The sequence below is a fragment of the Pantoea brenneri genome (assembly GCF_038594305.1).
Taxonomy (GTDB): Bacteria; Pseudomonadota; Gammaproteobacteria; order Enterobacterales; family Enterobacteriaceae; genus Pantoea; species Pantoea brenneri.
The window spans coordinates 1,843,850-1,899,911 of sequence record NZ_JBCGBG010000001.1 but is presented as its reverse complement, the minus strand read 5'-3'; the positions used below and the strand labels follow the sequence as shown (position 1 = coordinate 1,899,911).

The window sequence follows — 56,062 nt, the reverse complement described above, 5'->3', positions numbered from 1 at the left end:
CTGCGCCACCAGCGCTTCGGCTAAAATCGCCTGCCGTGGGCCAATATGGGTCAGGGTACACTCTGCCAGCACCCCGATTTGCTGAATATAGTCAGGGATATCATCAAACCGGTTGAGCACCAGCACCAGGGTAAATTCGGGCTGCTGCAGGCTGCGTAAGGTTTCGGTCAGGCTGGCGCGTGACGCCACATCCAGCCCGTCAAACGGCTCATCCAGAATCAACAGATCCGGCTGCTGCATCAGCGCCTGACAGAGCAGAGTCTTGCGGCTTTCGCCGGTAGAGAGGTATTTAAAGCGGCGCGACAGCAGGTGATCGATGCCGAACTGGCTGGCCAGTTGCTCACAGCGTGCGGGCTGCTGCACCTCCGCCTGAATCACCTCTGCCACGGTCAGGCCGGTATCCTCTTCACCTTCGCTGAGCAGGTCAGTGTTGTTGCGCTGCCACTCATCGGCCACCAGCTTTTGCAACTGCTCAAGCGACAGCCGCGTCGGACGCTGAAAATCACTGCTGACCGAGCCGGCAAGCGGCGCAAGTTCGCCGGAGAGGGCGCGGGCCAGCGACGACTTGCCGCTACCGTTGGCACCGACAAAAGCCCAGTTTTCGCCACGCTGAAGCTCAACCTGATTCAGGGTCAGGACCCGGGTATCGCTAAGACGAAACGTGCCTTGCGAAATCTGCAATGAAGCCATGATCTGTTCCATTTTTTGCATCGTGTTACTGAGTTGTAACCACTGGACGCGATGAAGTCAAATCAGGCGGGGCAAATCACAATAAGGTCGCGACGATCGCCTGGTCAGCATTAAAACTGGCGATCACCACGTCGCCCGGCTGCAGCGCCTGCTGGTGTATCGCGTCGTTGCTCAGGGTGGCGCACAGGGTTTCACCGCTGGGCAACTGCATTAACAGTTCGCTGAACGTCTCGCCGGGTTCTATCGCGCTGACGGTGGCGGCCAGCTGATTATCGTGGTCTGCGGCGTCACGGCGCACCTGAATCCATGGCGCTTTGATTAACACCAGCACCTCTTTGCCGGCGGCCAGCTGCAGCCGATCGGCGCTGCGCTGCGTCAGCGCGACCTTAAGCTGGGTCACCCCGTCAGCCAGTAGCACCTGCAGGTGTTGCAGTACCGGCTGCGAATCGTTACTGATCACCGTACCAAACAGCTGGTTGCGGGCGCTGGTCTGTAAAGAAAAGCGGGCGATGGCGGCCAGCAGGCTGTCGAGCGGCAGAGCGTCCTGCTGCAGCGCATCAAACGCTTTTTGCTGGATTTGCTCCATCAGGTGAAACAGCTGAATCAGTCGCTCGCCGTATCGCGTCAGGGTGGCACCGCCGCCGCCTTTGCCGCCGGTCGCGCGCGCCACCAGCGTCTCATCAGCCAGCTGGTTCATCTCATTGATCGCATCCCAGGCGCTTTTGTAACTGATGCCCGCCAGCTTTGCGCCCTGACTGATAGAGCCGGTTTGCTGTACCCGTTTCAGCAGTTCGATACGACGTGGATCGGCAAACAGTTTTTGCTGTAAACGAATATGGAGGGAAAGTTCGGCTTGCATGGCGACTCCGGCAAAGGGTTAAGGCGTATCTGCGCGATGATAGCGGCGTTTCGGGGCCAAAGTAAAAGCACGAAAAGGGCTGCGCAAATTTTTGCTGACCCGTTACAATCACTTTTTTGTTCACAGAGTGAGACGCTCCATGCTGGAATTACTTAAAAGCCTCGCCGTGGCTATCATTATGGTCCCTATCGTGATGGCAATCATGCTGGGTCTGATCTATGGCCTGGGTGAAGTCTTTAACGTCATCTCAAAATTTGGCCATCGCGAAAAATCGTCAGCCCGTTCGCATAACTAATCCCCCCGACCACGCTCGCTAATCAGGCGGGCGTGGTGCTTTCTGCCGCTGCGCAAACTTCTGCTCATCCTTCTGCTAAAACTGCCGATAATTTTCTGACACTGCCGGAAAGGGCGTTGTATCATTCGCTACACAACGAATAACCGGAGAACATCATGTCTTTAACACACTATCGCTGGGGAATAGCTGCGCTGGTCACAGCTTCCCTGGCAGGCCAGGCGGTGGCAGCGGATAAAATTACGGTCTTTGCGGCGGCGTCACTGACCAACGCTCTGCAGGAAATCGGCAGCCGTTATCAGCAGGAAAAAGGGGTGACGGTAGTCGCTTCGTTCGCTTCTTCCTCGACGCTGGCACGGCAGATTGAGCAGGGCGCACCGGCCGACCTGTTTATCTCCGCCGATCAGCAGTGGATGGATGAGGCGGTGGCGAAAAAAAGCGTCATCGACCGCAGCCGTTATACCCTGCTGGGTAACGATTTGGTGCTGGTCGCGCCGCGCAGCGCATCGGCAAAGCGGGTCGAACTGAACCCGCAGACTGACTGGAAAACGCTGCTGCACGGTGAACGTCTGGCGGTTGGCGATCCGGATCACGTCCCGGCCGGCATTTACGCCAAAGAGGCGCTACAGAAGCTGGGCGCCTGGCAGACGGTTGAACCGTCGCTGGCTCCGGCAAATAATGTGCGGGCCGCGCTGGCGCTGGTGGAGCGCAACGAAACGCCGTATGGCATTGTTTACGGTTCAGATGCGGTCGCCAGTGAGCGGGTGCAGGTGGTGGGACGGTTCCCGGCCTCCAGCCACAAACCGGTGGAATATCCGATGGCGATCGTTAAAGATCGTGATAATGCCGCCGTTAACGCTTTTTATGATTACCTGAAAGGGCCGCAAGCGGCGGTCGTGTTTAAACATTACGGATTCACACCAACCAAATGATACTCAGCGATCCCGAATGGCAGGCGGTTCTGCTTAGCCTGAAAGTCTCTGGCATTGCCGTAGCTGGCAGTCTGCCTTTCGGCATCCTGATGGCCTGGATTCTGGTGCGCTGCCGCTTTCCTGGCAAAGCGCTGCTCGACAGCCTGATTCATCTGCCGCTGGTGCTGCCGCCGGTGGTGGTCGGCTATCTGCTGCTGATCGGCCTGGGACGGCGCGGCATCATCGGTGAAAAACTCTACGACTGGTTCGGCTTCAGCTTCGCTTTTAGCTGGCGCGGCGCGGCGCTGGCGTCGGCGGTGATCGCGTTTCCGCTGATGGTGCGCGCCATCCGGCTGGCGCTGGAGGCGGTTGATATCCGGCTGGAACAGGCCGCCCGCACTCTGGGGGCGGGTCGCTGGCGGGTATTCTTCACCATTACGCTGCCGCTGACTCTGCCGGGCGTGATCGTCGGTACCGTGCTGGCCTTCGCCCGCTCGCTGGGGGAGTTCGGTGCCACCATTACCTTTGTTTCTAATATTCCCGGCGAGACGCGTACCATTCCGCTGGCAATGTACAGCCTGATTGAAACGCCCGGTGCGGAAGGCGCGGCCGCCCGGCTGTGTGTGATTGCCATTGTGCTGGCGCTGGCGTCGCTGCTGGCGTCAGAATGGCTGGCCCGTCTCGGTCGTAAGCGAATGGGGGCCTGATGCTGTCACTCAATTTTGTCCAGCAACAGGGCGATCATCAGCTGGCGATCGACCTGCAGATACCGGCCAAAGGGATCACCGCTATTTTCGGCGTCTCCGGTGCCGGTAAAACCTCGCTGATCAACGCCATCAGTGGACTGACGCAGCCACAGCGTGGCCGGATTCAGTTGCACGATCGTCTGCTGTTTGACGCAGAGCAGCAGATTTCCCTGCCGCCTGAAAAGCGTCGGATTGGCTATGTCTTTCAGGATGCCCGGCTGTTCCCGCACTATCGGGTGCGCGGCAACCTGCAATATGGCATGGCGCCTGAGATGAAAACCCAGTTCGATACCCTGGTCTCCCTGCTGGGTCTTGAAGGATTGTTGTCGCGTTTTCCGCTGTCGCTGTCGGGCGGGGAAAAGCAGCGGGTGGCCATTGGCCGGGCATTACTGACCGCGCCGGATATGCTGTTGCTGGATGAGCCGCTGGCCTCGCTGGATTTACCGCGCAAACGCGAGCTGATGCCTTACCTGCAAAAGCTGGCGAAGCAGGTGGATATCCCGATGCTCTATGTTTCGCACAGCCTCGAGGAGATCCTGCATCTGGCGGATAACGTGCTGGTGCTGGATAGCGGTAAAGTCAAAGCGTTTGGTCCGCTGGAGCGGGTCTGGAGCAGCAGCGCGATGCGGCCGTGGCTGCCGGTCAGTGAGCTGAGCAGCGTGCTGCGGGTACAGGTGCTGGAGCAGCATCCCGACTATCCAATGACCGCGCTGTCGCTGGGTGACCAGCACATCTGGGTCAGCCGGGTTAATCAGCCGCTTAAAACGCCACTGCGGATCCGTATTGCTTCTGCCGATGTCTCGCTGGCGCTGCAACCGCCGCACAACACCTCTATCCGCAATATCCTGCCTGCGCAGGTGGTTGAGCTGGTGGAGGTCGGGGATCAGGTGGAAGTGAAGCTACGCATCGGCATCAGTGAACTGTGGGCGCGCATTACGCCGTGGGCGCGTGATGAGCTGGGCATTCGGCCGGATCAGTGGCTCTATGCCCAGATTAAAAGCGTCTCGGTCACGCCCTGATGACTAAAGGTCCTGATAATGCGTTATTTTTTAATGAAATTATTTAATGGGTCTCTTTTTTTCTGCCTTGTTTCGAATGTTTTATTGAGTAGGCTTCTGACACCTCTGAACAGAGAGCGTGGGTTCTTGCTTTCGTCACTGGTTGTCGTGAAGAGAAGAAGTGGAAAGCCGACATCAATAATCTGATGAGTATTGATATTCAATTCCCTGTCAGGAAGGGTGATATCTCCCGGAAGTTTAAGCAAAATTAAAATGTGAAGCCTTTTGGGGGCCCTGAACCGTTACCAGAGGGATTCTGCAACACTTTCTGTGGTTCAGGGCAACGCCCTATAAAATGGCTTTCACCGTGCTTCTGTTTAGCTGACCTGGATGACATCACTATGCATCAATCAAAGAAGCGTTTGATTCGGGTGGCAGAGCAGCGTGGTCAATAGCGCTATATGTTCCAGAATCGGCTATAACTTCAATCCATGTTCTTTGCAGTATTTAACACTATATACTTCTGATAAAAGATTTTCGACTTCAGGTACGGTCAGTGCAAATACGGCATCACGGAAGAAATATCCAAAATGACGCACGACTAAAAATACTGGCTCTTGTGTTTTCAGATCATTCTCTTCACCGTATTCCAGAATATCGTTGTAACGTCCACCAATGACCTTTTGCTTTGTTTCCTGACGCTGAATAAAGGGTTGTTTAGACCACTCCAGAAATTCATAAAAGGGGGCGGTGTTTTCCGTGATTCGACTATCTGTATAGATAAAGGGAAGCGCAACATAGTCGTAGCCCAGGTCAACGACAAATTGTACAAAGGAGAGGTCGTCCGGAACTTTCATGGGGTAAACTTTAGGTGCGTAGGGAGCAACGATTGAGCCATCCAGGAAAGAATAATAATGCACATCACTGGCATAGCGGGTTAAATGACCAACCTGTAACGATGTACAACCCGTGAGCATCAATGATAATAAAAGCAGAGCCTTGTTGAATATTTTTTTAAACATATCTCATACCTACAGATAAATAAGGGTTATCGGCAGGTGAAAGATAAGCTTTAGCGTTGTTTGATTGAAAATGGTGAGCGGCCTGATATCAAATAGCTTTATATCACTCTTATGGCAGCACTGTTTTTTTGATATCTTTTCCGTCATCAATGCTGGAGTCAGCTTTAATGATTGTTTATGTCATATTGGTTTATATCAATGCCAGGTTTTGAAAAGTTAAGAATGAATGATAAAGTGCAGCGCTCATTTTATAAAAGATTAAAAAAGGCTTTAATGTATACAGACCCTCCTCAGAGTCATGTTGCGTTATCTAGTGTTTTATCCCTGCGTTAAAATTTGTTTTTTGCTTCTCAACGCATTAAATGAAACAGACCCTCTATCGGGTCAATGCCGGGCGCGCATTACGCCGTGGGCGCGTGATGAACTGGGCATTCGGCCGGATCAGTGGCTCTATGCCCAGATTAAAAGCGTCTCGGTCACGCCCTGATTACAGCACGTACTGATAGAGCGTCTCAGCAATGCCGGTTTCGAGGTTGGTGCCGATCACTTTTTTGGCGCGCGCTTTAATCGCCTCATCGGCATTGCCCATCGCCACACCCAGACCGGCGGTTTCCAGCATGCTGAGGTCGTTGTAGTTATCCCCGAATGCGATCACATCTGACATGCTCAGTCCCAGCGAGTCGACCCACTGCGCCAGACGCTTGCCTTTGCTGTTGCCGCCTTTAGCGATATCGACCTGATCGTGCCACGACCATTCGCAGGCCAGGCCCAGTTCCGCCTCGACCCGGCTGGCAAACTGCTGCAACTCAGGAATGTTGGGATGCGACAGGGCGAATTTCCAGATGGCGCCCGCTTCGCGCGCTGCGTCGGCTAAATCAGGCACCTGTCTGAACAGCGGACGCTGGTGCGGTGGCAGCGATTCGGCCCAGTTGAGGGTGCGGGTAACATGGCCGGTCGGGGTTTGATACAGCATGGCATCATCGACATACAGCAGCCCATGAATCCCCTGCTGATCCAGCATCTCAATCACCTTCAGCGCCAGCTGGGTGTCGAGCGGATCGGCGGCCAGCACCTTTTTCGCCTGATAGTCATACAAATAACTAAGATATTATTACAAAAAAAATATGAGAGGCATTTATGAGAAGAGTATTTGTATATCATAGGGTTAGTTCTGATCAGCAGGCGGAGCGGGGCGGTGGCATGGAACGCCAAGCCAAACTTCTAGAAGACTATCTTGCACGTACAAAACTTTGTGAAGATATGGATGATCCAGAACCTGTTGTTCTCGGAGATCCGGGACTCAGTGCATTTAAAGGTCATAACCTTCAGCATGGAAAATTGGGCACGTGGGTAGACCAAGTTAAGGCGGGCATGTGGGATGGTTCAGTACTCGTTTTGGAATCCATCGACAGGTTTTCTAGGTTGAACCCGTTTGATGTACTGGACTATCTAAACTCTATCATTGAGAGAAATGTATCTATTCACGATGTATATGATAACAACATAATTAATAGAAAGGATATATCGGCTTTCACGCGAGCATTAAACCAGGCTGATAGGGCATTTAAGGAATCAAAATTTAAAAGCGATCGTATCAGTGCTGGATGGCGGCGTAAGCGGGAACAGGCATTTAACAATGGTACTATTGTAACAAAAAAACGTCCTGTGTGGATTGAGGTTGTGGATAACAAATATGTTCTTAATGAGAAAGCAGTAGTAGTTAAAGAAATTTATCGCTTGTATCAAACAGGTATTGGTTGTCCTACCATCGCTAAAATTCTACAAAAGAAAGAAGGTAGTGAATGGAAATTTGAACGTGCTTGGAGTTCCGAGCATGTGCATAAGATTTTACGTAATAAAAGAGTAACTGGTAAAATTCTTATCAGTGAAATTATTCGTGATTATGAAACTGAGGATAAAGAAAAACAATTCACACAGAATTTTTATGATATGGATGTTTATCCAGTCGTTATTGATGAAAAGGAATTTGAACTTGTTCAGGAGTTATAAAAAAGCCGTCGCCCAAATGCAGGTAGAGTAACTACAAAGAAAGATGGTGATCAAGAAGTTGTAGTTAAACACAATATATTCAGTGGTATCTTCCGTTGTGGTGATTGCGGTCAGGGTATGTTTCATAATGTTGTCAAAACGAAGAGAAACCCAAAGAAAGGTGAACCTCGTATAGAAGAATACAGGTACATACGTTGCATAGTTGAACGTGATGATCTTTGTCATAATAAAGCGATGGATTATACAATTGTTGAAAGATTCATTGTAGGACGTATAAAGAATTTGGATTTCTCCGAAATCATTAAAATTAATGAGGTGAATCCAGAAGTAGAATTAGTACGTTTACAGATTGAACAAGAAAAGGCACATATACAGGGTTATGAATTAGGTATTGAGCGTTTACTTAATACAGGTAAAAGAGTTTCATTTGGTATGCGTCAAGAATTGGATGAGGCGAAAGAGCGTTTAGAACTTCTCGAAGGTCGCCAGGCAGCATTTGAAACGGTTAGTGTAGATACTGATGTATTCACTAATTTTAATACGGAAGAACTACTTGATATTAAAAACGTAGGTTTACGTTCACGTTATGAACGTGAGTTAGCAAAAGTAGTTAATAGTATAGAACTACGCAGAAGGGAAAACTTGTACTTTGTATCAATCAACTATAAAAGTACTGATTTAATTAAACATTGGTTAGTTATTGAAAATGGTAAGAAGAAAGGTGCACATTTAAGAGGTGATTTCCGAATCGTGAAGGATGGGGACACCGTATACTATGGAACCGATTCGTTTGTACTATCATCAGTCAATGATGGTATGCCACGTATACACTTCTTAGAAGATGAACCGTTGAACATGATTGATTATGCAATGTTACTTAATTTCATTGACTACATTGATCAGAACCATACTGTAGCCGTATGGATGAGACACAATATGAACTTCTTATTCATGGATACATCTGATTGAACATTCAGCCCCGAAAGGGGCTTTTTTATATGAGCTTCCTATTTGGCTTTTGCGATAAATACTTACATAGAAACTAACTCAGAGAAGGAAACTCACAATGTTAGAATGGTTTGTATATGTACTGATAATCGCATTCTTCTTCGTACTTATGATCACTGGCTGGATAGTATATGCATACGTACTTTTCATGGTGTACTTAGTACTGGCATTTATCGCAGAAGTAGTACTGACTTACCAAAAGTATAAAGATAGCATCAGAAGCAAAGAAGACTAAATACTTATATAAAAAAATACGAAACGCTTAGGAGTGTTGTTCTATACTCGTTATAGATAAATGAAACGGCTGAAAAGCTTGTGGTATAATGTAGATACAGCACGCTAAAAAGAGTTCAATATGGAATCCTCCGATATTAAAATACCCTGTCGCAATGATGGGGGCTTTTTTGCATGGATTTTATATAAAAAAGAATTTAATTCAAGGAGCAATATGAAAGAAAAGAAGACCGAAAAAGTTACTGTAAAAGTTACACCTACACAAAAAGAATTTTTGGATTCATTGATAGAAACTGGTAAAGCAAAAAACCTTGCTGCAAGTGTTCAATACCTTATCAATATCGCAATGATACTAAAGTAAGTGAAGACAACACTATAAAATAAAAAACTAAATCGGTACTTCAGGATGAAGTACTTCAACCCTCATGGAAGAGATATATAATGAGAAAACTAAATGATCTAAAAGGACAGAACAAACCACTACAAGATTCAGCTTACCCTATCTGGTGTTCAATACATAACAGAGCAGGTAAAGCTAAAGGATATGAAGACGTAACGATATGCGATGATTGGTACATCTTCAGTAACTTCTATAAGTGGTATGAAGATAACTATGTAAAAGGTTGGCATGTAGATAAAGATATACTTCTTCAAGGTAATCGAGAATATAGCCCACAAAACTGTATCATGGTTCCAAGAGTTATCAACAATCTATTCAAACGTTCATCTTCTATGCATGGTATCAAAGGTGTATATCTCGATAAAAGAACTGATAAGTACTATGCACAGATTCGTGTAGATGGAAATACTAAGCAATCAGGTAGTAGTTTAGATATTCATGTAGCACATCAGTATTACGTAGAACTACGTAAGGATAGACTAAAAGAACTACTTGAACGTTTTAGCGATTGTACAAACCAGTACGCCTACAATCGATTAGTACAAGCAATGCAACAATACCTATAACATAAACATAAAAAAGGGCATGCCCGTTAGTATGCCCAATAAATTTGGAGTTCTATATAATGTATAACTATTTATCAAACGGAAAAATGAAGTTCATCAGTAGCGATTGTGGAAGTGGTAAGACTCATGCACTTATCAAACAAGTGAAACAGACTGATGATAGATACATCATCGTACAAGGCACACTACAGCTACTAAACCAGACAGCAGAAGAGTTAGGTACTATCTGTAAGGTTATCTCTTCTAAGAACTACGTAGAGAGCGTAGAGAAGGATATACACGCATTCTTACTCAATCCTACTCATAGAATATTAGTGATCACTGATAAAGCCTTCATGCGTGTTACAGACCTATCATTACTAGGGCAATGGAAAATCTACCTTGATGATGTTGTTAACTTTCATACCTACAACGTAATTAATACGGAAAAGAAGTATGAAGTAGAACAGCAATTATTCAAAGACTTTGAAGAACTATCTGATAAATACGTAACCGCGAAAGCCATAACCGATTTTGATGATGATTTAGTACTTTCAATGGCTAAGTGCTTTGGCTTCATCCAGGACTATGATCACTTCGTCATGAATAGTAACTTCTTCGATAAGATCGGCAAAGTAGGTAATCTTGATGTGTACTCAAACGAGAACAAGCAACTTACTATCCTTGCATGGGTAAACATAGCTAAGTACTCAAACCTTGATGTTACCTTCATGGCTAACAAGTTCGAAGAAAGCCTAATCTATAAGGGAATGCCAGCCTTGTTTGAAGAGGTGGAACTATCAGGTATGCGGGAACGTAAAGTATCAGTACAGGATCGCCTAAAGGTGTACTACTTCTCAGAGGAACGTTTCAGCCGTACATATCGCAATGCGAATCCAGAAGCATTAACTAAAGTAGCAGCATGGATAAACGCTAACCTCTCTAAATACTTTTACACTACAAACTCTGATAGTAAAGGCATTCTCAAAGGGCAGTACATTGACCCTGTTAGCCGAGGGATGAACACTTATCAGGACTACACAAAGTGCGTTTGGCTTGCGAGTATGAAGCCTTCACCAGTTGAAACCAAGCAGTTAGAACTAATGTTCAACTTAACGCGTGAAGAGGTAGTACAGGCCCGAGAACACGAGAACCTTTATCAGTTTATCAACCGTAGTAATTTACGTGCCTATGATAGTGAACAGGTTGTTGAAGTGTACGTTTTCGATAAGGAACAGGCTCTATCTTTGAGTACTAGCATTGAGCTGATAGACATAGGATTAGATAGTACCCAAGAAGCCTTCGTACCAATGAACCTTAGCGGTACTAAGAAACAAAGATTAAAACGAGTCACTAAAGAGAAGTATCCTACTACTGAAGATTTTGAAAAGTGGTTAGGTAAAAGTACTAATGTAGATCTAACTGAACGTGAGCGTGAACATTTTCGAAACAAGTACAATAAACTTTGATTTTTCACCATCACACCCCACTAAAAATGTACCCAAATTACTAAAGGATCTATAGGTAAAAAAGGTACAAAAACGAGTAAGACAAGTACAAGAGGACGGGCTTTGCTCGTTCGATTGTACGAAGGATTACGAGATAAGGCGGTTAGCTCGTCTAACTGCCTTCATAGAGATGTATAAAGAAGCACAAACGCTAGAGCGTTCGGCTTGAATTAATGAATTTCATGTACCTCGCAAGCGAGTTCCTTAAAATTAAACAATTCTTTTATTTCTAATAAATACTCAATGATTATCTGGTCGGCACTGCGTGCCTAAAGTATTCGTGAGTAACTACCGCACTTCGTTTTGCTCCGCTTGCTTAGGTCGTCGGCTGTTGAAGCCTCCTACAACTGGAACCATACATACTGTTAGGAAACCCGATAAAATTAGTTGGTTTAATATTGGTGAAATTTCAATTTAGTCTCGTGTGTATCGGAAGTAATTTTTCAAATGCCTACCATCTTGAAAATATTTTTCTATACCTCTGATTGTCCTTACATAAGGTGTATCAATTTCAGGATCACATAACTGCTTTTGAAAGAAAATGATCTTTTCTACTAATACGTCTACATCCTGATACCTCGGGGGGGAGGTTGGTTTAACTGGATCGTGACGTTGTATGAAATCATTATCAAATCGTGGGGAAAAGTCAGGAGCTTCTCGTTCAAGAATTTCTGATAAATAGATAGTTATACTATGGACGGTATTGAAAAGTACTTTGCCTATAAGAAATGCGTCAAACAGTTCTTGCTTTTTCTTTGGAACCATTTCCCAACCATAAATTTCTAGTGATTGTAATGTTTCTCTTATTTCTTTCTCAAGTCTTCGTCCTTCTTTAAATCTTGTCTCTAAATTCTTTAAATCTACTGGTAAGGTTTGAGGTAAATAACTTATTTCCTCTTCATCCTGAAACACGCCAACATCTCCATTTACATATGAAGGAACTTCGATGTCTAATACATTGAGAGACGAGAAATTAAGATTGTCTCTATATTTCGGTATAAGCTCAAGTTGAAGATTTTTTATTAATTCATAGCCATCTTTTTTTATAAAATCTGAGAAGTAATCTTTTGCAAATACAAAGGCTCTGTATGCTGCATATGCCATTACTATATTACAGGAAGCGGAAATCCAGTCAGAAAGATTACCTACATCTTTCTTTAAAGCTGCGGTGATAACCAGCCAAAGGGAAAGTACTAATAGCACCATCAAAGATAATTTAACAAAAAGGTTGTAGATCTTGCTTATCATGGTCTTATCCTAAAGCCGTGAAAATAATAAGTATCATAAAGCTGGTGAGTAAGATAGTTTGTACTAAATAAATTACTTAATCAACAAGGACATACTATGGGAATTGAATTTAACTTATATGACGATGATACTTTTCTACTTCCTTTACGTTACTAATGAGGTACGCATAGAGACAGATGGGCAGGAAGAGTTACTGATAGAAGACCGCAACGGCGAGGTACGCACCATTTCAGACCCAGTGAAGTACTTAACCATTGAGCAGCATGAGGATGAGTACTTCAATGAAAGCTTGCTTAAGCTATATATTGATACTTTGATAGATGTAGTGGAATTACTGAAAGCAATGTGTGACCATTAAATGAAAATGAAAATGAAAATGAAAATGAAAATGAAAATGAAAATGAAAATGAAAATGAATAGTTTATAACTGGGGAATAAGCCATAATTCAATATGTTTTAGCAAATAAATTATGGCTAAAGGTTTAGTCAAACTTGCTTCTCAATAAGTTGAGAAGGGTAGATTTAGCACGTTTAACAAACTGGTCTTCTGTTTCACCCGGCAACACGTCACCAACCTTATCGTCAAGTTTAGTAATAAACTCATCACTTTGTACAAACATCATGACATCATCAGTGAATTCATCAGCTTTGCCACTACCTACAATTGGGGTGGTTAATTTTGTTAACTGCAATTTAGAGTTTTCTAACTTGTCAGCAGTTAAAGTTTTTTTCAGTAAAATCAGTTCACTTTTATGCATTTTTCTTTTCTCCTGTTTTGTTTTTATACATTTGCCTAAATAATGCTTCAAACATTTCTAAAAAGAGGTTATAGATTCTTTCTTTAGTTTCAGGTGGTAGAGAAGAGAAAAAGTTAAAAATCGTCATGGCGATTTTGATAAGTGTAGATAGCATCGAAATTCCTTCTAAGAAGTGGTGCAAGTGCTATCGGCAGTGCACCAAAAAACTTTAACAATTTTATATTTTTAAGATGATTTTAGTGGCCCTGAACCGTCTACAGCGGGTGTTCTGCAAAAACTTTCCGTGGTTCAGGGCTATCGCTTTACTTGCCTTAAACCAGCCATCTACCATTTATGCATAGTATCCAATCAACGCTAAGTGGAAAAATGCAACTTTCCACCTGTACAGCAAAGGCCGCTCGAATTCTTAAAGTGCTAAGTACTTTTGAGAATATCAGAAAGAACATCCTGATCTAGATGAAAAAGCGTTAACCAATAATTGAGAGCTATAAAAATGTGTGAAATGAATCAAATAAATATATTTAAGCCCGAAAATTGCTTCTGCGGAATTATTATTTGAATAAGAAAATCGCTTCTATGTCACATTGGAAAGATTTAGCATCCCTAATGATGTGGTTTTTAGTATTGGTCAATTTATCTTGTTCTTTATAAAATTTGTCTTTATCTCCTAAATTTGAGCAATGTAATATTGTAAGTGATGTGGAACAGAAGTCTTGAAGAAGAGCAAAAGCATCATATACTTTTACTGGGACACCTATTTTCCATCTCCTGCAAGACCCAAGCTTTTCTCGCAATGCTATTATTCTATATATATATTCAATTAATTGGTTGTTTATTTCTTCATTACGAAATTTTTGGTAATTAATGCTAGCGATATCAAAATAAAGTTTCTGCAAGTTCAGTTGAATTTCATCATATTCAGTCATGAGGGAGCATACATGATTAAATCCAGTCTCATTTTGTTTTTGTTTTAGCCAGTTAGGAGCTGCTTTATATGCAAGATAAGCAATAATTGTAGTAATAATTGATGATACAGCACTGAACCAATCAGATACACTCCCCCATTCAAAATCTTCTTGGTCAATAAAAAATATCTTAACTAGGATAATGGTTTCAATGAACATTAAGGTTGATAAAATCGCAATAAATGTACTCTTTGAATTATGTTTCATGTGGTAACCTTAAAAGTCACATTCTGAATGGTATTTTAGTTAATTCGAATTTATCATAAGCCATGACAATATCATGCTTTTTGATTTTCGTGCCAGTATAATTATTTGAACTATCAACTAAGCGAGATATTTCCTTTTTATCACTACTAGAAACTTTCATGCCAACGTATATTCCCGTCATTTGGTTTCTTTCAAATGAGTATACTCCCTCTGGCTTTTTGATTATCACTCTTAATTCTTTTTCATATTCCCATTCTTTAGATTTCGTCAGGGATGCATAGAAACCGGTAGTTTCAGTATCAGTTCTACCTTGATTATCATAAAGAGGAGGGCGGTTAGGAGAATAATTTACCTGAAAGGGAACGAGAATAATGTAAGACAACTTCCCAGTTAAAAGTAAAATGTCATTTGATGAGTAATCATCGGAATTAAACTCGAATTCAATCACACACCCCTTATGGTTATCAGCATAATGTGCCCACATAGGTAGTATATAAGGAGATTCGCTAAAACAACTAACTGACATTTCACCCGTATAAATCTCTCTAAACCTTTCACTACGGAGAGACTGCAAATGTTTCAAGGATTCGCGATGATTAGTTTTATAACGTTTGATACCTTGACCAAGCTCAGTATTGAGTCTTTTAGCAAATTTTTTAAATCCTGTCTCAAGTACAGCAGGATGATAATCAAAAGGGTCATTGAAGTTTATTGGTGATGTGAACTTTAAGGTTCCATCCCTAATAATTATTTTTGCAACTTCCTGTGTAACATACTTATAAAATTTCATTTTGAGTTCTAATTAAATTTTTCAGGCTTAAGATTGTATCAAGATCAAAATGGCAATTCACCTTGCATATCACTGAACTCGTCCAGATCACCGTTATGTGCATCTAACATAGCCCGGCGTGATGTGAACCAACTACCTACAGCAAAGATATTTACAGGCTTAGCTTCTTCAAGGACAAAGTAGTATGCGGTACTTGATACGATACCAAACCAGTACATACGTGTGCCATCTACTTTAGGCTTTGTTTCGAACAGTACACATTGCCCATTACCAATACTCTCTGAAGGTAAGTATCCGCCAGGGTGAACCACTACGATACGTTCACCTTGTTCCCAATAAATCTGAACACCTTTTCTTATACCCGGATCAAAACCGTTCTTATTGCCCATCTCTTAGCCCTCCATGTTATGAATGTACTGTAAATTTATACAGTAATGTACGTATGAACAAGTAAGGATGGCTAAAATCATATAAAAACGATTATTTTCAAGCACTTAATGATCAAAGATGCTATAGCCTAAACAATTAAAAATGATCAATAATTGATCTCTAACCACAAAAAGAGATAACGATAATGATCAATAAGACCTTCTTTGCTGAACCAGTAATAAGCACCGACGGAAAGCTTTTAGGGGTAGAACTGCTAACTAAGTTCCATCATGCAGATATGCCTGTACTGGACAGTAAGTACTACATACTCGTAATGCCGATAGAGCAGAAGCGGCAACTACTGATACAACAACTAACAGAGATTCAGATCGCCGCATCCTGGTTCAGGGACTACGGATTGTTCTGTTCCTTGAACGTTGATAGGCATCAGGCAAGGTTATGTGCGTATGACCGTGAGTTAGTTGAATGGCTACAGGGATTATGTGATGTAGTACGTATCGAGATCTCAGAAGACTTTGAAGGTTTAGAGTACGGTATCAATGAACCCTTACTGAGAAAGCTGATTGCCAATGGTAATGATCTTTTCCTTGATGATTTAGGTGCAGGGCGGGCTAACTTAGCTGCACTAACCACAGGCTGCTATCACACTGTAAAACTTGATAAGGCTTTCTAACGTCATGAAGTACAAAAGCCAACCTTCAGTATTCTGATCAAGAACATTAAGCGTTATTGTGATCGCATCATCATTGGAGGCGTAGAAGAGAAGGGCGAACTTAAAATTTTAAATGATGCGGAAGTATGGGGCGTGCAAGGCTATCTGTACCGTTCAGTAATTTTTCATAAATTAGAAGTATTGCTTTAAACTAGAGATAAAACCCTCAGAAAACGAGGGTTTCAAAATCATATAAAAGTTAATGCTCTTGATATTCTATATATTTCTTGTTCGATACCATCTAAAACTGATAATGAATTGCGGCTACGAGATGTGATTTCTTCAAGTATATAACGATTGAGATGGCTTTTTGAGTTAGAAGGATCTAACAGCTCAGGCGTGGGCACAACACAACACTGCCAGTAAAATACTTCCTTTTCAAAAATATTAATCCATTTTTTATGAAAGCTTTCACTATGGTTTTTTTTCTTCATGAGATAATTACTCATGGCGGCTACTATATCAGCTATTTGTATTCCATATGCTTTTTTTGAATCTGCAAGAATTAAAGGCTCAGACAGCATAAATGTAAATGGTAGATTTTTTCCATCAAAACTTTGATAAGCAATTTTTTCCGAACCAACCATTTTATTAAACATCTCTTGATTAGAGATTAATGGCTTCGATTCGTCACAGATGGCACGTATTTTCCCAAACTTAACGCTTACATCGCATAATAAATTATAGAGGGATGTGGTTGTTAAATCCAGCATCCATTTTTCAATGCCAGTGCCTTCTAATCCATTATATTCCTCTTGAATAATGTCAATATGAATTCTCGCAAAATCATGAATATCCTTCATGAAGTCAGAATATTTCGAATCAGCTACCGGTTGCAAAAATTGATCTACTGAAATATTCCTACGCGAAAAATCTTCAAATCTGTTATGAAGTTCATTTGAATATCCATCATTAGCTATCATAGAAAAATACATCATATTAGATATGAATCTGTGAAAATTTAAATTATAAAAGATAGAGCTTTTAGCTGCGAGGACAGGTTCAAAAACATATTCAAAAAACTTCCCAGAGAGAGCATATTTTTTTTCATTGACGACAACACGCATTCTGCCTCTATAGTGAGTGAGTATTTCATCAACAGCTTTCTGAAGCCTTTTACTGTTAACTAATGTGCTTCCTTTTAATTCACCCGCCGAAATTTTATACTTATCAATAATACGTTCAACAAAGGCCTTGCTTTCTTCTTCATCACTAACTACAGCAGCATAACTGAAAAAAGGCTGGTCTCTTGAAAGCAGGTTGTTGCCAGTAAATCCAGATTCATCGAAATAAACCGTTTTAACCATTTCGTTACCTTGGAATTGAAAGGATTTGATTGAAATAAATATAATAGCATTTTGGTTTTTAACTTCAAGCAAAACGCTCATGTAGCTTCAAATAAAGCAAGGTACTCCGACGAAATTTCAAAAAATCGCGTAGTTTCGCCGCTCGATGTGTTTTTTGTATGTGAAGTTTTGAAACCTATTCATTCAGCAGAGGAAAAGATGACATATAGCCAGCTAGCAAAGATCTATGGATACGATCCAGTAACTGTAAGCAGGGACTGGACTTCAAGAGGACTAGATATTTCCCTAAGCGAAGACGAGATCTACCAGTGGGTAGCAGACAATGTACTAACACCGCTTAGAGGCCAGACAGATTTAAAAACAGAAACGCAGATAGAGCAACTAAGGCTTGCTAAAGCGAAAGCAGACATTGAAGAGATGGAAGCAGATTTAAAAAGGAAAAATTTAGTAGAAGTAGATTACGTGACAGAAACACTATCAGGGTACTTCAACCAATTGAAAAGTATGTTACGTAGTATACCTAATACTACCTATATCGAATTATTTTCAAGCGAGGATGCAAACCAGCTTAAAGAAAAACAAAAAGATAAAATTGATGAAGTACTTCGTGACATTGGAAGTTACGAGTATGAAGAGGAAACTGAAAATGGATTTTCAGAATCAGAGGAAACTGATCAAGATACTGAACAAAGCAGTGAAGGCGATATTACCGCCAGAGAAAATAAAACCGAGTGATTGGGTAGAGAAGAACTTAAAGTTTTGTGATGGCGAGTTACAAGGTTCACCAATGCGTTTATACGAATTCCAGAAAGAACCACTTAACGCAATTATTGAACCTGGAATTAAACGAATTTGTTTAATGAGCAGTGCTCAACTTCTCAAGACGACAATAGTTACTGGTGCATCACTTTATTTTTTACACCACGATCCAAGTAATATGGTTATTGCAGGAACAACTGCGAATACAATCAAGAAGTACAAGAATGGTAAGTTTGATCCTACTATCCAGTTAACACCAAGCCTTGCAGAACTAATTACAAGTAAAAGCGACAGAACTAAAACTAACGATGCTACTACTCAAGAAACGACTCTAGGTACTTTCAATTACTTTGTCAGCCTATCTAGTCCAAGTACCTTACGTGGCCTAACAGCCAAGCGGGTATTCTGCGACGAGATTTCAGGCGTAGATACAGAAGGTGCAGAAGGGAACCCCATCGCCCTTGTATCACAGCGTTGTGAATCCTTCCGTGATTCACTGATCATGATGTGTAGTACTCCACTAGTACCGGTAGCCACAATCGGTTTGCTTAATAAAATTTTTAAAGAATTCATAAGGCATCCTTTGCAATAAAAAATGAAATGTTTTTAACTTGTATCATATGTTAAAGTTTTGTAAATGGCAATCAAAAATAGTAAGCTGCACATCTTTCTTTCTATTGTGACCACGTGTAGTAGAATGATATTATATTTAAATTATATCATAAATTCATGGGTTCTTAATTGTGAGAAGATGGCTAGCTAATCAGAAAAAGAAATTCGACGAAGACTCCAACAAGAAATCATATGCTAATCATAATTGGTTTGTTCATAAAGAAATTTTCCAAAGTCATTTAAACAAAATTTCTTCTTATGCGTCTGAAAATGGCTTGGATTTATTAGTTGATAATTATTCTGATGAAATGTCTGGTTTAGGTTTTGATGGGTTATCACTTCAATTTAACACAACTTTTACTGGTAATATGGTTGAGTTAAAAGAAGAGAATTCAAGAGTCTTCAATTATCACAGGCAAAGAGGTGCAGTCTTACACATTACCTTTAGTGGTACAGGTAAAGTTCAGGTATTTCTAGATCCTTCTACATCTGAAGATTCAAAAGCAATACACAAATTTTTATTGGTCTACTTTACATCTGATCCCAGAAATATAAGTACTCAAATGATTGATCGCTGGGTCAAATACCTTTTTGCATATCAGCGTGTTACGGGTGTTTTGCATCAAGCATCGTTTTCTGATAAATGTATTGTCTCTTATTGCAAGTTTAAATCCTTTTTGATGCAGTACGACACCCCTGATACAAAGTTTAAACGTTATGCAGGGATATATATACCAGGCATAACACTATTAATTACTGTTTTAGTATTTTTACTAACAGTATATACGTTGATAATCCAGCTTACAGCAAAGTCATAAATTAGTAGCGAATAATTAATAATTTACTAATATGGAATAATTAATTACTTATCAAATTGAAGTATTCTGGCGGGTAGTAGTTCTGGTGCAAAATTGCTCGCTATAAAAGGCGATATAATATCACTAATGCCTGTATGGAATTACAGGCATTTTATTATATCATTGGATATTGCACGGTTTTGATTCAACTATTTAAACGATTCCATTGGTAGTATTGGTTTAATAGTTCAGCAATGCTAGGCTCAGTGTTATTACCGATAACTAAATCAGCACGTGCTTTTATCTTGTCAGAAGCATTACCCATCGCTACACCAAGTCCTGCACTTTCTAGCATACTTAAATCATTATAGTTATCACCAAAGGCAATAACCTGATCCATTGACAAGCCTTGAGATTCAACCCATTGTGCCAATCTTTTTCCTTTGCTGTTGCCGCTTTGAGCTATATCAACTTGATCATGCCAAGACCATTCACAGGCGAGGCCAAGCTCACGCTCAACAACTTCAGTGAATTCTTGCAGTTTAACTATATCGTTACCAGTAAGTGCAAACTTCCAAATGTTATCAACAGCCTTCGCTGATTCTCTTAGCGAATCTACTTTTCGAAATACCGGACGCTGTGATTCTGGTAAAGATCTCGCCCAATTTTCTGTACGAATAATATGGCCCGTTGGTTCCTGATAAATCATCGCATCGTCGGCGTACATCAAACTATGTACATTGTAACTATCAAGCAGATCAATTAATTGAGTAGATTGGTTCGGTTGCAATGGATCAGACGCAAGCACCTTCTTTCCTTGATAATCGTACAGTAATGCACCATTGCAACATATTGCAGGTGTATCTAACTCAAGTGCTTGATAGAAAGGATGAATTGCAACAAAGTGACGTCCAGTAACAATGATAACTTTTGCTCCGGATTCACGTACTTTTTTTATTGCACTTAATGATTCTGGAAGAATTTTTTTCTCTGGGGTTAACAAAGTACCGTCTAGATCAAGAGCTACTACCTGATAATTCATGCTATTTTCGCTATGTCCAAATTTGAGATTGCTTTGATAGTACACCGCTTACTTTGTTGATCAATAGTTGAATGTCATAGGGAAGGGAGCGAAACATAGACAAGATTTTTTTGTATTAATGCTTTACCTATACAGATAGGTACCGTTACAACAGATGGCTGGCGTATCGAGTTCTAACGCCTGATAAAAAGGATGGATGGCGCAGTGATGGCGTCCGGTCACGATAGCGACGTGAATGCCCGCCTGACGCGCCTTCTTCAGCGCCTCGACCGACTGCGGCAGAATGGTTTTTGCGGGTGTTAACAGCGTGCCGTCGAGATCGAGGGCAATGACACGGTAGCTCATTAATCCTTCCGTTGGGGTAGGTTAGCGAAGCCTCAAGTCTACACCTGACTGCCCTTGTGAGACAAAAAACCGGGCACAAATGATTCCAGCATGGCTAAAACGCGCTACAGTGACTCACAGATCATCATCAGGCAGCCAAAAAGGAGAATGCATGAAACAAGTTGTCTACACCGCCAGTCCCGAGAGCCAGCAGATCCATGTCTGGCAGATGAATGAAGAGGGTGCGCTGACGTTGCTTCAGGTGACCGATGTCGCTGGCCAGGTTCAGCCAATGGTGGTGAGTCCGAACCGCGATTTTCTCTATGTCGGCGTGCGCCCCAATTTTCGCGTGCTGGCGTTTCGCATCGCGGCTGATGGCACCCTGACCGAAGCCGGACAGGCGCCGCTGCCCGGCAGCCCGACCCATATCTCCACCGATCGCAGCGGTAAATTCCTGTTCTGCGGCTCCTACAATGACGCCTGCGTCAGCGTCAGCCCGATTGGTGAGGATGGCGTGCCACAGGCACCGCTGCAGGTGATCCACGGGCTGGAAGGGTGCCACTCAGCCAATATTGATAACCACAATCAGACGCTCTACGTGCCGGCCCTGAAGCAGGACCGCATTTGCCTGTTTGCGCTGGGCGATGATGGCCAGCTGACGCCGCGTCCGCAGGCGCAGGTCACCACCGTCGAAGGCGCCGGTCCGCGCCACATGCAGTTCCATCCGAACGGTCGTTACGCCTACTGTGTGAATGAACTCGACAGCACGGTCGACGTCTGGGCGTTAAATGAGGGCAACGTGGCAAGCGTGCAGACGCTGGATATGATGCCACCTGATTTCAGCGGTACCCGCTGGGCAGCAGATATTCATCTGACGCCGGATGGCCGTTTCCTCTACGCCTGTGACCGCACCAGCAGCACGCTGGCGGTGTTCAGCGTCAGCGAACAGGGTGACCAGCTGACTCTGCAAGGTTTCCAGCCGACCGAGACCCAGCCGCGCGGCTTTAATATCGATCACAGCGGGCAGTATCTGGTGGCGGCGGGGCAGAAGTCTCATCACATCGAGGTCTATCGCATTACGGAACCGCAAGGGCTGTTACAACCGCTGGGACGTTATGCGGTTGGACAGGGACCGATGTGGGTTGTTGTGCATCAGCTGCAGGCATAACGCAGTTTCGCACGCCTCCCCGGACGGGGAGGCATGGCAGGATTACTGATAGTTCACGGTCAGTGACGCGCTCGCCAGCGCGTGAAAATGGACGTTAAAGCCAACCATTGCGCCACTCGCGCCCTCATCCACCTCAATCTTTTCCACATCCAGCGCATGCACGGTGAAAATGTAGCGATGGGTTTCGCCCTGCGGCGGTGCCGCGCCGCCATAGCCAGCCTGACCAAAATCAGTGCGGGTCTGTAGCGCTCCTGATGGCAGTTCGGCTTTGCCGGAACCCGCGCCCTGCGGCAGAGAGGTAGTGCTGGCCGGAATATTGGCAACCAGCCAGTGCCACCAGCCGGAGCCGGTTGGCGCGTCGGGATCGTAGCAGGTCACCACAAAACTTTTGGTGCCTTCCGGGGCCGCTTCCCAGGCCAGATGGGGAGAGATGTTCTCGCCCTGATAGCCCATGCCGTTGAAAACATGCTTCTCAGGCATCTTATCGCCGTCGTTAAAATCCTGACTATAAACGCGCATTGCCTCTCCTCACGTGTCGATGAATAGCCTGTCATCATAACCAAACGCGCAGGCAGTTCCAGCGCTTAGCCCGCTTCAGTCGGCAAAATGTGAAGAATGCTCAAGCGCTGCCCCAATCGCCTGCACCAGTTTGCTTAGCGCCTGCGGCGTGATGATGTAGGGCGGCATCAGATAGATCAGCCGGCCAAACGGGCGGATCCACACGCCCTGCTCGACGAAGAACTGCTGCAGCGCCGCCATGTTGACCGCCTGATGGGTCTCGACCACGCCAATCGCGCCCAGCACCCGCACATCCGCTACCTGCGGCGCACTGCGCAGCGGCAACAGCTCCTCCCGCAACTGCTGTTCGATAGCGGCCACCTGACCTTGCCACTCGCCTTCAGCCAGCATCGTCAGGCTTTCGACCGCCACCGCGCAGGCCAGCGGATTGCCCATAAAGGTCGGGCCGTGCATAAAACAGCCGGCCGGACTGCGGCTGATGGTGTCCGCCACCTCACGGGTGGTCAGGGTGGCCGCCAGCGTCAGGGTCCCGCCGGTCAGCGCTTTGCCAACGCACATAATATCGGGCGTGATAGCGGCATGTTCACAGGCAAACAGTTTGCCGGTGCGGCCAAAGCCGCTGGCGATCTCATCGGCAATCAGTAACAGGCCGTAGCGATCGCACGCTTCACGCACCCGCTGCAGATAGCGCGGATGGTAGAAACGCATCCCGCCTGCGCCCTGAACTATTGGCTCCAGAATCACCGCGGCCAGCTGCTGATGATGTTGCTCCAGCAGGCGGGCAAAATCGTCGAAGTCGCGCTCATCCCATCGGTCGTCAAAACCACAGGCCGGAGCCTCGGCAAAGTGATGTTCAGGCAGGTAACCGCGCCACAGGCTGTGCATCGAATTATCCGGATCGCACACCGACATCGCCGCAAACGTATCGCCGTGATAGCCGCGTTTCAGCGTCAGGAATTGCTGACGGACCTCTCCGCGCCCCAGCCAGTATTGCAGCGCCATCTTCATCGACACTTCCACTGCGACCGAGCCGGAATCGGCGAGGAATACGCACTCCAGCGCCGCGGGCGTCATGGTCAGTAGCTGACGGCAGAGCGCCACGGCAGCGGGATGGGTTATGCCGCCAAACATCACATGGGACATCTGGGTCATCTGCTGGGTCAACGCCCGGTTCAGTCGCGGATGGTTATAGCCGTGGATCGCCGCCCACCACGAGGACATGCCGTCGACCAGCTCACGGCCATCGGCCAGTTGCAGCTGGAAACCGTGTGCGGCAACCACCGGGTAACAGGGCAGGGGGTCCTGCATTGAGGTGTAGGGATGCCAGATGTGCTGGCGATCAAAGCGGGCGTCTTCAGGCGTGAACATGGGCATCGCAAACCGGAGTTGTAAACCAAAATAAAAAAATATAGTTTACAAGTATAACCACGTTAATCGTCGGGATGACACCCTTTTTTTGGAGCACGCAATGGCACAACGCTGGACAGTCGCACAGGCACAGGCCCTGTTTGATCAACCTTTTCTTGAACTGATGTTTGAAGCGCAGCGGGTGCACCGTCAGCACTTCGATCCGCGCCAGGTACAGGTCAGCACCCTGTTGTCGATCAAAACCGGTGCCTGCCCGGAAGACTGCAAATACTGCCCGCAGAGTGCGCGCTACAAAACCGGTCTGGAATCGGAACGTCTGATGGAGGTCGAAGAGGTACTGGCCTCGGCCCGGCAGGCCAAAGCGGCCGGATCGAGTCGTTTCTGCATGGGCGCCGCCTGGAAAAACCCGCATGACCGCGACATGCCTTACCTGGAAAAAATGGTTGAAGGGGTCAAGGCGATGGGGATGGAAACCTGTATGACGCTGGGTACGCTCAGCGACCAGCAGGCGCAGCGACTGGCTGGCGCGGGCCTCGATTTTTATAACCACAACCTCGATACCTCGCCGGAATTTTACGGCAGTATCATCACCACCCGCAGCTATCAGGAACGGCTTGATACGCTGGGCAAAGTGCGTGACGCCGGCATTAAAGTCTGCTCTGGCGGCATTGTCGGACTGGGGGAAACGGTCAACGATCGCGCCGGCCTGCTGGTGCAGTTAGCCAATCTGCCGACGCCGCCGGAAAGCGTGCCGATCAACATGCTGGTGAAGGTCAAAGGGACGCCGCTGGCGGATAACGATGACGTGGAGCCGTTCGATTTTATCCGCACCATCGCGGTGGCGCGCATCATGATGCCGACCTCGCACGTCCGGCTGTCGGCGGGCCGTGAGCAGATGAGCGAGCAGACCCAGGCGATGTGCTTTATGGCCGGTGCTAACTCGATTTTCTACGGCTGCAAACTGCTGACTACGCCGAACCCGGAAGAGGATAAAGATCGGGTGCTGTTCCGTAAGCTGGGCCTGAATCCGCAGCACAGCCATACCGACCACGGCGATCAGCAACAGCAGCAGCAGCTCAGTGAGCAGCTGATGCACGCTGACACTGAACAGTTCTATAACGCGGCGCTGTAATGAGCTGGCAGCAACGACTGCAGCAGGCGCTCGTGCAGCGGCGGGCGGCCGATGGCTGGCGGCAGCGACCGGTGATCGATCACCAGACCACCCGCACGTTGCAGAGTGGCGGACGGACCTATCACCATTTTTCCAGCAACGACTACCTCGGTTTAACGCAGCATCCGGCGGTGATTGCCGGCTGGCAGCGCGGCGCAGAGCAGGCGGGAGCCGGGGCCGGTGCATCCGGTCACGTCACCGGTTATCACCGGCAGCATGCGGAGCTGGAAGCGCAGCTGGCTGACTGGCTCGGCTATGACCGGGCGCTGCTGTTTATCTCTGGTTTTGCGGCGAACCAGGCGGTGATCCATCTGCTGGCAGAGGCTGACGATCGCATCCTGGCGGATAAGTTAACCCACGCTTCGCTGCTGGATGCCGCCAGCCACAGTCCGGCGCAGCTGCGCCGTTTCACGCACAACAGTCCGGCGAGTCTGGCGGCGCGGCTGTCCTCGCCCTGCAGCGGTGAAACGCTGGTGGTAACCGAAGGCATTTTCAGCATGGATGGCGACAGTGCGCCGCTGGCGGCGATAGCGACCCAGACCCGGCAGGCCGGGGCCTGGCTGCTGGTAGACGATGCGCATGGTATCGGCGTGGTGGGCGAGCAGGGGCGCGGCAGTTGCTGGCAGCAGGGAATCAAGCCTGAGTTGCTGGTGGTCACCTTTGGCAAAGCCTTTGGCGTCAGCGGAGCCGCGCTGCTGTGCGACGCACAAACCGCCGACTATTTCCTGCAGTTCAGCCGTCATCTGATCTACTCGACCGCCATGCCCGCCGCCCAGGCGTCGGCGCTGCAGGCGTCCCTCGGCCAGGTCCGGCAGGGCGATGAGTTGCGTCAGCGGTTGCAGCAAAATATTCAGCGCTTCCGGCGCGGCGCGGCCACGCTGCCCTGGCAACTGATGGATTCCGCCAGCGCGATTCAGCCATTAATTGTTGGCGGCAATGCGGAAGCGATGGCGCTCTCAGCCCGGCTGGCGGACGCTGGCTGCTGGGTCAGTGCGATCCGGCCGCCAACCGTCCCGCCAGGCACCGCCCGGCTGCGTATTACCCTGACGGCGGCGCATCAGCCGGACGACATCGACATTCTGCTGGAGGCGCTGCATGACGCTGCAGGTTGATAAGCGCGCCGTGGCGCGGGCCTTTGGCCGGGCGGCCGGGCATTATGATGCACATGCTGCCCTGCAGCGGCTGAGCGGTGACGCGCTGCTGGCTCGCGCCCCCGCGCACAGTGGTCCGCAGTTGCTCGATGCCGGTTGCGGCACCGGCTGGTACAGCAAGCAATGGCGGGCGCGTGGTAAGCAGGTGACGGCACTGGATCTTTCACCGCAGATGCTGCAACAGGCGCGCGCCAATGATGCGGCGCAGCACTACCTGGCCGGGGATATCGATGCTCTGCCGCTGGCGGATGCCGGTTTTGATCTGGTATGGAGCAACCTGGCGGTGCAGTGGAGCGACGATCTGTCGCAGGCGCTGAGCCAGTTCAGACGGGTGCTGCGTCCCGACGGCACGCTGCTGTTCTCGACCCTGAGCGCCGGTTCATTGCAGGAAGTGCATCAGGCCTGGTCGTATCTTGACGAACATCCTCACGCCAACCGGTTTCTCAGCGAACAGCAGATCGCGTCAGCCTGCGCAGCCCACCGGCTGAGCTGTGAGTCAGCGCTGATTACCCTGCATTTTCCCGATGCGCTCAGCGCTATGCGTTCCCTGAAAGGGATTGGCGCCACCCATCTGCATCAGGGGCGTGACGGTCCGCTGCTGACCCGGCAACGGCTGGCACAGCTGGAAGCGCACTGGCCGCGCGATCGGCACGGTTTCCGCCTCAGTTATCATTTAATCTATGGAGTAAGTTCATCATGAAGCGCTGGTTTATCACCGGCACCGACACCGAAGTCGGTAAAACGGTCGCCAGTGGCGCGCTGTTACAGGCGGCCCGGGCCGCGGGTTATCGCTGCGCCGGCTACAAGCCTGTCGCCTCCGGCTGTGAGATGACAGCGCAGGGGCTGCGCAACAGTGACGCGCTGGCGCTGCAGCGTTACAGCAGCGTGCCGTTAGACTATCAGCAGGTCAATCCGCTGGCGTTCCTCGAACCCACGTCGCCGCACATCGTCAGTGCCGAAGAGGGCAGGCCGATCACTTCGCTGACCATGTCATCGGGACTGGCGGCGCTGGAGCCGCTGGCTGACTGGATTCTGGTCGAAGGGGCGGGCGGCTGGTACACCCCGTTATCCGCCACGCACACCTACGCCGACTGGGTCAGCAGTGAACAGCTGCCGGTCATTTTAGTGGTTGGCGTCAAGCTGGGCTGCATCAATCACGCCATGCTGACCGCGGATGCGGTACGGGCGCGTGGGCTGCGACTGGCTGGCTGGATCGCCAACACCGTGGTGCCGCCCGGTAACCGTTATCAGGAATATCTCACCAGCCTGCAGCAGCGACTGCCCGCGCCCTGTCTCGGCACCATTCCGTATCTGACCGAAGCGGCGCAGCAGGACAGCTGCGGCCAGTATCTGACCTTACCGGACTAACAAACCTCAGGCCACCGTCAGCCATTTGTTGACGGTGTGGTCATCCAGCTGCGCCATTTTGCCCTGCGCCACGTTACGCCCGCGATGCAACAGCAGAAAATAGTCGGCCACGCGGCGTATCAGCGACAGTCGCTGCTCCAGCAGCAGGATGGTCAGGCCGTAGTCGAGATTCAGGCGGCGAATCAGATTGCCCATCTCCTCCTCCAGCCACGGTGACATACCGTCGGTTGGCTCATCCAGAATCAGCAGCTTAGGCTGTAACACCAGCGCCCGCGCCAGGGCCAGCTGCTGTTGCTGATCGATGGGCAGATCGCCGCTGCGCTGCTGCCGTAACGAATAGAGCGCCGGGAACAGGTCAAACACCATTTCGGGGATGGCGCGGTGGCGGTCAGCCTGATTTGCTCCGGCCAGCAGGGCGATCAGCAAATTATCTTCCACGCTCATCTGGGTAAAAATATGGCGGCCCTGCGGCACGTAGCCAATACCCATCTGCGCCCGCTGCTCCGCCGGCTGTAGCAGCAGGTCGGCGGGCGGTGAGCCATCCTCTTTCCAGGAGATCGATCCGCTGTTAATCGGCAGCCTGCCCATGATGCAGTTCACCAGGGTGGTTTTCCCCATCCCGGGCCGGCCGAGAACGCCGGTGCAGGTGCCAGGCGACAGATCGAGATCGACATCCCACAGAATATGATTTTGACCGTAAAATTGATTTACCGAACGTAAACTCAGCATCTGACACTCTCCTTCCCGATCATTAGCCTGAATGCTTCCGCTCTGTGTCGTCTGGCAAACAAGTTATCAGCAATGGCACGCTCCCCATTGCAGTACAGTGCGCGCGTTGCGCGTTGACGCCACGGATTCTTGCAATTCCCAGGCCAGATTCCGCAGCAACCATTTTTCAGCCAGCAGCGCGGGTCTGTGGCGCTAAAAGATGAGCAATGCTTATCAATTTCTGCCGGTGATAACATTACTGCACTTTTGCAGTGCCAGCGGGCGGCGTTTCTGGTGCAGACGTACAATGATGAGGCAGCGATTCTGATTAGGAATGGGCAACAGATGCGGCAAAGACGCGGGTTAAAGAAGGCAACCGGTAAAAAAAGCAGAACAATGGGTCAGCCACGGCAGCTAAAATTAGCGGAAAAAAAATTATTTTTAGCGAAACCGAGCGGCAGGGAAAAATTATACACAGCCGATGGCGGCGGGGCTGCCATCACTTATCCACCATTCCTGTGGATAACCTTGTGCATTAGGTAATGAAAACAGGTTGGAAGCGAGGAAATACGCGGCCTGGTTACATAATGTCGAGAATCTGGGCTTTTGGGCATAAGCCAGTAAAATCAATTGGTTAATAAAAAACAAGCCTGCGAATTATCTGTCAGTTCATCGAACTGTAATTTTGTGACGGTCTATTGACAAATGTTAAATCCGATCTCCGCCTGGGGATAACCTTGCGCAACAACCTGCGCGATAAAGCAAGCGGCAATCGACGGCGAAAAAGTATCCCGACAGTGGCGATTACTCTGCCTCAATACTGTTTTTATATCCAGTATTATTTTCTGGCAAAATCACCATAGCAGAGTAAAATAGTGGCCTGCCCGCCGACTTCTTCAGCAGGAACTGCATTCATGAGTAAAGCCTTTAAATTGAATTCCGCTTTCAAACCTTCTGGCGATCAGCCAGAGGCGATTCGTCGTCTGGAGGAGGGGCTGGAAGATGGACTGGCCCACCAGACCTTATTAGGCGTAACCGGCTCGGGGAAAACCTTCACCGTCGCCAACGTGATTGCCGATCTCAACCGTCCAACCATGGTACTGGCGCCCAACAAAACGCTGGCGGCGCAGTTGTACGGTGAAATGAAGGAGTTCTTCCCGGATAACGCGGTTGAGTTTTTCGTCTCTTACTACGACTACTACCAGCCGGAAGCCTATGTGCCGAGTTCCGACACCTTTATCGAAAAGGACGCCTCGGTTAACGAACACATTGAGCAGATGCGTTTGTCGGCGACCAAAGCGCTGCTGGAGCGGCGTGACGTGATTGTGGTCGCCTCGGTCTCGGCGATCTACGGTCTGGGCGATCCCGATCTCTACCTGAAAATGATGCTGCACCTGACCCGCGGCATGATTATCGACCAGCGCAGCATTCTGCGCCGTCTGTCAGAGCTGCAGTACACCCGCAACGATCAGGCGTTCCAGCGCGGTACGTTCCGGGTGCGCGGCGAAGTGATCGACATCTTCCCGGCCGAATCGGACGATATCGCCCTGCGCGTTGAGCTGTTCGACGAAGAGGTAGAGCGCCTGTCGCTGTTTGACCCGCTTACCGGCCAGATCGACTCGGTAGTGCCGCGCTTTACCATCTACCCGAAAACGCACTACGTGACGCCGCGTGAGCGCATTCTGCAGGCGATGGAAGATATCAAGGTGGAACTGGCGGATCGCCGCAGGGTGCTGCTGGAAAATAATAAGCTGCTGGAAGAGCAGCGTATTACCCAGCGTACTCAGTTCGATCTGGAGATGATGGGCGAGCTGGGCTACTGCTCCGGCATCGAAAACTATTCGCGCTATCTTTCCGGGCGCGGACCGGGTGAAGCGCCACCGACGCTGTTTGACTATCTGCCAGCCGATGGCTTGCTGGTGGTCGACGAATCGCACGTCACCATCCCGCAGATTGGCGGGATGTATAAAGGCGACCGGGCGCGTAAAGAGACGCTGGTAGAGTACGGTTTCCGTTTGCCGTCGGCACTGGATAACCGTCCGATGAAGTTTGAAGAGTTTGAGGCGCTGGCGCCCCAGACTATCTACGTGTCAGCCACGCCGGGTAAATATGAGCTGGAAAAATCGGGCAGCGAAGTGATCGACCAGGTGGTGCGTCCTACCGGTCTGCTCGACCCGATCCTCGAAGTGCGTCCGGTGGCGACCCAGGTCGACGATCTGCTGTCGGAAATCCGTCAGCGGGTGGCGATCAACGAACGTGTGCTGGTGACGGTGCTGACCAAGCGTATGGCGGAAGATCTGACCGAATATCTGGAAGAGCACGGTGAGAAGGTGCGTTACCTGCACTCCGATATTGATACCGTTGAACGCATGGAAATTATCCGCGATTTACGTCTGGGTGAGTTTGATGTGCTGGTGGGCATTAACTTACTGCGTGAGGGGCTGGATATGCCGGAAGTATCGCTGGTGGCCATTCTGGACGCGGATAAAGAGGGCTTCCTGCGTTCCGAACGCTCACTGATTCAGACCATCGGTCGTGCGGCGCGTAACATTAACGGCAAGGCAATTCTCTACGGCGATAAAATTACCCCGTCGATGGCGCGGGCGATTGAAGAGACTGAACGCCGCCGCGAGAAGCAGCAGCAGTACAATGAAGAGAACGGCATTGTGCCGCAGGGCCTGAATAAGAAAATTACCGATATTCTGGAACTGGGCAACAACGTGGTGAAAACCCGTGGCAAAGCCAAACCGGCACGTCGCGGCGCGGCCGAAGCTGAAGCGGATTACCTGGCGCTGTCGCCGCAGGCCCTGCAGAAAAAGATCCACGAGCTGGAAGGGCAGATGCAGCAGCATGCGCAGAACCTGGAGTTCGAACAGGCGGCCAGCGTGCGCGATCAGCTGCATGAGCTGCGCACGCTGTTTATTGCCACCTCGTAACTCAGCTAAAGCCCTGAATGGCGTGTTCCAGCGCGACCCGCAGCAGCTGGCGGTCGTGACGATATTTGATATCGGCGGCCTCCAGCGGCTCACGCACAATCAGCCGGTTATCGACCTGGCTGATGTCGGCGGAGGGACTGACCACAATTGCGTCAATCACCCGTTTGCCAATGTAGCGCTCCATCATTGCCAGTTTATCGGCGACCGTCAGGCTGGCTGCTGCCGGGCTGAGTTCGCGACCCAGATTGCCGATAAAGACCATGGTGGCGGGCGTCCGACGCAGCGCCTGCGCCATCTCCTCCATCAGCAGAATCGGCATCAGGCTGGTGTAAAAACTGCCTGGCCCGATCAGGATTAAATCCGCTTCGCCAATCGCATCCAGCGCTTCCCGCGTCGGCTGGACGTTGGGATGCAACATCATCTCCTGCGGCGGCTGCTTCATCTCATCAATTGCAGTTTCACCGTAGACCATATTGCCTTCCACATCGAGCGCCACCAGATCCACCGGTTGCTCCGACATCGGAATCAAAAAGGCATCGACCTTCAGCAGGTTACGAATGATGTTGATCGCTTCCAGCGGACGCACGCTCAGGTGATCGAGCGCTTTCAGCATCAGGTTGCCGAGGTTGTGTCCGGCCAGCTCCCCGTTACCGGCAAAGCGATACTCAAACATCGCTGAGGCCACGCTCGGTTCGGCGATCAGCTGGTTGAGGCAGTTGCGCATATCGCCCCAGGCGATGCCGCCTTCTGAGCGGCGAATGCGGCCGGTTGAACCGCCGTTATCGGTGGTGGTTACAATGCCGGTAAGGCGTGAGCCGAGCGGCGACAGGGCAGACATCACGCGGCCTAAGCCATGTCCGCCACCCAGGGCCACCACGCGATCGAGATCGGCCAGTGTGCGATTCATACTTCTCCTTAACATCGTCTCGCGTGACGTCGCTCTAAACGCTAAACCCGCGCGGATGACTTGCGTCAAAATCTGAAGCGCATTTTAACGTATCCTGTCGCTAAAATGCGGTGAAAATTCGATATGTATCAGAATATATAGCGAAAACAGCGAATGGAAGAGTCGCGGAAATCGCGCTACCATCTTGATTAACCGCGCTGATCAACGGGTCAGCGTACACTCTAGCCTGATTGCCTACGTCTGCGGATAGGGGAGTCAGGCCGTAGCCATTGAGCTACCAGGGTGCAGAAAGAAATGACTGCATCTCCCAATCTGGAAAGGTGTTCTGGTGTCACAATTTACTGATGCATACGCGCGTAAGTTCTATTACCTGCGCCTGTCGGTCACGGATGTGTGTAACTTCCGCTGTACCTACTGTCTGCCCGATGGCTACAAGCCGCACGGCATTCGCAACAAAAGCTTTCTCTCTCTGGATGAAATCCGTCGTGTCACGCGGGCTTTCGCCGCAGCGGGCACGGAAAAAGTGCGGCTGACCGGCGGTGAGCCATCGCTGCGCCGCGATTTTACCGACATCATCGCGGCGGTGCGTGAGAACCCCTCGGTGCGCCATATCGCCGTCACCACCAACGGTTACCGGCTGGCTCGCGACGTGAAGCAGTGGCGCGAGGCGGGATTAACCGCGCTCAACGTCAGCGTTGATAGCCTCGATGCCCGTCAGTTCCACGCCATTACCGGTCAGGATAAATTCCATCAGGTGATGGCGGGCATCGACGCTGCCTTTGACGCCGGATTTCAGCAGGTAAAAGTCAACAGCGTGCTGATGCGCGATCTCAATAGCCGTAATCTGGCGACCTTCCTCGACTGGATCCGTACCCGACCGATTCAGCTGCGCTTCATCGAACTGATGGAAACCGGTGACGGCGGAACGCTGTTTCGTCAGCAGCACGTCTCCGGCACGGTGATCCGTGACCAGCTGATTGCGCAGGGCTGGCAGCGGCGGGAGAGCGGCCGCAGCGACGGTCCGGCCCTGGTGTTTTACCATCCCGATTATGTCGGTGAGATCGGCCTGATAATGCCCTATGCCAAAGATTTTTGTGCCAGCTGCAACCGTCTGCGCGTCTCGGCGCAGGGCAATCTGCACCTCTGCCTGTTTGGCGACGGTGGCGTACCGCTGCGGGATCTGCTGGCCTCTGACGATCAGCAAGCGGAACTGCAGGCGCGCATTGCCAGTAGCCTCGGGCAGAAAAAGCAGACCCATTTTCTGCATCAGGGCAACACCGGTATCACGCAAAATCTTTCTTACATTGGCGGTTAATTTCAGGAGGCGTTATGGGCAAACCAGTCAGCGAATTTCAGGCGTTACAGATTGCGGTGATGACCGTGTCAGATCGCCGCGATGCCAGCGAGGATAGCTCCGGCGACTATCTGCGCGGTGCCGCCCTTGAGGCGGGGCACGAGGTGGTTGATCACGCCATCGTGCCGGATAATCTCTATCGCATTCGCGCCACCGTATCGCGCTGGATCGCCAGTGACGATGTGCAGGTCGTGATCATTAACGGCGGTACCGGATTTAACCTGAAAAACAGCACGCCGGAAGCCCTGCTGCCGCTGTTTGATCGCGAGATCGCCGGCTTTGGCGAACTGTTCCGGATGATCTCCTATGAGGAGATTGGCGGCTCGACCTTGCAGTCGCGCGCCATCGCCGGGATGGCGAACCAGACCTTAATTTTTGCGGTGCCGGGCTCCACCAATGCCTGCCGCAGCGCCTGGGAGCGGATTATTGCCGATCAGCTGGATGCGCGCACCCGTCCCTGCAACTTTGTCTCACATCTGAAGAAACGGTAAGTATGTCGCAACTCACACACATTAATGCTGCTGGCGAAGCGCATATGGTGGATGTCTCCGCCAAAGCGGAAACCGTACGCGAAGCGCGGGCGGAGGTGCTGGTGCTGATGCAGCCTGACACGCTGCAGATGATCATCGAGGGCAGTCACCACAAAGGCGATGTGTTCGCCACGGCGCGCATTGCCGGTATCCAGGCCGCTAAACGGACCTGGGAACTGATCCCACTCTGCCATCCGCTGATGCTGAGCAAAGTGGAAGTGAATCTGCTGGCCGAGCCGGAACACAATCGGGTACGCATCACCTCGCTGTGCCGTCTGACCGGCAAAACCGGCGTTGAGATGGAAGCGCTGACGGCGGCCTCGGTGGCGGCCCTGACCATCTACGACATGTGCAAAGCGGTACAGAAAGATATCGTCATCGACCAGTTGCGCTTAATCAGCAAAAGCGGCGGCAAAAGCGGTGATTTTCAGGCGGTGTCCGATGATTAAGGTGCTGTTTTTTGCCCAGGTACGTGAGCTGGTCGGCAGCGCCTCGCTGGAGATCGCTACCGCCTATCCGGATGTGGCTGCCCTGCGTGCTGCGCTGGCCGGGCAGGGGGATCGCTGGGCGTTAGCGCTCGAGTCCGGCAAGCTGCTGGCGGCGGTAAATCAGACGCTGGTGCCGATGAGTCATCCGCTGCGTGACGGCGATGAAGTGGCCTTTTTCCCGCCAGTGACCGGAGGCTAAGATGGAGACGCAGATTCGTGTCGGCCCGGCGCCGTTTGATATGGCTGAAGCTTATCGCTGGCTGGCCGCCTGTGACGAAGATGGCGCGGTGGTGACTTTTACCGGCAAAGTGCGTAACCATAACCTCGGCGCGCACGTCGCGGCACTGACGCTGGAACACTATCCTGGCATGACCGAAAAAGCATTGCAGGAGATTGTTGATGCCGCCCGCCAGCGCTGGCCGCTGCAGCGCGTCACGGTGATCCACCGCACCGGCGAACTGTTTCCTGGTGATGAAATTGTGCTGGTGGGCGTCACCAGCGCACACCGCGGCAGCGCATTTTCTGCCGCGGAGTTCATTATGGATTACCTGAAAACCCGCGCGCCGTTCTGGAAGCGCGAAGCGACCGCCGACGGCGATCGCTGGGTCGATGCCCGCGACAGCGATCGCCAGGCGGCGCAGCGCTGGGATTAAGGCTGTTTTAACTGCTCGGCCGGGCCGAAATGGGTCTGGCCGTGGCTGTGTTCACCGCCGCCGTGGGTGCGCTGCAGCTGAATCACCTCGCCCTGTTGCCAGGCATTGGCCCCCGGTTCGGCCGGATGCGCCACAATATCCGCCCGCTGAGCACGAATTTTCTTACTGTCGACATCAAAGCGCCGGTCGCGATCGGCCAGCAGGCGTGAATCCATCTGCCCGTCAGCGGTAAAGCCCATCATCAGGGCCGGAATGCCGATTGGCAGGGTCTTGTCGCGATCGGTATGCCAGGTGTGCCAGGTCTTGCCGTAGGTATTAACGATGCGTTTCATCAGCGCGTGATCGGCGGCTTCCGGTAAGCCGGGCGCGATCAGCGTGCCTGATTTCACTTCGTACTGATGGCTGTGCCACAGCTTTTTCTCTTCCGGCGGCAGGGTTTTATACAGCCGCTCGCTGATAATGTACTCCACGCCCATCAGGCGCGCATCGCGGGTATTGCCGTCATAAATCACCGCCTGCATCACATCCTCATTCAGCACCGTCACATAGTGGTGCGCCTCCATCTGACCGTTCTGATCGCCGTTATAAAAATGGAAGCCGTCGAGATAGGTATTGATGGCGTCGATCGGAGGACGGGACTGCATCACCTCAGCGCCGGTTTCCAGCAGTTTGAGTGACGAAGAGGTAGGGGCACCCGGCGACTGTACTTTTGCAGGGGAGTTATTGGCACCGCATCCCGCTAACAGCAGGCTGAGCGCCGCGACCGGCCAGAGTTTTAACATCGTAAATTCCTTTAACGGTAAAAAAGGTAACCTTAGTTCAGAAAATCAGACCTGCCTGTAAAATGGCGGCAATGGTAGAGTAGAGCTTTGATTGATTCCGAGGACAGGTATGTCATTTACCCCAAGTCTGCAACGTCTGACGCTGGCCGCCGCGCTGGTGCTGGCAGGTTGTAGCAGCAAGAAAACGCCCGAGGCGCCGGTCCGGCAGCCCGCCGATGTCAAAGCGCAAATCCAGCGGCTGTTGCCGGCCCACGTCAGCAATAAAGCGGACTGGGCTGACGACATCTACACCTCTTTTCGCACCCAGCAGCTCGACCCGAGCACCAGCAACCTGTGTGCGGTGATTGCGGTAGCGGATCAGGAGACCAATTTCAGCGCCGAAGCCGCCGTGCCGGGCCTGCCCAAAATTGCCTGGGGCGAGATTAATCGCCGGGCAGCGAAGGTACACGTGCCGGCATTTGTGGTACGTACCGCGCTGATGATTAAATCATCGAACGGCGAAAGCTACGCCGCCCGTCTGGATAAGGTGCGCAGCGAGAAGGAACTGAGCGATATTTTTGATGACTTAATCGATATGGTGCCGATGGGACAGACGCTGTTTGGCAATCTTAATCCGATCCATACCGGCGGGCCGATGCAGGTCAGCATCGCCTTTGCGGAAGCCCATGCCAAAGGCTATCCGTGGCCGATTGATGGCTCAATCCGCCGCGAAGTCTTTACCCGTCACGGCGGGATCTACTTCGGAACCCTGCATCTGCTGGGCTATCCGGCTGATTACAGCCAGCCGCTTTACCGTTTTGCCGACTTCAACGCCGGCTGGTATGCCAGCCGCAATGCCGCATTCCAGGCCGCAGTGGCGCGGGCGACCGGCATGAAGCTGACGCTGGATGGCGATCTGATTCTTTACGGCAGCGAGAAGGCGGGCAGCACCGAGCTGGCGGTACGCACCCTGGCGAAGCAGATTGATATGAGCGACAGCGAGATCCGCCGCGATCTTGAGAAAGGGGAGAAGGCGGAGTTCAGCGACAGCACGCTGTGGCGGCAGGTATTCACCCTGGCCGATAAAATGGCGGGTCGCCGACTGCCGCGTGAAATGCTGCCGGGCATCAAGCTGGAAAGCCCGAAAATTACCCGCAATCTGACCACCGCCTGGTTCGCTCAGCGGGTCGATAGCCGCTATCAGCAGTGTCTGTCACGTCGTTAGCGGTGATGTTGTGGCGCAGTTGAGTCGGGCTGTGCCACACTTAGTCAGGCTCCGTGCGCGGAGCTCGTCCTAATCCGTTCAACAAGAGGTGCATCATGGACCGATATCCACAAAATGACTCAATTGTTCAACCTGCGTCACGTGGGCTGCAAGCCTATATGTCCCAGGTGTATGGCTGGATGACCTGCGGTCTGTTACTGACAGCGTTTGTCTCCTGGTTTGCCGCGCGGACTCCAGCGGTAATGGAGCTGGTGTTTGCTAACCGTATCACCTTCTTTGGGCTGATTATCGCGCAGCTGGCGCTGGTCTTCTTCCTCTCCGGCATGGTACATCGCCTGAGCGGCGCGGTCGCCACCGGGTTGTTTATGCTCTATTCGGCGCTGACTGGCGTCACCATGGCGAGTATTTTTCTGGTCTACACCTATTCGTCGATTGCCAGCACCTTCTTCGTCACCGCCGGTATGTTTGGTGCGATGAGTTTTTATGGCTACACCACCAAACGTGACCTGAGCCGCTTTGGCAGCCTGCTGTTTATGGCGCTGATCGGCATCGTGCTGGCGTCGCTGGTGAATTTCTGGCTGAAAAGTCCGGCGCTGATGTGGGCCATTACCTATATCGGCGTGGTGGTGTTTGTCGGCTTAACCGCTTATGACACCCAGAAGCTGAAGAATATTGGCGAGCAGATTGACGCGCGTGACACAGAGAACCTGCGTCGTTACTCGATTATGGGGGCATTAACCCTCTATCTGGACTTTATTAACCTGTTCCTGATGCTGCTGCGGATTTTCGGCAACCGTCGTTAAGGTTATCTCTGAAAGCAGGGAAAGGCGCTCAGGTTGCGCCTTTCCCTGTTTCATTTCACTGGGACTTCTGAAGCTTCTGCTCGTTTTTATGCCGCAGATGTTTGGCCCGACTCTCCAGTACCAGATAGAGCACCAGCGCCAGCAGCAGCGGTAAAATAAAATAGAGCACGCGATAGGCCAGCAGGGCGGCAATAATGGCGCCATGCGACGTATGCTGTCCGCTGAGCAGCGCCAGGAACACCGCTTCCAGTACCCCAATCCCGGCCGGAATATGAATAATCACCCCGGCGATACTGCTGATCAGCAACACCCCCAGCACCATCGGATAGCCGACGTCGCGTCCCAGCAACAGCCAGATTATCGTGCCCATCACCATCCAGTTGGCGCAGGAAACGGCAAACTGAAACAGCGCCATTCGCAGCGAAGGCAGCTGTAGCGTCTGACCTTTCACCGTCCAGCGGCGACGTTTTGAGAAGGCGCAGGCCCACAGGAAGACCGCCACCAGCACCAGCAACAGCACGCCAATCAGCCGCAGGGTGGTTTCACCAATAAACCAGCCGCTGGGGATCGACACCATGCCGGCGCTGAATACCACGCCAGCCAGCAGGATGTAACCCAGCCAGTTGGTGGCAATACTCAGCGAAAAGATGCGGGTTATGGTGCCGCTGTCGAGGCCCAGGCGTGAATAGAGCCGGTAACGCATCGCCACGCCGCCGACCCAGGTACTTAGCGTCAGGTTGAAGGCGTAACAGATAAATGAGACCAGCATTACCTGACGTTTCGCCAGCTTGTGGCCGCAGTAGGCGCGGCCAATCAAATCGTAACAGCCATAAACCAGGTAACTGATCACCACCAGGGCGGCGGCGGTCAGCACCACAAACCGGTTGTAGTTGACGATCACATCATAGACATCTTCCCAGTTCACCTTCCGCGCATAGACCACCAGCAGCACAATGACCGCAATGAAGAACAGCACGGTGAGGATTTTTTTCGCCAGTTGCCAGCGTGGATGCTTTTTCGCCATCAGGGTTTCGCTCCTTCATTATCGGCTTCAACGCGATCTTGTGTCTCCATTTCCGGTTGAACTGGCGGATCGACCTGCGCCAGCAGCGGCGTGTGGGCAGGTAACCAGCCCGCGATGGCCGGGAAGTGACGCAGGAAGTGGAACACCACCACGCTCTTACTCAGTTGCCACCAGTTACGCGGCGGCAGGCGGTCGTCCTGTACCCGCTGGCAATCTCTGGCCAGCAACGCTTCAAGGTTGTCGCGTAAGGTCTGGTTAAACTGGCGGTCGTGGATAATCAGGTTAGCTTCGAGGTTAAGCGACAGGCTGAGCGGATCGAGATTACTGGAGCCGACGGTCGCCCAGTGATCGTCCTTCACCGCCACCTTGCCGTGCAGCGGACGACGGCAATATTCGTAGACCTCCACCCCGGCATCGACCAGATAGTTGTAGAGCAGTTCAGCCCCGACTTTAACAATCGGCATATCGGGTTCGCCCTGCACAATCAGCCTGACGCGCACCCCGCGCTGGGCCGCATTGCGCATTTCACGCAGCAACCGGTAGCCGGGGAAGAAGTAGGCGTTGGCGATAATCACATCCCGTTTGGCCTCGCGCAGCATCTCCAGATAGTGCATTTCGATGTCGTCACGGTGGTCGTCGTTATCGCGATAGACATAGAGCACCTGAGCGTCGCCCGGCGTGGCGTTGACCGCCGGGCGATGCGATCGCGATCCCCACCAGCGGCGGGTAGCCTGTTCGCTGCCGATCGCCTGTTGCAGATAGCGGGCAATATCACCGACCACCGGACCTTTGACCTGCACCGCGTAATCCTGCTTGGCTTCCGGACCATAGTCACTGTTGTGCTCAGCCGAGAAGTTGATCCCGCCAACGAAGGCGACCACCTCATCCACCACCACGGTTTTACGATGCAGGCGGCGGAAAACGTTGGTGCGCATTCCCATCACCAGCGGGCGCGGATCGTAATAGATAAAACGCACCCCGGCGCCGGTCAGGCTGTTGACGAACTTATCGGAGAGATCGGGCGAGCCGTAGCCGTCAACCATCACTTCTACCCGCACACCGCGCTGTGCTGCGGCCAGCAGTTCGCGATGCAGCGCGTTACCGACCTCATCTTCAAACAGAATGAACGTTTCCAGCAGCACGGTGCGTTCGGCGCGCTGAATCGCCCCGAAGACCCGCGGGAAAAACTCCTCACCATTCTCCAGCAGGCGCAGCTTGTTACCTTCTTGCCAGTGAAAATTCATAGGTGAATCTCCACGGCCAGCGGCGCATGATCGGAGAGATGCGACCAGGGTTTACGCGGCAGCGTCCACGGATGACTGACCGTGGCGTTGCGGACATAGATGCGGTCGAGCCGCAGAATCGGAAAGCGCGCCGGGAAAGTGCGCGCCGGGCGTCCGGTTTTCATGCTAAATACCTCTTTCAGACCTGCACCCTGCTTTAAAATCTGGTTGGCGCGTCGCTGCCAGTCGTTGAAATCGCCGGCCACCACCACCGGCGCATCGGCCGGCAGCGAAGAGACCATATCGCACAGCATTTTCATCTGTGCATGGCGATGCGACTCTTTCAGTCCCAGATGCACGCAGATCACATGCAGGGTGCCATGGGGCTCGGGCAGGGCGATCTGACAATGCAGCATGCCGCGGTTTTCACTGCCCGCGACCGAAATATCCCGGTTTTCATATTCGCTGATCGGAAAGCGCGACAGCACGGCATTGCCGTGGTGGCCCTCCGGATAGACCGCGTTGCGTCCGTAGGCGTAATCGTTCCACATGGTGTCGGCGAGAAACTCATAGTGTGGTGAGTCAGGCCAGTTTTCATGGTGCAGAGGATGGATGGCGTGGGTGCCCATCACCTCCTGCAGAAATACCACATCCGCCGAAGTGGCGCGTACAGCGTCACGCAATTCCGGCAGGATGAAGCGGCGATTAAAAGGGGCGAAACCCTTGTGTGTATTGATCGTCAGGACTTTAATTGAAAATCCTTGCTGGTTTTGTGGCATACTCGCGACGCACTCCTTTTCATCATCAATAGAATCAAAGTGTAGTCTTTGTCACAAATGGGTGGTGAGGAAGGGCGATAATTAAGGCGTTATCCGAAAATTGTTTTACATTGAGGAAACCGTTTCCGGCTTGTGCCGGTAGCACTTGGGCGACCTGTTGGGTCTGCCAGGAGAATTGAATGAAATGGTCTAATCGTATTCAAATCATCACGGGTCAGACGTATGTGCACATTGCGATGCATTTACTGGTGATTGCTGCGCTGATCTGGGGCTGGAAACATAAAGCACTGGTCGATGTCTGCAGCACGCTGGTGGCCACGTATGCGCTGGTGTTTATCGCCATGCTGGTTACGCAACGCATTGCCCGTTTACGTACTCTCGGTGATTATCTTGAAGAAGCGACCACCACTTACTACTTTGGCGCGGCCATGATGACACTGTTTCTGGTGTCGCGGATATTCCACAACAACCTGCTGCTGGCCTCGCTTGGCGTAGTGATGTTGCTGGGTCCGGCGCTGGTGTCGCTGCTGGCGAAAGAGCCGCCGCGGCGCATTGAGAAAAAACGTAGCTAAGTTGAAGGCCACCGCAAGGTGGCCTTCCTGTTTATGACTCCGCATTCAGGCCGGTCCTGCTGTTTCTCATCGAGATAAGTTATGTCAGGAAATGTGAGCTATCTCGCACACTGCGGTTAAAGCTGTTACACTCGCCCGCTTACGCATCGTAGTTTGTGCCCTTTTCACGCGTTAGCCCCAGCTGGCGTCACTATCCCTCTGAAAACTACACCGTGAATCACGGCCAGAGCGGACCGGAGTAAAACACTTAATGTCTTTTGACTCTCTCGGCCTGAGTGCCGATATTTTGCGCGCTGTTGCCGAACAAGGCTACAGCGAACCTACACCTATCCAGCGCCAGGCGATTCCTGTGGTGCTGGCAGGCCGCGATCTGCTGGCGAGTGCCCAGACCGGCACCGGCAAAACGGCCGGCTTTACCTTACCGTTATTACAAAAACTCTCTGCCAACACGGGCGCGGTGCGCGGTCGTCGTCCGGTACGGGCGTTGATCCTCACCCCGACCCGTGAACTGGCGGCGCAGGTGGGCGAGAACGTCAGTGAATACAGCAAGTATCTGCCGCTGCGTTCGCTGGTGGTGTTCGGCGGCGTCAGCATCAATCCGCAGATGCTTAAACTGCGTGGCGGCGTCGATATTCTGGTTGCGACCCCGGGTCGTCTGCTGGATCTGGCGCAACAGAACGCGGTTGACCTGTCTCAGGTCGAAGTGCTGGTGCTGGATGAAGCGGATCGCATGCTCGATATGGGCTTCATCCACGATATCCGTCGCGTGCTGGCGCGTCTGCCGGCCAAACGCCAGAACCTGCTGTTCTCCGCCACCTTCTCTGACGAGATCAAAGGGCTGGCCGAGAAACTGCTGACCAATCCGGAGCTGGTGGAAGTGGCACGCCGCAACACCGCTTCAGAGCAGGTGGCGCAACAGGTTCACTTCGTGGATAAGAAGCGTAAGCGGGAACTGCTGTCGCAGCTGATCGGCGAAGGTAACTGGCAGCAGGTGCTGGTCTTTACCCGTACCAAGCACGGCGCAAACCACCTTGCTGAGCAGCTGGGTAAAGACGGCATCACCGCCGCCGCTATCCACGGCAATAAAAGTCAGGGTGCCCGTACCCGTGCGCTGGCCGACTTTAAGTCCGGCGGCATTCGTGTGCTGGTTGCGACCGACATCGCAGCGCGTGGCCTTGATATTGAAGAGCTGCCGCACGTAGTGAACTACGAGCTGCCTAACGTCGCCGAAGATTATGTCCACCGTATCGGTCGTACCGGTCGGGCCGCGGCTACCGGTGTGGCGTTATCGCTGGTCTGCGTTGACGAGCATAAACTGCTGCGTGACATCGAGCGTCTGCTGAAGCGTGAGATCCCACGCCTGGCGATTGCCGGTTACGAGCCCGATCCCAGCATTAAAGCTGAGCCGATCATCAACGGCCGTCAGCAGCAGTCGCGTGGCGGTGCCGGCGGCGGCGGTCGGGGTCGTGGTCAGGGTGGACAAGGTGCCGGTGCGCCACGCTCATCCGGCGAAAAGCGTCCTCAGGCGCGTCGTCAGAGCCAGCCTGCTCCACAGGGTGACCGGCCTGCTGCCCGTCCGCGTCGTCCGGCAGCGAAGCGTACCGGAAACGTCTGAGTATGAGGGTTTTACTGGCGCCGATGGAGGGCGTGCTTGATTCGCTGGTGCGCCAGCTGTTATCGGAAGTGAACGACTACGATCTCTGCATTACCGAGTTTTTGCGCGTGGTCGATCAACTGCTGCCGGTAAAATCCTTCTACCGTCTCTGCCCCGAGCTGCATCATGGCAGCCGCACGCCATCCGGCACGCGGGTGCGTCTGCAGCTGCTGGGGCAGCATCCCGAATGGTTAGCAGAGAACGCCGCTCGTGCGGTGGAACTCGGCTCGTGGGGTGTCGACCTCAACTGCGGCTGTCCCTCAAAGCTGGTCAACGGCAGCGGCGGCGGGGCGACCCTGCTCAAAGATCCCGATCTGATTTATCGCGGTGCGAAAGCAATGCGTGCAGCGGTACCGGCAGCGTTACCGGTGACGGTCAAAGTGCGGCTTGGCTGGGATTCCAGCGCCCGCAGTCTGGAGATTGCCGACGCGGTTCAGCAGGCGGGAGCCAGCGAACTGGTGGTACACGGCCGGACCAAAGAAGATGGCTACCGTGCGGACGCCATCAACTGGCAGGCGATTGGTGATATTCGCCAGCGGCTGCGGATTCCGGTGATCGCCAACGGCGAGATTTTTGACTGGCAAAGCGCACAGGACTGTCTGCGTATTACCGGTTGTGATGCGGTGATGCTGGGCCGTGGTGCCCTGAACATCCCCAATCTCAGTCGGGTAGTAAAATATAATGAACCGCCGATGGCCTGGCCTGAGGTAGTGAAATTACTGCAAAAATATACCCGCCTCGAAAAGCAGGGTGATACCGGCTTGTATCACGTTGCGCGCATCAAACAGTGGCTCGGTTATCTGCGCAAAGCCTACGGCGAAGCCGAGGGTTTATTCAGTGAAATCCGCGCGTTAAAATCCTCAGATACGATTGCCCGCGCCATCGATTGTCACGCTGATGTTCATGGTTTGTGATAAAAAATCAGGCGACCCGTTAGCAGCCTGACGGTATAGTGGGGAAAATTTCCTCTACCTTACAAGCCTGCTATGTCTGATGTCGCCGTATTGAGCAACAGCCAGCTCAATAAACGTATCCTCTCCGTCATTGTTTTCACCTTCTTCTGCTATCTCTCCGTTGGACTACCGCTGGCGGTACTGCCAGGCTTTGTCAAAAATCACCTCGGGTTCAGTTCGTTTGTCGCCGGGCTGATCATCAGCATTCAATATTTTGCCACCTTACTCAGTCGTCCGCAGTCGGGCCGGCTGGCCGATCGCCTTGGTCCAAAACGGGTGGTGATGCTGGGATTACTCTGCTGCGGCATGAGCGGCGTACTGACCATTATTGCTGCGCTGCTGAGCGAATGGCCGTGGCTGAGTCTGGCGCTGCTGGCGCTGGGGCGGCTGTTTCTCGGCGTCGGCGAAAGCTTCAGCAGCACCGGCTCAACCCTGTGGGGCATGAATATCGTTGGCCCGCTGCAAACCGCACGCGTCATCTCGTGGAACGGCGTCGCCACCTATCTGGCCATGGCGATTGGCGCGCCGCTTGGGGTGATGCTCAACAGCGGATTTGGCATGAGCGGCTTTGCCGGACTGATTGCGCTGATGGGGATAGGCGGCTACCTGATGGCCAGCCGCAAACCGGCGGTCACCGTCAGCGTTGGCGAACGTATTCCGTTTCACCGGGTCTTCTCCCGCGTCTGGCTGTATGGCCTGGCGCTCGGCTGTGGCACCATCGGTTTCGGTGTCATCGCCACCTTTATTACCCTCTATTTTGCCAGCCGTGACTGGCAGGGTGCGGCCTACGCGCTGTCGGTGTTTAGTCTCGGCTTTGTGCTGGTGCGCCTCGGCTTTGGCCGGTTTATCACCCAGTTTGGCGGGCTGCAGGTTTCGCTGTTCTCTTTTCTGCTGGAGTGTCTGGGGCTGCTCATCATCTGGCAGGCCGACAGTGCCTGGCTGGTCGGGGCGGGCGCCTTTCTCACCGGCTGCGGCTTCTCGCTGGTGTTTCCGGCGCTCGGCGTCGAGGCGGTCAAACGGGTCGAGCGTCAGGATCAGGGATCGGCACTGGGCACTTATTCCGCCTTTCTTGATTTGGGCCTCGGGCTGACCGGTCCGGTGGCCGGACTGTTCATTGGTCACTGGGGAATGCAGTCGGTTTATCTGGCGGCAGCGCTAATGGTGCTGGGTGCGCTGTTGATTACGCTGCGGCTTTACTGGCAAAACCGGCGGGCAGGCTAAGCGCCAGCCGGTGTCAGGCTGTCAGAGATGAATAAACAGCCAATAGAGCAGGGCGGAGAGCATAATTGACACCGGCAACGTCAGCACCCAGGCGATAGCCAGATTACGCAGCGTCGATAGCTGCAAACCGGAACGGTTGGCCGCCATGGTACCGGCCACGCCCGACGACAGCACGTGGGTGGTGGAAACCGGCAGGCCAAAGGCATCTGCAGCGCCAATGGTCGCCATCGCCACCAGCTCGGCGCTGGCCCCCTGAGCATAGCTGAGGTGGGTTTTACCAATCCGTTCGCCCACCGTCACCACAATCCGTCGCCAGCCGACCATAGTACCGAGCCCCAGCGCAATCGCCACCACCACTTTTACCCACATCGGAATAAAGCGGGTGGCGCTGTCCAGCTCGGTTTTGACCGCTTTCAGGTTACGTTCGGTCTCCTCCGGCAGCTTCACTTCGGCACTTTGCAGGTGCTTGATCGACTCCGACGCCAGGTACATCTGGTTACGGGTGTTGGCTACCGACTGTGCCGGGATATTTTCCATCGATCCGTAGCGGCGGATCTGGTCACCAATCTCGCTGAGCGTCATCGCCAGCGCCGGTAACACGTTGGGATTGAACTGACTGCTGCCAACAAACCCGATCAGCACGTCGCGGGCGGCCGGCGGCTGAGGCGCGGCCGGCTGCAGTTGCAGCAGCTGATGTTCGGTGACTTCGGTTAATGCCGCGACGCGCGGGATCTGATCGGCGGGCAGCGATCGGTTGAGGGCGTAAGCGATCGGCATGGTGCCGACCAGGATCAACATAATAAGCCCCATTCCTTTCTGACCGTCGTTTGAGCCGTGCGCAAAGGAGACGCCGGTACAGGTCAGGATCAGCAGGCCGCGGATCCAGACCGGCGGTGGCTGGTCGTTTTGCGGCGCGCTATAGAGCTGGCGATTGCGGATAAACAGCTTCATCGCCCACAGCAGCAGCCCGGCGCAGACAAACCCGACCACCGGCGACAGCAGCAGCGCATAGCCGACCTTCAGCGCCTGATCCCAGTCGACCCCGCTCAGGCCGCTGCGGCCGTGCAGCATCGCATTCGCTACGCCGACGCCGATAATAGAACCAATCAGGGTATGCGAAGAGGAGGAGGGCAGACCGAAATACCAGGTGCCAAGGTTCCAGATAATCGCCGAGAACAGCAGGGCGTAAACCATGGCAAAGCCGTTGCCGCTGCTGGCCTGCAGAATCAGCTCGACCGGCAGCAGGGAAATGATGCCAAAAGCGACCACGCCACTGGAGAGCAGCACGCCAAGGAAATTACAGATGCCGGACCAGATCACTGCGGTGCCTGGGGTCAGTGAATGGGTATAGATCACCGTGGCGACGGCGTTGGCGGTATCGTGAAAGCCGTTGACGAACTCAAAGCCCAGCGCGATCAGCAGCGCCAGTCCCAGCAAAAAGAACGGCAGATAGCTGGTCACCGGCATGTTGGTTTGTTCAACATCATTGACCAGATTCAGGCCAGCAAAGGCCAGCCCGGCCACCAGCAGAATGAAAAACAGCGGCTTGCTAAAGCGGCTGCTTTTGCCGTTGAAATCAGGGCGCCGGGTCGATGAGGAAGAAGAGAGACTGTTTTCGCTCATGGTGTACCTCGAGTTGCTGATGCCGGATGCTGATTTGCACCGGTACAACGCAGTGTGATACGCGCTTTGTATGACAGTAACATGACGGACTGGCGGGCGATCGGGCGCGGCGACAGGCTCAGCGGGCGGTAGGCAATCTGGAGGCGGAGAAGAAGAGCAACGAAAAAAACCGCTAACGCAGGCAATAAAAAAGCCAGCGACAGGCGCTGGCTTCGGTGAGCGTAACGGCGATTACGACGGGTTATCGGCCGTGGCTGGCGCAGGGGCAGCGGCGGGCTGCTGTGGCTGTGCGGCGTCGGTGTTAGCCCCTTGCGAGGTCACCGGCGTCATCGGCTGCTCCTGTGGCGCAGCCTGCGGGTTCTCTGGCACGTCAACCGGCGCGGTCTGGATGTTGTTCTCCACACCGTTCACTTTTACCGGCATACCGGTACGGCCCTGAATGGCACCGTTCACCTGGTCCTGATTGACACTGGCGTCTACCAGCACTTTGCTGACAGCCTGCGTCAGTGTAATCGGCACCAGTTCACGTGAGTTGAACTGCTCTTCGGTGGTCGACAGCGGGTTATGTACTTCAACATAACGCGATCCGTCTGGCTCAACGGTGGCTTTGACCGGCTGATCAACGAACTGTACGCGTGTCCCGACCGGCACATTCTGGTACAGCCATTTGATGTCCTCGGCACGCAGACGCACACAACCGTGGCTGACACGCAGACCAATACCGAAGTTGGCATTGGTACCGTGAATCGCGTACAGACGGCCGATATAGAGCGCATACAGTCCCATCGGGTTGTCCGGACCGGCCGGGAACACCGCAGGCAGATTCTCGCCGCGCGCCGCATATTCTGCGTGCATCGCTTTGGTTGGCGTCCAGGTCGGGCCATCTTTCTTACGTTCTACCGTTGTGGTCCAGTTGATCGGGGTATCTTTACCCAGTTCACCGATACCAATCGGCAACACCACCACGGTTTTGCTGCCTTTCGGGTAGTAGTAGAGACGCATCTCAGCGCTGTTAATCACAATACCTTCGCGCGGTGCGTCAGGCAGGATCAGCTGCTGTGGGATGATCATTTTACTGCCAGCCTTTGGCAGATAAACGTCAACCCCCGGATTGGCTTCCAGCATGTTGCTGAGGCCCATCTGGTACTGTGCCGCAAAGGCTTCCAGCGGCAACTTGCTGTCCTCAGGAACAGTAATCTCGATATTTTCCCCGATCAATCGGCTGTTGGCCGGCGGTAACGGGTAAACCACAGCAAAGGCTGACTGGCTAAACGCCGCCAAAGCCAATGCGATTGAAGCGAACGCGCGAATGCTCATTTTCATATTTTACAAGTCTTTATCGCCATGTTTCAGGCTTGTCAATGTGTCGAACCCATGCTGGCCAATGTGACCTGCTGCGCATTATATGTTCATTAATCTGACGATGTGAATCAGGATTTTAACCTGCCTGAAATACTTTACGTAACTTACCGTGTTATATCGGCATTTTTCAGCCGCTTACCGCCGTAAAAAGCCGGACTCACGGCTGCCACAACGTCACCTCGCCACTGAGTTTACGGTTCAGGAAAAAGGCGGCACTGATTAACGCCAGATGGGTCAGCGCCTGCGGCGTATTGCCCAAAGCGTGTCCGCGGCTGTCGAACTCTTCGGCGTAGAGTCCAAGCGGACTGGCGTAGCTCAGCAGCTTTTCAAATTCGAAATGCGCCTCCTGAATCCGGCCAGCGCGCGCCAGGCATTCGACATACCAGAAGGAGCAGGCGCCAAACGAGCCTTCCGATCCTTGCAGACCGTCAGCCGGCGTTTCATCAATGTTGTAGCGCCGCACCATGCCGTCGCTGACCAGATTGGCTTTGATGGCATCCAGCGTGGCAATCCAGTCGGGATCGGTCGCGCCGACAAAACGCACCAGCGGCATCAGCAGCATCGACGCATCAAGATGATCGCCGTGACGGGTAGAGGAGAAGTGGCCGCGCTCGCTGTTCCAGAAGTTGGCCCAGATATCTTCGCGAATCTCGCGGCGCACCCGATCCCAGCGCTCATACGGCATCGGTAACGATCGCTTCATGCCGAGACGCAGCGCGCGGTCCATCGCCACCCAGCACATCAGCCGTGAGTGAAGGAAATGCTCCGGCTGGCCGCGCATCTCCCAGATACCGGCATCCGGCTGATTCCAGTTGTCGCACAGCCGGTCGATCATTTGGGTGACGTGCAGCCAGCCGCGTTGTGAAATAGCTTCGCCATATTTATTGGCGAGATAGACCGCATCCATCAGTTCGCCATAAATATCCAGCTGGGTCTGCTGCCACGCATCATTGCCGATCCGCACCGGGCGTGAATCACCGTAGCCCGACAGATTGAGCAACTCCATTTCATGCAGTTCGGTGCCGCTGTCCAGCCGGTACATCACCTGCAGGCGCATCTCATCGTGATGGCTGTTTTCGACGCAGCGTCCGACCCACTGGGTAAAATGTTTGGCTTCATCGACGTAACCAAGACGCATCAGAGCGTACATGCTGAATGAGGCGTCGCGGATCCACGAGGCGCGATAATCCCAGTTGCGCTCGCCACCCAGCTCTTCCGGCAGGCCAAAAGTGGCGGCGGCGGCAATCGAACCGTGGCGATGCGAGGTCAGCAGCTTAAGCGCCAGGGCGGAACGCTGTACCATCTCGCGCCAGCGGCCCTGATAGGTGCTGCGGGCGCTCCAGCGACGCCAGTAATTCAGCGTCTGTTCGAAACAGTGTTCAGTGGAGAGCGCTTCAATGTGCGCATCGTTGACGCTGCCAAATTCAAATTCAGCATGCTCGCCGGCCTGCAGGATAAAACTGGCGGTGGCGCTGTTCTCTTCCAGCGTCATCACCACGGTGGCGGCCAGGCGCAGCGAGGGCTGGCCTTCGGCATGAAAATCGATACAGCCGCGCTGCACTTCGGCGCGGGTCTGCGCCCGGGCGTAGTCGTGACGGGGTGAGCAACGCATGGTGAATCGCGCTTTACCACGCACCATTTTTACCCGCCGGATCAGCCGTGGCAGTTTGGCATCATCATCGCAAATCGGCATGTAATCGGTGATTTCGGCCACGCCCTCATCGCCCAGCCAGCGGGTCTGTAAAATGTTGGTATCGGGCAGGTAGAGCTGCTGACGGCGCACGTCCTGCCAGTCCGGGGCCAGAGAGAAAAGCCCGGCGTCATCACTGTCGAGCAGCGCGGAAAAGACCGAAGGGCTGTCGAGTTCAGGCCAGCAGAGATAATCGATGGTACCGTCATTGGCGACCAGCGCGCAGGTGCGCAAATCGCCAATCACGCCGTGGTCCTCAATCTTGCGTTTTACCTTACTCATCCTGGTCTCCCTGTTAGTGTCATTGCTAACTATAGTCGAGGCGGCAGCGTCGGCGGCGGCCTGGCACAGAGGGTTAATTCAGCGTAGCGATTGGATCAGCGTCTGATTAATCGAAGGGGCGCTGACGGCGGGCGAATTTTTCAGGACGGTTATACTGGTGATGACACTTTCCTAAAGGAGGCCGTTATGACCACATCCCAGAGCAAAGTCGCTATTATCACCGCATCAGACTCAGGCATTGGCAGCCGCTGCGCCGAAATGCTGGCAGAGCAGGGCTTCGATATTGGTATCACCTGGCGTTCAGACGAAGAGGGCGCGCAGCGCACCGCACAGCGGGTGCGGGAGATTGGCCGGCGTGCCGAAATTATTCAGCTCGATTTGGCTGACCCTGAACGGGGCGGTCAGTCACTGCAACAGCTGATCGATAAGTTTGGCCGGATCGATGTGCTGGTAAACAATGCCGGTGCCAATTTCAAAGCGGATTTCCTCGATGTCACCTATGAAGACTGGCGTAAAACCTTCGCAGTGGATGTCGATGGCGTGTTTGTCTGCGGCCAGATTGCTGCCCGCAAGATGGTTGAGCAGGGCGAAGGCGGACGCATTATCAATATCACTTCGGTGCATGAGCATACGCCGCTGCCCGGTTCGGTGGCCTATACGGCGGCAAAACATGCGGCCGGCGGCCTGACCAAATCGATGGCGCTGAGCCTGTTGCCGCACAACATTCTGGTCAATGCGGTGGCACCCGGCGCTATCGCCACGCCGATGAACAAGATGACCGATGAGGATGCGCATCAGGTGAAGATGCCGGAAATTCCGGCTGGCCGTCCCGGTGACACCCACGAAATTGCCAGCATGGTGGCCTGGCTCTGCTCTGAGTGGGCGACTTACACCACCGGCCAGTCGTTTATCATCGATGGCGGGTTCATGCTGGCGAATCCGCAGTTTAAAGGTTACTGATCGGCCCGACGGTTATGCCAGCGGCGGATCACCCAGCGCAGCACAAAGGCAAACACAATGGCACTGACCAGCCACAGCAGATGTTTAAGGTGCTGATCCAGTTTGTGCAGCCACGGAGCGATGATGCCGCCGGCAAAGTAGCCGAGGGTGACGAAAATCAGCGCCCAGATTGCCGCCCCAATCACGTTGAGAATGAAAAATTTCATCGGATTGAGGCGGCTGGCACCGATGATGATCGGGCCAATCAGGCGGAAGCCATACATAAAGCGCACCCCAATCACAAACAGGCTCGGCCGGCGCTTGATCAGCCGGTTAGCCTTGACCACCTTATCCTGATGTTTTTTAAGCCGCCGCAGAATGCGCGCACCGTAGCGGCGACCAATCCAGTAGAGCAACTGATCGCCGATGATGCCGCCGGCCATCGCGGCCACCACCACGCCAGCATAGTGCAGCAGTCCCTCATGTGCGGCGACACCGCCGAGCAGGGTAAAGGTTTCCCCTTCGGCGATACACCCAATCAGCAGCGCCAGATACCCGTACTGGGTAATTAATCCGTTGATATCCAAATGCAAAATGGCACTCCCTGTTTATGGCTGTTTGCTTAAGTCTATACGCGATTTGGCTTCGCTTCCGCCCGCCGACCGCCACTGCGCTTATTTTTGCTGTTTTTTTGCCCAGCCGCCACGAAAGTTGTACTGCCGTTTATACTTGAAGTGTCGCTGCCCTCAGAGACCCTCTTGCCGTTCCGGGCAGCCCTTTGCATCAGAGGAGTGACTGTATGAACCATGTCTGGGGACTTCTGGCGCATCCGAATCAGGAAATGCGCCATATCAAGCAAGAGAATGAGAGCGTCTCGCACCATTACACCCACCATGTCCTGCTGATGGCGGCCGTTCCGGTTATCTGCGCCTTTATCGGCACTACCCAGCTGGGCTGGAACCTGGGCGAGGGGCAGTTTGTGCAACTGAATCTGGCGACCGGGATCGGGCTGGGTATTCTGTTCTATCTGATTATTCTTGGTGGCGTCGCGGTGATGGGCCGGGTAATCCACTGGATGGCCCGTAATTATCCGCAACGGCCAGGCGTGCAGCGCTGTACCGTGTTTGCCGGTTACGTTGCGACGCCGCTGTTTCTTAGCGGGCTGGTGGCGCTCTATCCGCTGGTCTGGCTCTGCGTACTGGTGGGCGCCTTAGCGCTGGTGTATACCGGCTATCTGCTCTATATCGGCATTCCGCTGTTCCTCAATATTGACCGTGAAGAGAGCCTGCGTTTTTCCGGCTCAACGCTGGCAATTGGCGTGCTGGTATTTGAAGTGTTACTGGCGATGACCGTGATTCTGTGGGGTTACGGACCACGCCTGTTCTGATCTGCGGCTGCCGCCGGTCTGACGGCAGCCCGCTTTTTAACGCCCGGAAACAATCTCACCAGGAAATTTCTTAACCTTCAGCGTATGATGCTGCTGCCAGCCCGCGCTCTGACTGCCTTGACGCCGGCGGCCTGTGTCTGACACAGCGCACAATTTCAACCGGGTCTTTTTTCTGTGATGCCTGCAAAAATTCGTTTCACTCTGTTCTCGCTGGCGCTGCTCGTTTCCGGGCAGGGGATCGCACTCCCCGCGCAGGCGGCAACTTCACTGTCGCAAATGGCGCCGATTGCGCAACCGCAGATTGCCTCTGGCAGCGCGATGATTGTCGATCTCACCACCAATAAAGTGCTGTTCTCCAGCCATCCGGATCGCGTCAGGCCGATTGCCTCGATCACTAAGTTGATGACCGCGATGGTGGTACTGGACGCGCACCTGCCGATGAATGAAATGCTGACGGTCGATGTCAGCCAGACGCCGGAAATGCGTGGGGTGTTTTCTCGCGTCAAACTCAACAGCCAGATCAGCCGCCGCAATATGCTGTTACTGGCGCTGATGTCGTCGGAGAACCGCGCCGCTGCCAGCCTGGCGCATGCCTATCCGGGCGGTTATAACGCCTTTATCCAGGCGATGAACGCCAAAGCGCGCGCGCTGGGCATGAAACATACCCGTTACGTTGAGCCGACGGGCTTATCGACGCAAAACGTCTCGAATGCTGAAGATCTGATCAAATTGCTGAAGGCAACGCGGGAATATCCGCTGCTTGGCGCACTCAGCACCACCAAAGAAGAAACTGCGGTATTTACCCATCCGAGCTACGCGCTGCCGTTCCGTAATACCAACCATCTGGTGTACAAAAATGACTGGCGCATTCAGCTGACCAAAACCGGTTACACCGACGAGGCGGGACACTGCCTGGTGATGCGCACCATGATCAACAATCGCCCGGTGGCGCTGGTGGTGCTGGACGCCTTTGGTAAATATACCCACTTCGCCGATGCCAACCGCCTGCGCGACTGGATCGAAACCGGCAAGGCTGCACCCGTTCCTGCTGCCGCGCTGGCCTACAAAAAACAGAAATCAGGTCAGGTTGCCAGCAATGGTGCCAGCAGTGCCGGGGTTGAGTAGACCCGCGCCGGTGTAGCGCCTCAGGCGCTCCGGTGATGTTCTGGGCTGCACCAGAGGGCGACACGGCCGCAACCGCCGTGATCCGCCCGCCAGCCGCAACGGAGGCCCGTGGTTTCCGTTGCGGCAGGAACAGCCTGAATACGGAACAATAATTGCCCGCTATTCCTATAGTTTCATCGCTTGCAAAGCCCTACACTACGCGCGAATGGCGAGGGTAGATCGCCTGATTATGCTGCTGGAATCTCACTGATATGTTTAAGCTACGATCCCTTTTTGCGCTGTTAATGCTGGCTCTGGTGGCGTTTGCCCCGGCGTGGTCGCAGGCGGCGGATGATGCGGCGAGTGCCGCACAAGAACAAGATGCTCCACCAAAGCTCAATGCTGCGGTTGAACTGCCTAAAATGCAGAAGATCCTCGATAAAATCAAAAGCCAGATCTCGGGCGATACCGGCGAAAGCAAGCTGACGCAGCTGAATGAAATGGCGCTGGAGCTGTCAGGTAACGCCGACACGCTGGGCCAGGCTCTGCTGCCCGATCGCCAGCAGCTTGATGCTCAACTGGCGGTGCTGGGACCGGCACCGAAGCCGGACAGCGGCATGAAAGAGACGCCGGAGGTAACGCGCAAGCGTAATGCGCTGGAAAATCAGAAGAGCAAGCTTGACGATCAGATCAAACAGGCAGAGGGCATCAAAAACGGTGCGCTGATGCTCTCATCGCAAATCGTTAACCTGCGTCGCGATCAGCTTAAGAGCCAGCTGGCGCTCAACTCGGGCAGCATCCTCGGACCGCGTTTCTGGGCACCGGTGCTTAGCAGCCAGGATCTGGACGGCGAGAAAATCAGCGAATTCCTGCAGGAGCTGCAGGATACTGCGGCGCTGTCGTGGGAGCCGGGCTGGCGTTTTGGCAGCGTGGCCTGGCTACTGGCAGCGCTGCTGGTGATGACGATTGGCCGCCGCTACAGCGAAGAGTTTCTTGCCTGGGTCAGCATTCATAAATTGCCGGAAGGGCGGTTGCGTCGCAGTTTCCTTGCGGCAGCGATTGCCATCACCACGCTGGTGGCGGTGGTCCTGACCTTCAACTTTATCGCGCTGGCATTTACCCGCCGTGATGACGTGTCAGATAACGTACAGGATTTTGTTGATCGTCTGGTTCAGCTTAGCGTGTTTTGCGGTTTAATTGCCGGACTGGGCCGCGCGTTTCTGTCTACCCGCCGGCCAAGCTGGCGCCTGCCGACTATCTCTAATGAAGTGGCGATGGCGCTGAAGCCTTTCCCGCCGATCACTGCCGTACTGGTGTTTATCTTCCAGACGGTGGAGGCGTTTAACTACAGCGTCGGCACCAGCCTGAACACCACTATCTTCGCTAACGGCCTGACGGCGTTACTGATTGGCAGCACCGCGCTGGCGATCAGCATCCGCACCAACCGGGTTCGCCGCCGCATGACGCAGGCGGGCACGCCGCCGGAAGCGCAATCGACGCTGGTCGGGCTGATTCAGATGGGCCTGACCCTGACGGCGCTGGCGATTCTGCTGTCGCTGGTTATTGGCTACGTAACGCTGGCGCGCTTCCTGAGTTATGAGGTGATCTGGTGCGGCCTGCTGTTTGGTTCGTTCTACTTCCTCAGCCATCTGCTGAGTGATGGCTGCGAAAGCCTGTTTTCGACCAGTAACTCCTCCGGACGACGCATCCAGAGCTCGCTGAACATCAACGAGCGCCATCTGCAACAAACCGCCACCCTGCTGACGGCCCTCGGTAAAACCGTGCTGGTGCTGTTTGTGGTGCTGGCGCTGCTTAACGGGACTTTCGCCTCTTCGACCCCGATTGAACTGCTGCAAAAAGCGATTGAGTTCTGGGGCGGTAAAGGGCTGGAGTCGCTGAATATTGTTCCGGCGCATATGGTCAATGCGCTGGTCTGCCTGGTGGTCGGCATCTATGTGCTGCGGTCGATTCGCCGCTGGCTGGACAATGATTTCCTGCCAAAAAC

General features: G+C 52.3%; 59 protein-coding genes, 3 pseudogenes and 1 riboswitch (2 of these 63 cut by a window edge). Of the genes and pseudogenes, 37 read left to right on the top strand and 25 right to left on the bottom strand.

What is annotated here, in order from left to right; translation table 11 throughout:
* Both modF and modE read right to left on the bottom strand, forming a co-directional pair.
* Positions 1-690: the 5' portion of a molybdate ABC transporter ATP-binding protein ModF gene (modF, locus tag AABB92_RS08895; RefSeq protein ID WP_031376838.1), read on the bottom strand. 783 nt of this gene lie to the left of the window's left edge; the window shows 690 of its 1,473 coding nt (coding positions 1-690); the start codon lies at positions 688-690; its stop codon lies beyond the left edge, outside the window.
* Between the two features lie 76 nt (positions 691-766).
* Positions 767-1,549, bottom strand: a complete 783-nt coding sequence (gene modE / locus AABB92_RS08890; protein ID WP_031376839.1) for a molybdenum-dependent transcriptional regulator — start codon at positions 1,547-1,549, stop codon at positions 767-769.
* 139 nt (positions 1,550-1,688) lie between these two features.
* On the opposite strand from modE, the gene AABB92_RS08885 reads away from it, so the two are divergent.
* The 4 genes from AABB92_RS08885 to modC all read left to right on the top strand — a co-directional run bounded on the left by AABB92_RS08885 (position 1,689) and on the right by modC (position 4,517).
* Positions 1,689-1,844, top strand: coding sequence for an AcrZ family multidrug efflux pump-associated protein (locus AABB92_RS08885; protein WP_031376840.1), 156 nt, complete (start codon positions 1,689-1,691; stop codon positions 1,842-1,844).
* A 155-nt stretch (positions 1,845-1,999) separates the two neighbouring features.
* The gene (gene modA / locus AABB92_RS08880; protein WP_031376841.1) at positions 2,000-2,773 is read left to right on the top strand and encodes a molybdate ABC transporter substrate-binding protein; all 774 of its coding nucleotides are present in this window, start codon (positions 2,000-2,002) and stop codon (positions 2,771-2,773) included.
* Complete coding sequence (modB, locus tag AABB92_RS08875; protein WP_031376842.1) at positions 2,770-3,459, top strand: molybdate ABC transporter permease subunit; 690 nt, start codon at positions 2,770-2,772, stop codon at positions 3,457-3,459. Before modA ends, modB begins: the two co-directional genes overlap by 4 nt.
* Positions 3,459-4,517 (top strand): molybdenum ABC transporter ATP-binding protein ModC, encoded by a 1,059-nt coding sequence (modC, locus tag AABB92_RS08870; protein ID WP_031376843.1) that lies wholly within the window; start codon positions 3,459-3,461, stop codon positions 4,515-4,517. The genes modB and modC overlap by 1 nt, the downstream gene beginning before the upstream one ends.
* Positions 4,518-4,972: 455 nt before the next feature.
* Here modC and AABB92_RS08865 read toward each other — a convergent pair whose 3' ends face one another.
* Entirely contained in the window at positions 4,973-5,518 is a 546-nt protein-coding gene (locus AABB92_RS08865; RefSeq protein WP_031376844.1) for a hypothetical protein, read from the bottom strand.
* A 394-nt stretch (positions 5,519-5,912) separates the two neighbouring features.
* Here AABB92_RS08865 and AABB92_RS08860 point away from each other — a divergent pair.
* Positions 5,913-6,005, top strand: a pseudogene (locus AABB92_RS08860) (TOBE domain-containing protein); the annotation flags it as partial.
* On the opposite strand, the pseudogene AABB92_RS08855 reads toward AABB92_RS08860, so the two are convergent.
* A pseudogene (locus AABB92_RS08855) lies at positions 6,006-6,620 on the bottom strand (pyridoxal phosphatase); the annotation flags it as partial. It lies immediately after the preceding pseudogene.
* A gap of 35 nt (positions 6,621-6,655) precedes the next feature.
* Between AABB92_RS08855 and AABB92_RS08850 the strand changes: the two are divergent.
* From AABB92_RS08850 to AABB92_RS08830, 5 genes are all read left to right on the top strand, one after another.
* Positions 6,656-7,528, top strand: coding sequence for a recombinase family protein (locus AABB92_RS08850; RefSeq protein WP_342550271.1), 873 nt, complete (start codon positions 6,656-6,658; stop codon positions 7,526-7,528).
* Positions 7,529-7,603: 75 nt separating this feature from the next.
* A complete protein-coding gene (locus AABB92_RS08845; protein WP_342550274.1) occupies positions 7,604-8,497 on the top strand; it encodes a recombinase zinc ribbon domain-containing protein in 894 nt (297 codons plus the stop codon).
* 394 nt (positions 8,498-8,891) lie between these two features.
* The gene (locus AABB92_RS08840) at positions 8,892-9,131 is read left to right on the top strand and encodes a hypothetical protein (protein ID WP_152659092.1); all 240 of its coding nucleotides are present in this window, start codon (positions 8,892-8,894) and stop codon (positions 9,129-9,131) included.
* An 80-nt stretch (positions 9,132-9,211) separates the two neighbouring features.
* On the top strand, positions 9,212-9,736 hold the full coding sequence (locus AABB92_RS08835; protein WP_152659091.1) for a hypothetical protein: 525 nt from the start codon (positions 9,212-9,214) through the stop codon (positions 9,734-9,736).
* Positions 9,737-9,795: 59 nt separating this feature from the next.
* On the top strand, positions 9,796-11,184 hold the full coding sequence (locus AABB92_RS08830; RefSeq protein ID WP_152659090.1) for a hypothetical protein: 1,389 nt from the start codon (positions 9,796-9,798) through the stop codon (positions 11,182-11,184).
* 453 nt (positions 11,185-11,637) lie between these two features.
* On the opposite strand, the gene AABB92_RS08825 is transcribed toward AABB92_RS08830, so the two are convergent.
* Positions 11,638-12,471: a hypothetical protein gene (locus AABB92_RS08825; protein ID WP_031376849.1), complete on the bottom strand. Its 834-nt coding sequence runs from the start codon at positions 12,469-12,471 to the stop codon at positions 11,638-11,640.
* Positions 12,472-12,589: 118 nt separating this feature from the next.
* On the opposite strand from AABB92_RS08825, the gene AABB92_RS08820 reads away from it, so the two are divergent.
* Positions 12,590-12,829, top strand: coding sequence for a hypothetical protein (locus AABB92_RS08820; RefSeq protein ID WP_031376850.1), 240 nt, complete (start codon positions 12,590-12,592; stop codon positions 12,827-12,829).
* A 124-nt stretch (positions 12,830-12,953) separates the two neighbouring features.
* On the opposite strand, the gene AABB92_RS08815 is transcribed toward AABB92_RS08820, so the two are convergent.
* The 5 genes from AABB92_RS08815 to AABB92_RS08795 form a co-directional block, all read right to left on the bottom strand.
* Positions 12,954-13,229, bottom strand: coding sequence for a hypothetical protein (locus AABB92_RS08815; RefSeq protein WP_031376851.1), 276 nt, complete (start codon positions 13,227-13,229; stop codon positions 12,954-12,956).
* Complete coding sequence (locus tag AABB92_RS08810) at positions 13,222-13,383, bottom strand: hypothetical protein (RefSeq protein WP_161797047.1); 162 nt, start codon at positions 13,381-13,383, stop codon at positions 13,222-13,224. The genes AABB92_RS08815 and AABB92_RS08810 overlap by 8 nt, the downstream gene beginning before the upstream one ends.
* Positions 13,384-13,780: 397 nt before the next feature.
* Positions 13,781-14,401 carry a hypothetical protein gene (locus AABB92_RS08805; protein ID WP_031376852.1) on the bottom strand — a complete coding sequence of 207 codons (621 nt, stop codon included), beginning with the start codon at positions 14,399-14,401 and terminating at the stop codon, positions 13,781-13,783.
* Between the two features lie 16 nt (positions 14,402-14,417).
* Positions 14,418-15,191 carry a DUF2971 domain-containing protein gene (locus AABB92_RS08800; RefSeq protein WP_072050991.1) on the bottom strand — a complete coding sequence of 258 codons (774 nt, stop codon included), beginning with the start codon at positions 15,189-15,191 and terminating at the stop codon, positions 14,418-14,420.
* 44 nt (positions 15,192-15,235) lie between these two features.
* The gene (locus tag AABB92_RS08795; protein ID WP_031376854.1) at positions 15,236-15,580 is read right to left on the bottom strand and encodes a hypothetical protein; all 345 of its coding nucleotides are present in this window, start codon (positions 15,578-15,580) and stop codon (positions 15,236-15,238) included.
* Between the two features lie 185 nt (positions 15,581-15,765).
* Here AABB92_RS08795 and AABB92_RS08790 point away from each other — a divergent pair, with 185 nt between their 5' ends.
* On the top strand, positions 15,766-16,254 hold the full coding sequence (locus AABB92_RS08790; RefSeq protein WP_052720610.1) for an EAL domain-containing protein: 489 nt from the start codon (positions 15,766-15,768) through the stop codon (positions 16,252-16,254).
* A 227-nt stretch (positions 16,255-16,481) separates the two neighbouring features.
* On the opposite strand, the gene AABB92_RS08785 is transcribed toward AABB92_RS08790, so the two are convergent.
* Positions 16,482-17,681, bottom strand: coding sequence for a DUF3800 domain-containing protein (locus AABB92_RS08785; protein WP_031376855.1), 1,200 nt, complete (start codon positions 17,679-17,681; stop codon positions 16,482-16,484).
* 117 nt (positions 17,682-17,798) lie between these two features.
* On the opposite strand from AABB92_RS08785, the gene AABB92_RS08780 reads away from it, so the two are divergent.
* The 3 genes from AABB92_RS08780 to AABB92_RS08770 all read left to right on the top strand — a co-directional run bounded on the left by AABB92_RS08780 (position 17,799) and on the right by AABB92_RS08770 (position 19,789).
* Entirely contained in the window at positions 17,799-18,335 is a 537-nt protein-coding gene (locus AABB92_RS08780; RefSeq protein WP_046288447.1) for a hypothetical protein, read from the top strand.
* Positions 18,247-18,951: a phage terminase large subunit family protein gene (locus AABB92_RS08775; RefSeq protein ID WP_161797046.1), complete on the top strand. Its 705-nt coding sequence runs from the start codon at positions 18,247-18,249 to the stop codon at positions 18,949-18,951. The genes AABB92_RS08780 and AABB92_RS08775 overlap by 89 nt, the downstream gene beginning before the upstream one ends.
* A gap of 151 nt (positions 18,952-19,102) precedes the next feature.
* Complete coding sequence (locus tag AABB92_RS08770; protein WP_152659089.1) at positions 19,103-19,789, top strand: hypothetical protein; 687 nt, start codon at positions 19,103-19,105, stop codon at positions 19,787-19,789.
* A 184-nt stretch (positions 19,790-19,973) separates the two neighbouring features.
* On the opposite strand, the gene AABB92_RS08765 is transcribed toward AABB92_RS08770, so the two are convergent.
* Both AABB92_RS08765 and AABB92_RS08760 read right to left on the bottom strand, forming a co-directional pair.
* Entirely contained in the window at positions 19,974-20,810 is an 837-nt protein-coding gene (locus AABB92_RS08765) for a pyridoxal phosphatase (protein ID WP_031376857.1), read from the bottom strand.
* Between the two features lie 129 nt (positions 20,811-20,939).
* Positions 20,940-21,155 (bottom strand): annotated as a pseudogene (locus AABB92_RS08760) (HAD-IIB family hydrolase); the annotation flags it as partial.
* A gap of 151 nt (positions 21,156-21,306) precedes the next feature.
* On the opposite strand from AABB92_RS08760, the gene pgl reads away from it, so the two are divergent.
* Positions 21,307-22,302: a 6-phosphogluconolactonase gene (gene pgl, locus AABB92_RS08755; protein ID WP_031376859.1), complete on the top strand. Its 996-nt coding sequence runs from the start codon at positions 21,307-21,309 to the stop codon at positions 22,300-22,302.
* 42 nt (positions 22,303-22,344) lie between these two features.
* Here the strand turns inward: pgl and AABB92_RS08750 are convergent, their stop codons facing one another.
* Together AABB92_RS08750 and bioA are read right to left on the bottom strand one after the other, a co-directional pair.
* Positions 22,345-22,821 carry a kinase inhibitor gene (locus tag AABB92_RS08750; protein ID WP_031376860.1) on the bottom strand — a complete coding sequence of 159 codons (477 nt, stop codon included), beginning with the start codon at positions 22,819-22,821 and terminating at the stop codon, positions 22,345-22,347.
* 75 nt (positions 22,822-22,896) lie between these two features.
* Positions 22,897-24,189, bottom strand: a complete 1,293-nt coding sequence (bioA, locus tag AABB92_RS08745; protein ID WP_031376861.1) for an adenosylmethionine--8-amino-7-oxononanoate transaminase — start codon at positions 24,187-24,189, stop codon at positions 22,897-22,899.
* A 100-nt stretch (positions 24,190-24,289) separates the two neighbouring features.
* On the opposite strand from bioA, the gene bioB reads away from it, so the two are divergent.
* The 4 genes from bioB to bioD are packed head-to-tail and all read left to right on the top strand — an operon-like array spanning position 24,290 to position 27,879.
* A complete protein-coding gene (gene bioB / locus AABB92_RS08740; protein WP_031376862.1) occupies positions 24,290-25,321 on the top strand; it encodes a biotin synthase BioB in 1,032 nt (343 codons plus the stop codon).
* Entirely contained in the window at positions 25,321-26,472 is a 1,152-nt protein-coding gene (bioF, locus tag AABB92_RS08735; protein WP_046288446.1) for an 8-amino-7-oxononanoate synthase, read from the top strand. The genes bioB and bioF overlap by 1 nt, the downstream gene beginning before the upstream one ends.
* Complete coding sequence (gene bioC / locus AABB92_RS08730) at positions 26,456-27,211, top strand: malonyl-ACP O-methyltransferase BioC (protein WP_046288445.1); 756 nt, start codon at positions 26,456-26,458, stop codon at positions 27,209-27,211. Before bioF ends, bioC begins: the two co-directional genes overlap by 17 nt.
* Positions 27,208-27,879: a dethiobiotin synthase gene (gene bioD, locus AABB92_RS08725; RefSeq protein ID WP_046288444.1), complete on the top strand. Its 672-nt coding sequence runs from the start codon at positions 27,208-27,210 to the stop codon at positions 27,877-27,879. The genes bioC and bioD overlap by 4 nt, the downstream gene beginning before the upstream one ends.
* Positions 27,880-27,885: 6 nt before the next feature.
* Here bioD and AABB92_RS08720 read toward each other — a convergent pair whose 3' ends face one another.
* Positions 27,886-28,608: an ABC transporter ATP-binding protein gene (locus tag AABB92_RS08720; protein WP_031377433.1), complete on the bottom strand. Its 723-nt coding sequence runs from the start codon at positions 28,606-28,608 to the stop codon at positions 27,886-27,888.
* Between the two features lie 186 nt (positions 28,609-28,794).
* On the opposite strand from AABB92_RS08720, the gene AABB92_RS08715 reads away from it, so the two are divergent.
* A complete protein-coding gene (locus AABB92_RS08715; protein ID WP_031377432.1) occupies positions 28,795-29,130 on the top strand; it encodes a hypothetical protein in 336 nt (111 codons plus the stop codon).
* 371 nt (positions 29,131-29,501) lie between these two features.
* The gene (gene uvrB, locus AABB92_RS08710) at positions 29,502-31,523 is read left to right on the top strand and encodes an excinuclease ABC subunit UvrB (protein ID WP_031377431.1); all 2,022 of its coding nucleotides are present in this window, start codon (positions 29,502-29,504) and stop codon (positions 31,521-31,523) included.
* A gap of 1 nt (position 31,524) precedes the next feature.
* On the opposite strand, the gene AABB92_RS08705 is transcribed toward uvrB, so the two are convergent.
* A complete protein-coding gene (locus AABB92_RS08705) occupies positions 31,525-32,430 on the bottom strand; it encodes a gluconeogenesis factor YvcK family protein (RefSeq protein WP_031377430.1) in 906 nt (301 codons plus the stop codon).
* Between the two features lie 205 nt (positions 32,431-32,635).
* A riboswitch (molybdenum cofactor riboswitch) is annotated at positions 32,636-32,769 on the top strand.
* Between AABB92_RS08705 and moaA the strand changes: the two genes are divergently transcribed.
* The 5 genes from moaA (at position 32,759) to moaE (ending at position 35,455) form a co-directional block, all read left to right on the top strand.
* Positions 32,759-33,745 (top strand): GTP 3',8-cyclase MoaA, encoded by a 987-nt coding sequence (moaA, locus tag AABB92_RS08700; RefSeq protein WP_031377429.1) that lies wholly within the window; start codon positions 32,759-32,761, stop codon positions 33,743-33,745. (Overlaps the previous riboswitch by 11 nt.)
* A 14-nt stretch (positions 33,746-33,759) precedes the next feature.
* Positions 33,760-34,275, top strand: a complete 516-nt coding sequence (gene moaB, locus AABB92_RS08695; protein WP_031377428.1) for a molybdenum cofactor biosynthesis protein B — start codon at positions 33,760-33,762, stop codon at positions 34,273-34,275.
* Positions 34,276-34,277: 2 nt separating this feature from the next.
* Complete coding sequence (gene moaC / locus AABB92_RS08690; RefSeq protein WP_031377427.1) at positions 34,278-34,763, top strand: cyclic pyranopterin monophosphate synthase MoaC; 486 nt, start codon at positions 34,278-34,280, stop codon at positions 34,761-34,763.
* On the top strand, positions 34,756-35,001 hold the full coding sequence (gene moaD / locus AABB92_RS08685; protein WP_031377426.1) for a molybdopterin synthase sulfur carrier subunit: 246 nt from the start codon (positions 34,756-34,758) through the stop codon (positions 34,999-35,001). Before moaC ends, moaD begins: the two co-directional genes overlap by 8 nt.
* A gap of 1 nt (position 35,002) precedes the next feature.
* The gene (moaE, locus tag AABB92_RS08680; protein ID WP_031377425.1) at positions 35,003-35,455 is read left to right on the top strand and encodes a molybdopterin synthase catalytic subunit MoaE; all 453 of its coding nucleotides are present in this window, start codon (positions 35,003-35,005) and stop codon (positions 35,453-35,455) included.
* Here moaE and AABB92_RS08675 read toward each other — a convergent pair.
* A complete protein-coding gene (locus AABB92_RS08675; RefSeq protein WP_031377424.1) occupies positions 35,452-36,237 on the bottom strand; it encodes an OBAP family protein in 786 nt (261 codons plus the stop codon). The two genes, moaE and AABB92_RS08675, sit on opposite strands and share 4 nt — an antisense overlap.
* A 109-nt stretch (positions 36,238-36,346) precedes the next feature.
* Between AABB92_RS08675 and AABB92_RS08670 the strand changes: the two genes are divergently transcribed.
* Together AABB92_RS08670 and AABB92_RS08665 are read left to right on the top strand one after the other, a co-directional pair.
* The gene (locus AABB92_RS08670) at positions 36,347-37,441 is read left to right on the top strand and encodes a DUF1615 domain-containing protein (RefSeq protein ID WP_046288443.1); all 1,095 of its coding nucleotides are present in this window, start codon (positions 36,347-36,349) and stop codon (positions 37,439-37,441) included.
* 95 nt (positions 37,442-37,536) lie between these two features.
* Entirely contained in the window at positions 37,537-38,244 is a 708-nt protein-coding gene (locus AABB92_RS08665) for a Bax inhibitor-1/YccA family protein (protein WP_046288442.1), read from the top strand.
* A 55-nt stretch (positions 38,245-38,299) separates the two neighbouring features.
* Here AABB92_RS08665 and AABB92_RS08660 read toward each other — a convergent pair whose 3' ends face one another.
* From AABB92_RS08660 to AABB92_RS08650, 3 genes are read right to left on the bottom strand one after another with little or no spacing between them, the layout of a single operon-like run.
* Complete coding sequence (locus AABB92_RS08660; RefSeq protein ID WP_031377422.1) at positions 38,300-39,268, bottom strand: lysylphosphatidylglycerol synthase domain-containing protein; 969 nt, start codon at positions 39,266-39,268, stop codon at positions 38,300-38,302.
* The gene (gene clsB / locus AABB92_RS08655) at positions 39,268-40,512 is read right to left on the bottom strand and encodes a cardiolipin synthase ClsB (RefSeq protein ID WP_031377421.1); all 1,245 of its coding nucleotides are present in this window, start codon (positions 40,510-40,512) and stop codon (positions 39,268-39,270) included. The genes AABB92_RS08660 and clsB overlap by 1 nt, the downstream gene beginning before the upstream one ends.
* On the bottom strand, positions 40,509-41,270 hold the full coding sequence (locus tag AABB92_RS08650) for an endonuclease/exonuclease/phosphatase family protein (protein ID WP_031377420.1): 762 nt from the start codon (positions 41,268-41,270) through the stop codon (positions 40,509-40,511). Before AABB92_RS08650 ends, clsB begins: the two co-directional genes overlap by 4 nt.
* Before the next feature lie 179 nt (positions 41,271-41,449).
* Here AABB92_RS08650 and AABB92_RS08645 point away from each other — a divergent pair, with 179 nt between their 5' ends.
* From AABB92_RS08645 to AABB92_RS08630, 4 genes are all read left to right on the top strand, one after another.
* The gene (locus tag AABB92_RS08645; protein ID WP_342550270.1) at positions 41,450-41,842 is read left to right on the top strand and encodes a YbhQ family protein; all 393 of its coding nucleotides are present in this window, start codon (positions 41,450-41,452) and stop codon (positions 41,840-41,842) included.
* A gap of 250 nt (positions 41,843-42,092) precedes the next feature.
* Positions 42,093-43,457, top strand: coding sequence for an ATP-dependent RNA helicase RhlE (rhlE, locus tag AABB92_RS08640; RefSeq protein WP_031377419.1), 1,365 nt, complete (start codon positions 42,093-42,095; stop codon positions 43,455-43,457).
* A 2-nt stretch (positions 43,458-43,459) separates the two neighbouring features.
* Positions 43,460-44,410, top strand: coding sequence for a tRNA dihydrouridine(16) synthase DusC (gene dusC, locus AABB92_RS08635; RefSeq protein WP_031377418.1), 951 nt, complete (start codon positions 43,460-43,462; stop codon positions 44,408-44,410).
* Positions 44,411-44,482: 72 nt separating this feature from the next.
* Positions 44,483-45,670, top strand: coding sequence for an MFS transporter (locus tag AABB92_RS08630; protein WP_046288440.1), 1,188 nt, complete (start codon positions 44,483-44,485; stop codon positions 45,668-45,670).
* A gap of 21 nt (positions 45,671-45,691) precedes the next feature.
* Here the strand turns inward: AABB92_RS08630 and AABB92_RS08625 are convergent, their stop codons facing one another.
* The 3 genes from AABB92_RS08625 to AABB92_RS08615 form a co-directional block, all read right to left on the bottom strand.
* Positions 45,692-47,293 carry an inorganic phosphate transporter gene (locus tag AABB92_RS08625; protein WP_031377417.1) on the bottom strand — a complete coding sequence of 534 codons (1,602 nt, stop codon included), beginning with the start codon at positions 47,291-47,293 and terminating at the stop codon, positions 45,692-45,694.
* Positions 47,294-47,524: 231 nt separating this feature from the next.
* Complete coding sequence (locus AABB92_RS08620; protein ID WP_031377416.1) at positions 47,525-48,616, bottom strand: L,D-transpeptidase family protein; 1,092 nt, start codon at positions 48,614-48,616, stop codon at positions 47,525-47,527.
* Positions 48,617-48,812: 196 nt separating this feature from the next.
* Complete coding sequence (locus tag AABB92_RS08615) at positions 48,813-50,627, bottom strand: glycoside hydrolase family 15 protein (protein ID WP_031377415.1); 1,815 nt, start codon at positions 50,625-50,627, stop codon at positions 48,813-48,815.
* A 186-nt stretch (positions 50,628-50,813) separates the two neighbouring features.
* Here AABB92_RS08615 and AABB92_RS08610 point away from each other — a divergent pair, with 186 nt between their 5' ends.
* Complete coding sequence (locus AABB92_RS08610; RefSeq protein ID WP_031377414.1) at positions 50,814-51,587, top strand: SDR family oxidoreductase; 774 nt, start codon at positions 50,814-50,816, stop codon at positions 51,585-51,587.
* Here AABB92_RS08610 and AABB92_RS08605 read toward each other — a convergent pair.
* Positions 51,581-52,159, bottom strand: coding sequence for a DedA family protein (locus AABB92_RS08605; protein WP_031377413.1), 579 nt, complete (start codon positions 52,157-52,159; stop codon positions 51,581-51,583). The genes AABB92_RS08610 and AABB92_RS08605 overlap by 7 nt on opposite strands.
* A gap of 206 nt (positions 52,160-52,365) precedes the next feature.
* Here AABB92_RS08605 and AABB92_RS08600 point away from each other — a divergent pair, with 206 nt between their 5' ends.
* The 3 genes from AABB92_RS08600 to AABB92_RS08590 all read left to right on the top strand — a co-directional run.
* The gene (locus AABB92_RS08600; RefSeq protein WP_031377412.1) at positions 52,366-52,953 is read left to right on the top strand and encodes a Yip1 family protein; all 588 of its coding nucleotides are present in this window, start codon (positions 52,366-52,368) and stop codon (positions 52,951-52,953) included.
* A 177-nt stretch (positions 52,954-53,130) separates the two neighbouring features.
* Entirely contained in the window at positions 53,131-54,078 is a 948-nt protein-coding gene (gene pbpG / locus AABB92_RS08595; RefSeq protein ID WP_031377411.1) for a D-alanyl-D-alanine endopeptidase, read from the top strand.
* A 251-nt stretch (positions 54,079-54,329) separates the two neighbouring features.
* Positions 54,330-56,062, top strand: the 5' portion of a protein-coding gene (locus AABB92_RS08590) for a DUF3772 domain-containing protein (RefSeq protein WP_031377410.1). Its footprint extends 712 nt past the window's final position; the window shows 1,733 of its 2,445 coding nt (coding positions 1-1,733); the start codon lies at positions 54,330-54,332; the stop codon falls past the right edge of the window.

Coding starts and splice junctions, on each gene's coding strand:
- modE (WP_031376839.1), bottom strand. CDS start 1,549: ATGCAAGCCGAACTTTCCCTCCATATTCGTTTACAGCAAAAACTGTTT.
- AABB92_RS08885 (WP_031376840.1), top strand. CDS start 1,689: ATGCTGGAATTACTTAAAAGCCTCGCCGTGGCTATCATTATGGTCCCT.
- modA (WP_031376841.1), top strand. CDS start 2,000: ATGTCTTTAACACACTATCGCTGGGGAATAGCTGCGCTGGTCACAGCT.
- modB (WP_031376842.1), top strand. CDS start 2,770: ATGATACTCAGCGATCCCGAATGGCAGGCGGTTCTGCTTAGCCTGAAA.
- modC (WP_031376843.1), top strand. CDS start 3,459: ATGCTGTCACTCAATTTTGTCCAGCAACAGGGCGATCATCAGCTGGCG.
- AABB92_RS08865 (WP_031376844.1), bottom strand. CDS start 5,518: ATGTTTAAAAAAATATTCAACAAGGCTCTGCTTTTATTATCATTGATG.
- AABB92_RS08850 (WP_342550271.1), top strand. CDS start 6,656: ATGAGAAGAGTATTTGTATATCATAGGGTTAGTTCTGATCAGCAGGCG.
- AABB92_RS08840 (WP_152659092.1), top strand. CDS start 8,892: ATGGAATCCTCCGATATTAAAATACCCTGTCGCAATGATGGGGGCTTT.
- AABB92_RS08835 (WP_152659091.1), top strand. CDS start 9,212: ATGAGAAAACTAAATGATCTAAAAGGACAGAACAAACCACTACAAGAT.
- AABB92_RS08830 (WP_152659090.1), top strand. CDS start 9,796: ATGTATAACTATTTATCAAACGGAAAAATGAAGTTCATCAGTAGCGAT.
- AABB92_RS08825 (WP_031376849.1), bottom strand. CDS start 12,471: ATGATAAGCAAGATCTACAACCTTTTTGTTAAATTATCTTTGATGGTG.
- AABB92_RS08820 (WP_031376850.1), top strand. CDS start 12,590: ATGACGATGATACTTTTCTACTTCCTTTACGTTACTAATGAGGTACGC.
- AABB92_RS08815 (WP_031376851.1), bottom strand. CDS start 13,229: ATGCATAAAAGTGAACTGATTTTACTGAAAAAAACTTTAACTGCTGAC.
- AABB92_RS08810 (WP_161797047.1), bottom strand. CDS start 13,383: ATGCTATCTACACTTATCAAAATCGCCATGACGATTTTTAACTTTTTC.
- AABB92_RS08805 (WP_031376852.1), bottom strand. CDS start 14,401: ATGAAACATAATTCAAAGAGTACATTTATTGCGATTTTATCAACCTTA.
- AABB92_RS08800 (WP_072050991.1), bottom strand. CDS start 15,191: ATGAAATTTTATAAGTATGTTACACAGGAAGTTGCAAAAATAATTATT.
- AABB92_RS08795 (WP_031376854.1), bottom strand. CDS start 15,580: ATGGGCAATAAGAACGGTTTTGATCCGGGTATAAGAAAAGGTGTTCAG.
- AABB92_RS08790 (WP_052720610.1), top strand. CDS start 15,766: ATGATCAATAAGACCTTCTTTGCTGAACCAGTAATAAGCACCGACGGA.
- AABB92_RS08785 (WP_031376855.1), bottom strand. CDS start 17,681: ATGAGCGTTTTGCTTGAAGTTAAAAACCAAAATGCTATTATATTTATT.
- AABB92_RS08780 (WP_046288447.1), top strand. CDS start 17,799: ATGACATATAGCCAGCTAGCAAAGATCTATGGATACGATCCAGTAACT.
- AABB92_RS08775 (WP_161797046.1), top strand. CDS start 18,247: ATGGATTTTCAGAATCAGAGGAAACTGATCAAGATACTGAACAAAGCA.
- AABB92_RS08765 (WP_031376857.1), bottom strand. CDS start 20,810: ATGAATTATCAGGTAGTAGCTCTTGATCTAGACGGTACTTTGTTAACC.
- pgl (WP_031376859.1), top strand. CDS start 21,307: ATGAAACAAGTTGTCTACACCGCCAGTCCCGAGAGCCAGCAGATCCAT.
- AABB92_RS08750 (WP_031376860.1), bottom strand. CDS start 22,821: ATGCGCGTTTATAGTCAGGATTTTAACGACGGCGATAAGATGCCTGAG.
- bioA (WP_031376861.1), bottom strand. CDS start 24,189: ATGTTCACGCCTGAAGACGCCCGCTTTGATCGCCAGCACATCTGGCAT.
- bioB (WP_031376862.1), top strand. CDS start 24,290: ATGGCACAACGCTGGACAGTCGCACAGGCACAGGCCCTGTTTGATCAA.
- bioF (WP_046288446.1), top strand. CDS start 25,321: ATGAGCTGGCAGCAACGACTGCAGCAGGCGCTCGTGCAGCGGCGGGCG.
- bioC (WP_046288445.1), top strand. CDS start 26,456: ATGACGCTGCAGGTTGATAAGCGCGCCGTGGCGCGGGCCTTTGGCCGG.
- bioD (WP_046288444.1), top strand. CDS start 27,208: ATGAAGCGCTGGTTTATCACCGGCACCGACACCGAAGTCGGTAAAACG.
- AABB92_RS08720 (WP_031377433.1), bottom strand. CDS start 28,608: ATGCTGAGTTTACGTTCGGTAAATCAATTTTACGGTCAAAATCATATT.
- uvrB (WP_031377431.1), top strand. CDS start 29,502: ATGAGTAAAGCCTTTAAATTGAATTCCGCTTTCAAACCTTCTGGCGAT.
- AABB92_RS08705 (WP_031377430.1), bottom strand. CDS start 32,430: ATGAATCGCACACTGGCCGATCTCGATCGCGTGGTGGCCCTGGGTGGC.
- moaB (WP_031377428.1), top strand. CDS start 33,760: ATGGGCAAACCAGTCAGCGAATTTCAGGCGTTACAGATTGCGGTGATG.
- moaC (WP_031377427.1), top strand. CDS start 34,278: ATGTCGCAACTCACACACATTAATGCTGCTGGCGAAGCGCATATGGTG.
- moaD (WP_031377426.1), top strand. CDS start 34,756: ATGATTAAGGTGCTGTTTTTTGCCCAGGTACGTGAGCTGGTCGGCAGC.
- moaE (WP_031377425.1), top strand. CDS start 35,003: ATGGAGACGCAGATTCGTGTCGGCCCGGCGCCGTTTGATATGGCTGAA.
- AABB92_RS08675 (WP_031377424.1), bottom strand. CDS start 36,237: ATGTTAAAACTCTGGCCGGTCGCGGCGCTCAGCCTGCTGTTAGCGGGA.
- AABB92_RS08670 (WP_046288443.1), top strand. CDS start 36,347: ATGTCATTTACCCCAAGTCTGCAACGTCTGACGCTGGCCGCCGCGCTG.
- AABB92_RS08665 (WP_046288442.1), top strand. CDS start 37,537: ATGGACCGATATCCACAAAATGACTCAATTGTTCAACCTGCGTCACGT.
- AABB92_RS08660 (WP_031377422.1), bottom strand. CDS start 39,268: ATGGCGAAAAAGCATCCACGCTGGCAACTGGCGAAAAAAATCCTCACC.
- clsB (WP_031377421.1), bottom strand. CDS start 40,512: ATGAATTTTCACTGGCAAGAAGGTAACAAGCTGCGCCTGCTGGAGAAT.
- AABB92_RS08650 (WP_031377420.1), bottom strand. CDS start 41,270: ATGCCACAAAACCAGCAAGGATTTTCAATTAAAGTCCTGACGATCAAT.
- AABB92_RS08645 (WP_342550270.1), top strand. CDS start 41,450: ATGAAATGGTCTAATCGTATTCAAATCATCACGGGTCAGACGTATGTG.
- rhlE (WP_031377419.1), top strand. CDS start 42,093: ATGTCTTTTGACTCTCTCGGCCTGAGTGCCGATATTTTGCGCGCTGTT.
- dusC (WP_031377418.1), top strand. CDS start 43,460: ATGAGGGTTTTACTGGCGCCGATGGAGGGCGTGCTTGATTCGCTGGTG.
- AABB92_RS08630 (WP_046288440.1), top strand. CDS start 44,483: ATGTCTGATGTCGCCGTATTGAGCAACAGCCAGCTCAATAAACGTATC.
- AABB92_RS08625 (WP_031377417.1), bottom strand. CDS start 47,293: ATGAGCGAAAACAGTCTCTCTTCTTCCTCATCGACCCGGCGCCCTGAT.
- AABB92_RS08620 (WP_031377416.1), bottom strand. CDS start 48,616: ATGAAAATGAGCATTCGCGCGTTCGCTTCAATCGCATTGGCTTTGGCG.
- AABB92_RS08615 (WP_031377415.1), bottom strand. CDS start 50,627: ATGAGTAAGGTAAAACGCAAGATTGAGGACCACGGCGTGATTGGCGAT.
- AABB92_RS08610 (WP_031377414.1), top strand. CDS start 50,814: ATGACCACATCCCAGAGCAAAGTCGCTATTATCACCGCATCAGACTCA.
- AABB92_RS08600 (WP_031377412.1), top strand. CDS start 52,366: ATGAACCATGTCTGGGGACTTCTGGCGCATCCGAATCAGGAAATGCGC.
- pbpG (WP_031377411.1), top strand. CDS start 53,131: ATGCCTGCAAAAATTCGTTTCACTCTGTTCTCGCTGGCGCTGCTCGTT.